Source organism: Paenibacillus sp. sgz302190, assembly GCF_059820445.1.
This window is the reverse complement of sequence record NZ_JBZYAO010000009.1, coordinates 57,672-115,342: the sequence shown is the minus strand read 5'-3', so window position 1 is coordinate 115,342 and position 57,671 is coordinate 57,672. Positions and strand designations below refer to the sequence as shown.

Below are 57,671 nucleotides of genomic sequence, written 5' to 3'. Positions count from 1 at the left end.
GCTTGCCGCTTTCGCCCTCATTGTCGCCGTTTTGCTGCTCGGCTTTGCCATGTTCGGGAATTTGCCGTTTAGCGGAGGCAAGCTCGCGCTGTTCGTGCCGTCCATATTGATGGCGGTTGTGCTCAACGGCATGATTTTTTATTTGCTCAGCCTTCTTGCCTTTTGGATGACTGAGGTTTGGGCCGTATTTATCGGCTTCCAGCTGATGTCGAATATTTTGAGCGGAGGCGTGTTTCCGCTAGATGTGTTCGGCGCAACCGCGGGCCGCATCTTTGCATGGCTGCCGTTTCAGTATACGATCTATTTTCCGATCAACATTTGGAACGGAAAGCTGGGGACGGCCGAAATCGCGGCGGGTCTCGCGGTGCAGGCGGCCTGGGCGGTCGCTGCGACGCTTTTGGCGAACGGCATTTGGCGCTTCGGCTTAAAAAAATATGTGGCGATCGGAGGTTAGCGATCATGACGTTCATTCGCGAAGCCGGCAAATACTTGCAGATCTACGGGCTATTTATTAAAAATTGCCTGATCGCTCAAATGGAGTACCGCCTCAATTTCGTCATCGGCATCGCTCAGGAATGCGCTTTTACGCTTGCGAAGCTGCTTTATGTGCTCCTGGTCTATCAGGTCGGGGTTAACATCAACGGGTTATCGCCCGATCAGGTGATGCTGTTTATTGGAACCTACATGATTATGACGGGCATTTATGTCATGTTTTTCATGGAAAATTTTTATCAGTTATCGGAGCATGTGCGAAGCGGCACGCTGGACATGTATTTGACCAAGCCCGTTTCCTTGCAGTTCATGGCGACGCTGCGGCGGATTAATTTCTCGTTCCCGATTCCGAACTTTGCGGCGGGCATTACGATGGTCGTCGTCGCCTGGCGCCGGCTTGAATTGGACGCGAGCGCGGCGATCATCGCCAAGTATGCGCTGTTTATCGCATGCGGGACGATTTTGATGTACGCGTTGTTTTTGCTGCCGCAGCTGCTCGCTTTTTTTATTATCAAAACGCAATCGGTGATCGAAATTTCCGATAAGCTGTGGGACTTCAACAATATGCCGATGGGCATTTACAGCAAATGGATTCAGCGGATCGGCACTTTTGTGCTCCCGATTTTCGTGATTACGAATTTTCCGGCCATGGCCGCGCTGCAAAAAATGGACGCCGGCGGCGCAGTCTGGGCCGTACTCGTTCCGTTTTTGGTTTTCATATTGACGCGGACGGTATGGAAATTTTGCTTGAGGCATTACAGCAGCGCGAGCAGCTAAAGCTTTTGACGGAACGATGTGCGAATTTTAGAGCCGGGGAGAAGCGGGGGGTATTAAGGACCGTTTCTTCGCGGCTTTTTGTTCGATAGGGGAAAATTAAAGACTATATTCCAAAATGACAAAAACATATAAATGTTATGGGGATTGAATGAATTGATAGGAGCTGAATTGCACTTATTTCATCTCTCTATTTGCGGTTTTAATAGAGTCTCCGAAAAAGATAATTCCAAAATGGAATAAAGTAAGCTATAATGAGAAAGGAGAGAATAAAAGACTAGGAGGACATTCATGATGAATGCGGCTCTGATCAAACAGCTTGGGCACATTTTCTGGACTTTTCTCAAAATTGGGCCTGCCACATTCGGCGGGGGTTATGCGATGATTCCGGTTATCGAGAGGGAAGTGGTGGGCAAACGGCAGTGGGTTTCCGAGAGCGAGATGTCCGACGTGCTGTCAATCGCGGGTTCCGCTCCGGGAGGCATCGGCGTCAACGCTTCGGCTTTTATCGGCTACAGGCTTGCCGGAATTCCGGGGGCGATAGCGGCGGTAACGGGCATAACCCTGCCTACTTTTCTTATCGCGTTCGCGCTTAGCCTCGTTTATGCGCAGATCGAGCATAACCCCAAAATTGCGGCGGCTTTGGAAGGAATCCATTTCGCCATTGTCGGCTTAATCGTCGTCGCCGCTTTTAAATTGGGAAAATCCGCCGTGTTCGACAAAACGACGTTTGCCGCCATGATCTGCACTGTCGTGCTGTTTCTGACGACTTCGATTCATCCCTTATTCGTGATCGGATTCGGTTTATTCATCGGCATCATTTTTGTTAAAACGAAGGAAAAATTGGGGCTAGAGGTAAGACTGCAAAAAGAAGAACCGCTCGATTCCCCGTCAAGATTTACATATGCCGATTATTTTATCGCCGAAGGGATTTAAGGAGCGGATGTCTGTATGCTATGGAGTTTGTTTATAACTTTTTTTAAAATCGGTTTTATGTCGTTCGGCGGCGGCTATGCGATGATTCCGGTCATTCAACTGGAAGTTTCGTCACACCATTGGCTGAGCGAAAAGGAGTTTGCCGATGCCGTGGCATTAGCCGGAATGGCGCCGGGCCCTATCGCAACGAACACAGCAACGCTGATCGGCTACAAAACGGCCGGCATAGCGGGCGCGATCATTTCTACGGCAGGAATCGTGCTTCCTTCCCTTATTTTGATGATTCTCATCACCGCCTTTTTTTATAAAATTCATCGCAACAAATGGGTCAGGTCTTCATTTTACGGCTTGCGTCCGATCATTACGGGCTTGATTGTTTTTGCCGCCATTCATTTTGGCTTTTCCGGGCTGAATTCGGGTCTCGTAACATGGAAAACTTTTTTTGGCGTTCTGATTGCGGGCGGTGTTATTATAGGAGTCATGAAATATAAAATGCACCCGATTGCGGTTATTTTACTGTCCGGGCTGCTGGGAATCGCATTCTTTCAATGACCTTTAGGAAAGTGAGAGGTTTCTTATGACGGATTCAATCAATAAGCCATCCTGCTGCTCCGCTTCCAGAAGCGAGGCCGCCATTTCGTTCGTCCCGTTCGGCAATTCCAAAGCGGCGGAAGACAATCAGACTGCCGGAGCTGCCGACGCATCGCTTCCGGCCAAACAGGATATGATTTATTTGCCGGGCGGGGAGTTTTTGATGGGGACCGATGACCGGGAAGGATTTCCGTCCGATGGCGAAGGACCTGTCCGCGCAGTGACGGTGGGGTCTTTTTATATCGATCCTTGCACGGTGACCAATCAGGAATTTAAGCGCTTTACGGATGCTACGGGGTATGTGACGGAGGCGGAAAAGTTCGGCTGGTCGTTTGTTTTTCATCTATTTGTTTCCGAAGAAACGGCGAAGAAGGTCGTCAATTCCGTTCCGCAGACGCCCTGGTGGCTGCCGGTTGACGGCGCTTACTGGTTCCGCCCGGAAGGGCCGGATTCGGGCATCGAAGAACGGATGGACCACCCGGTCACTCACGTTTCCTGGAACGACGCCCAGGCTTACTGCCGGTGGGCGGGCAAACGCTTGCCGACGGAAGCGGAGTGGGAGTATGCCGCCAGGGGCGGGCTGGTTCAAAAACGATACCCTTGGGGCGATGAGCTCAAACCGAACGGCAAACATATGTGCAATATTTGGCAGGGCAAATTTCCCGTGAAAAACAATGCAAGCGACGGATATGCAGGAACCGCGCCGGTTCGCACCTATGAGCCTAACGGCTTCGGGTTGTATCAAGTATCCGGAAACGTATGGGAATGGTGTTCCGATTGGTTCAGTCCTGCCTACCATTTGAACGGGCCACGGGTCAATCCGGCCGGTCCTTCCCGGGGACAAAGCCGGGTGATGCGGGGAGGCTCCTATTTGTGCCATAAATCGTATTGCAACCGCTACCGGTTGGCTGCCCGCAGCCAAAATACGCCGGACAGCTCGACAGGCAATATGGGGTTCCGCTGTGCGGCCGACGCTTAAGGGACGATTGATGGAACGCAGGCATCCCGGCGAGTTTCCGCAAGAAAGCAAGAGAAGGGGGAAATCACTGCTATGAAAGCAATCGTTATTTTGCTCGATACTTTGAATCGCCATATGCTGGACATCTATAACCGGCAACGTTGGGTCAAGACTCCGAACATCGCCAGGCTGTCGGAGAAGTGCGCAGTATTCGACAATCACTGGTCCGGATCGCTGCCCTGCATGCCGGCACGCAGAGACATGATGACGGGCAGGCTCGCTTTTTTGGAAAAAGGCTGGGGAGGAATCGAACCGTTTGACGTAACATTGCCGGAAACGCTGCGGAGCAAGGGCGTATTCTCGCACATGGTAACGGATCACTATCACTATTTTAAAACCGGAGGGGAAAACTACTGCCAGGCTTTCGACAGTTGGGATTTCCATCGCGGTCAGGAAGCCGACCCGTGGATTTCCCGAATAAAGTCTCCTCGGCCGCCTGCGGAGTATTACGGCAGATGGGATGCGCAGTATGAAAAAAATCGCGCCGCCTTCAAGCGGGAAGAAGACTTTCCCGGACCGCGGACGGTGCAAGCCGCCTGTGACTGGCTTGAGGACAACGGCGATGAGGACCGGTTCTTTTTGATGGTGGAGGCCTTCGACCCGCACGAGCCGTTCGATTGTCCGCAGCATTATTTGGACATGTATGCCGATGACTATGACGGGCCGCGGTTCGACTGGCCGAAGTATGCGCAGGCGGAGGAGCCGCCCGAAGCTATGGAACATTTGCGCAAGCGGTATGCCGCTAACTTGACGATGATCGACCATTGGCTCGGCAAGCTGCTGGATGTGATGGACCGGAAAAGCTTATGGGACGATACGCTGGTCATCCTGACGACAGATCACGGCTTTTTGCTCGGCGAGCACAATTGGACCGGAAAAAATATTATGCATGTGTACAACGAAATCGCCCACCTTCCCTTGATGATTCATCTGCCCGGTGGCGCTGCGAAGGAGACCCGCATTTCGGCTCTTACGCAAAATATCGATTTGATGCCGACCTTGCTCGATTATTTCGGCGTGGAGATCCCGTCTACAGTCAGAGGGCATTCCCTGCTCGGGCTTATTCGGGGGACGGAGCGGCGAATTCGCGACTTTGCCTTGTATGGAATGTTTGGCATGACCGTAAATATTACGGATGGAGCATACACCTATATGCGCGCGCCGGTTCGAAGCGATAACCACCCTTGTTACACGTATACCGCCATGCCGACCGCATTTCGGAAATTTCTGGGCTCGCACAATCCCGCAAGCATTCGGACCGGCGCCTTTTTGCCCTATACGGATTATCCGGTTTACCGCATTCCGTTCAGCGAGGAAGGAGTGCCGTTTCAGATGGCCCGGCATGGGCAGGAATCTTTGTTGTTTCATATTGAATCGGATTATGAACAATTGGACCCCATACAGGATGAGGAGCTTAAAAAGCGGTATTCGGAGCATCTGGTAAAAGCTATGGAAGACGTGCAATCGCCTGAAGAGCAGTATTTGAGATTGGGATTAAAAGACAAGTAACGGCCCATTATGATGGCGTTTTCATTGGTCAGTCTGGTTCGGATTCACGGAAAAGCGGATATATATCGTTGTTTGGAGTGATTTCATGAAAATTGTGGTTGCGCCGGATTCTTATAAAGGTTGTTTGAGCGCTATCGAAGTCGCTGCCTGTATGAAGGAAGGCATCTTGGAAGCGATGCCTGACGCCGAGGTGTTCACCGTCCCGATCGCCGACGGCGGGGAAGGAACGGTGCGCGCTCTCGTCAACGCGTCGGGCGGTTCCCTGCACCAAACGGAAGTGGCCGGACCGCTGGGAGACCCGGTGATGGCGGAGTTCGGCATTTTGGGCGACGGGCAGACGGCTGTCATCGAAATGGCGTCGGCATCGGGGCTGACGCTTGTGCCCAAGCACCGCTTGAACCCGCTGGCCGCGACGACGTACGGCACCGGACAGCTGATCCAAGCCGCACTCGACAAGCAGTGCCGCAAAATGATTATCGCCATCGGCGGCAGCGCGACGAATGACGGGGGCGCCGGCATGGCTCAAGCTCTCGGCGTCCGCTTCCTCGACGCCCAAGATCGCGAGATTTCGCCCGGCGGCGGTGAGTTGAGCAGCATCCAGCGCATCGACGTTTCCGGCATCGATCCGCGCACTCGGGACTGCGAATTCATTGTCGCCAGCGATGTGACCAATCCGTTGTGCGGCCCGCAGGGGGCTTCGGCCGTCTTCGCGCCGCAGAAGGGGGCGACCCCGGAGATGGTTCGAACGCTGGATCAGGGCTTATCGCATCTGGGCTCCTTGATTCTGGAACAGCTCGGCAAAGACGTCGCGGATGTGCCGGGCGCGGGCGCAGCGGGTGGCATGGGCGCCGGTTTGATGGCGTTCCTGTCCGCGAGAATGGCCCGCGGAATCGACATCGTGCTGGAAGCGATCGGGTTTGAGAAATGGGTGGAGCGGGCCGATCTTGTCATCACGGGCGAAGGACGCACCGACGGGCAGACCGCGTACGGAAAAACGGCTGCCGGAGTGGCGAAAGCGGCCAAAAAATACAATAAGCCGGTCATCTGCGTATCCGGGGGCGTCACTGGGGACGTCAAGCCGCTCTACGATCTCGGACTGGACGTCATTATCGGCACGGCGCAAAATCCGATGCCGCTTGAAGAAGCGATGCGCGAGGCGCCCGCTCTGATCAGGCATGCGGTCGCCTCCGTAATGAAGACTTTGGCGATTCCGGCGAAGTATTGGTAAATCGTCCAAGAAGCCGGCCGCTGCACCCGGTGCCCGGCAAATCGCCGCCCTCCGGCATTGACGGAGTCATAACCACCGGCTTAGCCGGGCATCAATGCTGCGGTTCTTTAATCTCTTTTTCCAGCGAATTTTTACCGGATCATTATAATTGCTTTCTTGACTTAAGTTAATGACCAGTCGTAAACCTCCTCATATAATGAAAATCGACAATTCTATATAGGGGGTTATTTTATGGCTAACTCGGTCAAAGAACTATCGTATCAGCGGAAATCCGCTTTAACTGCCGGCATTTCACTTGTCATCATGGCGCTTGCCTCTTTTTTTTCCTATGGGTTTGTTCATGGAAGCCTTGTGGTACAAGGCAATCCGGCGGCTACATGTAACAACATCGTGTCATCCAATAACCTTTTCAAAGCAGAAATTCTGGGTTGGGTCATCATTATGATTGCTGACATTGTGGTCGCCTGGGCTTTCCATGTGTTTCTACAGCCATTTAATAAAAGCCTTTCATTGCTCGGAGCATGGCTCCGTCTTATTTATGCGGCTATATTGGGAATGGCCATACTGAACTTGATATTTGTGCTGCTTCTCTCAAGACATATAAGCTATTTGTCCTCATTTAATATCGAACAACTTCAAGCGCTTATGATGCTATTTCTCGATGCATTTGTATCTATTTGGTCGATTGGTTTGATCGTTTTCGGCTGGCATTTAATGATTGTGGGCTATCTGGCTTTCAAATCAGGCATCATTCCTAAAGTGATCGGCATTTTATTAGTTCTTGCTTCAATAGGCTATATTGTCGTTCACCTAAGCAAAACGTTTCTAGCACAATATGATGGGTTAATTTCAACGCTTAATCTTGTATTTAGCGTGCCAATGGTTGCAGGAGAACTGGGCTTTGGGATATGGCTGCTGTTCAGAGGAGGAAAACTTCCCAAAAGCGCATAATAATTCCCCTAAAAATCGCTTGTATGAATTCGCTTCTTGATTCTACTTAATGATTCCGGGGTAATACCGAGATAACTTGCCAATTGATGTTGGGGTACGCGATCGACTAGATGAGGCCTTTTTCGCAATAGCGCTTTGTAACGTTCTTCAGGTGTAGATGCGATAAATGAAGCCAATTCATTTTGTACCTCACCCAGGTTTTCCTCTACCATCTTGCGTGTCATCGTTTCCAATTGCGAGTATTTGTTAAACATGGCATTTTCGGCATCAAGATCGCCAACAACCAATACACAGTCTTCCAGACAAGTTAATGAGTACGGGGATGACTTATCTTGTTTATGATGATTGAAAATCGACACCGCTTGCTCTTCTGTGTAAAAATTGGATGTGACCTCTTTTCCCGTTTCATCTATCGAGTACTGCCTTATACATCCTTTCAATACAAAATAACATTGAGTGGGAACATCTCCTTGTCTAAGGAGCATTGTTCCTTTTTTGTATTCTTGGACTCGTATCTCATCAACGATCATCTGTTGTTCTTCTTCGTTCAGGGTTGTAAATCTGGCTAAATACTTCAAAAGTATGCTTTTCATTTTGCTTTCCTTTCGGCTCTTAATGAAACGGTTCGGTTAAATCATGTTATGTAGTTTCAACTTACCATACTATAGTATGTATGTTAAAGATCATAAAATTCTTTCCCGCTCAAATTGCTGAAGAAGTTTGTCTGATTAATCGCACAAATCCCCTAAAAAATCAGCTTTTTTTCCACATATCGGCACAATTTTTGCTGTTTCAGCAGGTATTTTGCGTTATAATGTTAAAAACATAGTAAAATTTACCCACCCCATAGTTTTAAGCAGAGGCCTATTAATTCTAAAGGAGCACATGCGCTTGACACTTTCAAAATGATCTTTGAAAGTTTTGGACATATATTTACTTTAGATGAAAGAAGGTTTTGTGAATGAAAACATTTTTTCAGCGCATTATCATTATGACAATGTCGATTACGCTGATGTTCGCGTCGTCATTGCCGGTTTTTGCCGATGAGCAGACCAAAAAGACGGAACAAAACATGGACATCGGGATTTTAATTAACGGCAGTATGCTGGTTCCCCTTCGCGATATTACGGATGCTTTGAATGCCAAGTTGACTTGGAACGGAGAGCAGCAGTCCATTACTCTGAACAGAGCGGGGTCTTCCGTGTTTATGAAAATCAACGATCCTGTTGTCCAAGTCAACGGCCAACCAAAAACCTTGGAAGTTTCGCCGCGAATAGAGGATGATCGAACTTTTGTGCCCTTGCGTTTAATCAGCGAGGCATTTGGCGCTAAAGTGGATTGGAACGGGGAAAAGCAGTACGCGACCGTTCAAACCGCCGATAAGACGCTGAACATTATGGGGTATCCTTATTTCGAATGGGAAGGCAATCATTTTGTTTATTCAGGTGACCTGGTGAATGGACTTCCACAGGGGCAGGGTACTGCCGTAAAAGGCACGTCCATCTACAACGATGTATGGTATGAGGGGCCTTGGAACCAAGGAAAGCCAGTAAATTTGCTTTCGGACGAATATAAAATCTATGTCAATGGAAACTATCTAAAATCCGACTATCCCCCGATCGTTCGCAACGATGTCATTTACATACCGCTGTGGGCGCTTCTCGGCAACTTGAAAATGTCCGCCAAACCAATTGGCGACGTTCTGCGAATCAATCACCCGAACCGGATTGTGTTGATAGGCTCCAACAGCAATCTGATAACCTATTTCGGAAGCGGTATGGAGTTGCATGAAGGCCGCATGGACTATCCGATTATTTCAGAGGAGTCCGTGCTTTATGTGCCGATTCCATTTTTGTCCGAGTATTTGGACATCCAAGTTGCATGGGGAAAAGGTCATCGGATCGATCTTACAGCCGGAGACCTTACCAAGAATGCATCTTGGGGAGTTGACGGCAAAATCAACACGGCAGCCGAGAAGTTGCAGACTGAAATTGCCGCAGAGAACTTATGGAAGAAATACGCCGACTCGCTATGGAGCAGCAGCACCCTGTCCTATCCCGGCGAAGAGAAATTCAATCAATATGAAAAATTATCTCTTATCAGCTACAGCGGATTAACCGCAACTTTAAGCAACGGAAGTAAAACGATCAAATTTAGTTTTTCTTCACTAGACGCCCTAACCTCGGGCTTTTACATCGAAGACCCTTTGGCCAAATTTGACTGGTCCAGCGATATAAAAGACGTGATCAGGCGGAAAAAGGTGCGCATCGGCATGACGCAGGAGCAAGTTCTTATGTCCTGGGGAAAACCGGACAACGTCAATGTATACGGAAAAATGGAACAATGGGTTTACCGTTACGGCACAAGTTTCGGCGCTCAGTATTTATATTTTACCGACAACGTGCTCGATTCCATTCAAAGCTAATTGAGAAAAAAACAAGAACCTGCCTGTCAAGGCAGGTTTATTTGCATTTGCCGGAATCGGCCGCATTCGAATCTTATGCACAACATTTTGCGCTGTGTGGTATGATGTGAATATCGAAAAATATATAATAATAAATAGATCAGGGGGGACAATCGTGCTTAAAAGTAAGCGCTTCCGAAATAATTGGATTTTGATTTTGATCATTTCCAGTATTCCCGGACTTATTATCGGTGGCCTGATTTATTGGCTGGCAGGTGACCGCCTTGATAACGAACTGCTTCAGATGCACAATAAACAGATTCAGCAAAGAGCCGCCAACATCAGCGAGCAGTTCGCCCATGTGGAAACTTCGGTCGTACATTGGGCCTTCGACCCCAATTTCAACTACTCGCTGTCCAATATAAGCTTGTCGCGCGATTTTGAAATTGCCCGCGATATTACGAAAGCGCTGTCGATTATGCATGGCTCCAACACGCTGGCCAAACAAACGGAGCTTTACTTGGAAGGACCGTCTCCCGTGCGGTTTAATCCGGAATACGAGGCGTTGACGGATGCTGCGCAGATCGCCAAGTACAGGCAGCTGCTTGCGAATAGCGACAAAGTGTTCTGGTTGCGGCAGCCGCAGTCGGAGCCGGCGAATGAAGATTTATTTACGCTGGCGATCAAAATTCCCGAAACTGCGCCGAGTCCGTACGGGATCATGCTGGCCCGCCTCGATAGCTCGAAGATCGCCGCCATGCTCCAGACGTTGACCCCTTATGACGAGGGAAGCACGTTTCTGCTGCAAGAAAATGGCGAGCAGATGTTTTCCATTGCGGGAAAAGAGCCGTCGGCGCAGCTTGATGAAGCGCTGAGACAGCAAATTGTCGCCGGCAAGGCGAAATCCGGCTCCTTCCTGTTCGACTGGAACCACACGACGTATACCGTCTCTTTCGGCACGATGTCGCGCATCAACACCGAATGGACGTACGTCTCCGCCTCGCCGATCAGCGCCATTACCAAACCGGTCGTCTTCATATCCCAGCTCATTTTGACTTTAAGCGTCGCGATGCTGCTGCTGGCATCCGTGTTATCCTGGCTCGCTTCGAAACGGATCTATTCTCCGATCGCGCAGCTAGTCAGCCTGCTGACGGGGACGACGGCTCCGTCCGTGCTGGGAAAAGAACACAATGACGATTTCAAGCTCATTGAGAAAGAATGGCTGCATTTGACCCGGGAAAGCAGGACGCTGCAAACGAAGCTGGAGCAGCAGCTTCCGCATCTTAAGGAAGGCTTCCTGCTGCAGCTCGTTCAAGGGTACCTTTATTCGTATTCCGAACAGGCGCTTTTGGAAAGAATGCGTAATTTCGGCTGGACGGTAGACCGCCGGCAATATGCCGTATTGTACATCCATTTGAGCGGATTCAAAAATTTGGAAGGTCGCTTTTCGCCGGGGGATGAAGGGCTGATCACCTTCGCTGCCGCCAACATTACGATGGAGCTTGCCTCGAACCGTTTCGAGCAAGCGGAAGTCATCAACTTTCACGATTTATCCGTCGGTCTTATTATTTTCGTTCCGGAAGAAGCGGAGCAGCGGGAAACGGTCAGAACGTTCGGCCAGGAGCTGATGCAGGCGATTCATAATGTGCTCCAAATGTACGTGTCGATCGCGCTCGGAAGCCCGGCTTTATCAATCGTTCATGTGCCTTCCCGGTTCGAGGAAGCGATGCAGGCTTCCGGCAGCCGCCGTTTTGAGAACCGGAATCTGCTGATCGATCTGGAATCGCCGGACGATAACGACCAGAAGCCGGACGAGATTCATTATCCGTTTGCGCTCGAAAGAGAAATTATTCATGCGCTTCGGACTGGTCAAGCCGCAGAAGCGAACCAGTTGATTCGGGCGTTTCTGGAGGAGTTGACCGAACGCGGCGCCAAAACGATCGATATCCGCCAAGGAGCGCTCCAATTGCTGGGCAGCATTTTACACGCCGTTCGGCTCGCGGGTTTGAATCCAAACCGTATTTTCAACTCGTCCAATTTGTACGAACAGCTGATGCAAACCGGAGATCCGCAAAAGATGCGCGCGTGGTTCAGTGACAAAGTTGTCAGCCCGTATATCATAGAACTGGAATCGCGTTCCGACGCCCAGGTGAAAAAGACGGTAGAAACGGCGATGATTTATTTGCAAAACAATTTCATGAAAGATATATCGCTGGACAGCTGCGCCGATTACGCCGGAACGAACACGGTCGCTTTAAGCAAAGCGTTCAAGCAGGTTACCGGCAAAAACTTCATCGACTACTTGACTGAACTGCGCATTGAAAAAGCGAAGGAGCTTTTGCGGGACACGGATATGAAAATCAACGACATCGCCGAAAAATCCGGGTATCAGCCGAGCTACTTTAACCGGATCTTCAAAAAGCAGCAGGGCGCTACGCCCAGCCAATATCGGGAATTTCACCGCAACGCGTGAAAACAATGCCGCAACCGCCGCCTGTAACGGCGGTTTTTTTGGTTTGGGGCCCGGCCGGGAGGCGGCTCGGCGGCCGGCGCAGCCGTTTGCGAAGCGGCCCGGCAGCTCGCGGATCGGCAAAGCCTGCAAAAGTGCAGGCTTTTTCGCCGGATGAAGGGGCTGAGCCCCGTTTTTTTCCGGCAAAGCTTGCGATTGTGCAGGAATTTCCGCTGAAAAGGGGATGAGCCCCGCTTTTTCGTGGCAAAGCCTGCACATTTGCAGGAATTTTTCGCTGCGGGCGTTTCAACAGGCAAAAAGATGTATTCTTGCAGGTTTTTCGCACGAGCGCAGCCCAGCCTTGGCTGCGCGTTGCGGAGCCGCATGGCACCAGCCGCCCCGCCGGCACAGCCGTTTGCGAAGCGGCCCGGCAGCTGCGGATCGGCAAAGCCTGCAAAAGTGCAGGCTTTTTCGCCGGATGAAGGGGCTGAGCCCCGCTTTTTCGCGGCAAAAGCCTGCCTTGCAGGAATTTCCGCTGAAAAGGGGCTGAGCCCCGTTTTTTCCCGGCAAAGCCTGCGATTGTGCAGGCTTTTCCTCAGACTAAGGGGCTGAACCCTTTCGGGCCAGCCCCTTTCTCTCCAAAGCTTATTTGCCGCTGCTGCTCAATCGCTTGTAAATTTCACTAAAAGGACGTCATAATTGCCGTTGGAGCTATTCGCCTGGTACGAGCCCGTAACTATATAACCGCCGTCATTGGTCGTTGCCACACGCTTGCCGATTTCGCCTGTATTGCCAAAATCATACGTATTCGACCATAACGCATTTCCCGAGTTGTTGATTTTCATCAGCACCAGATCTTCTTTCCCCACTTGCGGGGACGTTAGCCCGGTCACTACGTAATTGCCGTCCTTGGCCAATTTGACATCATTGGCAAAATCGCCACCCGTCGAATGGAACTGGTTCGTCCACAACTTGGCCCCCGAAGTGCCGACCTTGGTTACAAATATGTTATACCCCTGAGAACTGTTCGGTGTACCGTAGTTGTTGATGGTCCCTGCAGCCACATAGCCGCTGCTGCTTGCGGCAACCCCGTTTAGATAGGCATTCTTGTCAAGGGTGGACTCGAATACCGCTCCTCCTGAGCCGTTTACTTTGGCCATCAGCCCATACATCGCTTGTTCCGTCCCGCCTGGAATGGTTTGCAAGATGGTTTTATATCCGACTGCCACATAGCCGCCGTCCGGCGTTGTGCCTACGCCGTAAAAGCGATCCTCCAGATTATCCTGACCATATGTCCGGCTCCATTGAACATTGCCGCTGGCATCCACTTTAAGCATGTAAGCGTCGTTCGTATTTAGGCTGCCACTCTTGGCGCCGACAATGATGTAGCCGCCGTCATGCCCGATTTCCATCGCTTCAGCCTCTTCTTGGCCTGGGCCGCCATATACTTTGGCCCATTGTATCGCTCCATTGGCATCTGTCTTGGCCAAATAGATGTCTTTAGAACCGCTTGCATTGCTTGTCCCGGCGATGACATACCCGCCGTCGCTCGTCTGCCGAACCTCGACGCCCGTTTCTACCGCGGTTCCGCCCAGCGTATATGCCCACTGAAGCGTCAGGGAAGCGTCCGTCTTGGCAAATAGGATATCCTCGTTTCCGTTAACTGTGGTAGAGCCTGCGAACACATAGCCGCCATCGCTCGTCTGCACGACGGATTCGCCGAAATCGCGCTGCGAGAAGTTGAATGTAGTGGCGGCCTGGAGTTGAGGAGGAAGAAGGCTTGCTGCTTGCTGGAGTGCGGAAAGCGAATTCTTTCCATTAGTGTTTTGGTCGAGTAAATTAGTGACCTTGACCTCTACGTTTTTGACGATTTCCTGGCTCGCGGCTTTCGTAAGAACATCAGCTGCCGGAAGGCTGGATTCGTCGGCAAAAGCAACTTGGGAAGACAACAACAGCGCTGCAGCCAAAGAAGTAAGTACAGGAATTGATTTTTTCATAATTAACCTCCATTTTCCTTATTTAATTGTAATTCGATATCTTCAATATTTTAACATATTTTACTAGATTTAAAGATAGGAATAAACTCCTAAATGTTAACAATTTTTGACTTTTCTACTTTTTTTGGTTACAAACGTCCCCTGCACTCGTGCCCAACACTTTGTTCCCTCCCCTGCAAAAAAGTCTTAATTCCGAAAAAAAGATAAACCGCTGCCCGGGCGGGGTTTAAAAAAGTACAATTGCAGGAAATTCCGACCGTTCATAAGCTGGAATGGAGAACCGCGCATATGCAGTTCGGAAGGGGTTGTTGCTGGAAATGGAACAACAGATGAAGGGAATCCGCATCAATTGGCTGGAAGAAGCTCCTGCGACTGCTGCGGGCGTGACGTGGGGAGTACCTTGGCGCGCAGGCGAATTGGATCGCTCCCAAGCCGGTTCGTTCACGCTGACCGATGCGTCGGGCGGTTCGGTCGCCCTGCAAAGCTGGCCTACGGCTTATTGGCCGGACGGCAGTGTAAAGTGGACGGCGCATGCCGCTTCTTTCGATAAACCTGCGAGCGAAGGCTACACGCTGCAAGCAGCGGATGATCCTGACGCCGCAGCGAGTTCGGCAGCCGGTGTGAAAATCCGGCAGTCGGCCGACGAGCTGACGGTGGATACCGGCGTAATCCGATGTACCATGGCGAAGCGGGGCAAAGCGCTCATCCGGTCGCTGTACTACGGGGACCAACAGGTCGGCGCGGAAGGCTCGCTTGTCAGTATGCGTGAAGAGCGCCGCGAACTTCCCGGCGACGGACGCCTTTTAAAAGAACAATATTTGGACGGCGAAATCAATGCCCTCCATGTGGAGCACGAAGGGCATGCAAGGGTCGTCGTATTGGCGGAAGGGGTGTATGTGTCGAGGGACGGCGAGCGTTCCTGGCTTCCTTTCCGGCTGCGCCTTTATTTTTACGCCAATCACGCTTCGATACGGATCGTCCATACAGCTTTGTTTGACGTCGATCCGCAGGAAGATTACGTGAAAGGGCTCGGGATCTCGTTCGGCCTGCCGCTGACGGCTCCCCTGTATAACAGATACGTCCGGTTTGCGGGCGACACCGGCTTTTTCAGCGAATCGCCAAAGCATTTGTCGACCTGGCGAACGAAGGACGCCTATATGGATAAGTTTTGGCGCCAGCAAGCCGGCGAAGCGATTGAATTCGACGATGGGCGCGATGCGGCATTCCTGGCGCTGCTGGATGCTTCCGCCGCTTGGGACAGCTACAGGCTGACGCAGCTTTCCGCCGACTCTTACACGGTCGTCAAGCAGACAAGCGCGGCATGCAGCCCGGTGAAAGCCGTCAGCGGCCATCGTGCGCGCGGGCTCGCATATGCCGGGGACGCTCACGGCGGGCTTGCGGCAGGGCTGCGCAACTTTTGGCAGAAGCATCCTTCGTCTCTGGAAGTGACGGGGATGACGACGGACGAAGCCAGGCTGACGCTCTGGTTCTGGTCGCCGGACGGCGCGGCGATGGATATGCGCCATTACGATACGGCCGCCTATGTGGAGGCCGCTTATGAAGGAGCGGAAGAGCTGCGCAGCACGCCGCACGGCATCGCCAACACGAGCGAGCTCATGCTGTGGTGCTGCGAACGGACCCCCGATGCGGCTGACCTGGCGTCCATGACGCGGCACTTGCAAGCTCCGCCGCAGCTCGTCTGCGAGCCCGCGCGTTATCACGATACGCACGCGTTCGGGACATGGAGCCTGCCTGACCGCAGCACGCCGGCCAAAGCCTGGATCGAAGACCAACTGGACGCCTGGGTCGGCTTTTACAAACAAGAGGTCGAGCAGCGGCGCTGGTACGGTTTTTGGGATTACGGCGATTTCATGCACACCTATGATGCCGCGCGTCATAACTGGCGGTACGATGTAGGCGGTTTTGCCTGGCAAAATACCGAACTTGTGCCGAATATGTGGCTATGGCTATCGTTTTTGCGGTCCGGACGGGCGGATTTGTTCCGGATGGCGGAAGCGATGACGCGTCATACAAGCGAAGTGGACGTGTACCATTTTGGGGAATATGCCGGGCTGGGTTCCCGCCATAACGTCGTCCACTGGGGCTGCGGCTGCAAGGAAGCGCGCATCGCGATGGCGGGTCTGCACCGGTACTATTATTTCCTGACTGCGGATGAACGCGTCGGAGATATTTTGGCGGAAGTGGCCGACGCCGATTTTGCCGCCGTTCGCCTCGATCCGATGCGCGCCTATTTCCCGCCCGACGAGCACCCGGCCCATATCAGGAGCGGGCCGGACTGGGCGGCCTTCAGCTCGAATTGGATGTCGCAGTGGGAGCGCTTCGAGAACGTGAAGTACCGCGACAAAATCCTTCAAGGGATCAAGGATTTGAAAGCAGCGCCGTTCCGGCTCTTATCCGGCACGACCTTCGGGTACGATCCCGCGACCGGCGTTCTCACCCATATCGGCGACGGCAACTACGCCTATCATATGGCCGTCTCCTTCGGCGCGCCGCAAGTGTGGATGGAGCTTTCGCAGCTGCTCTCCGATCCCGAGTGGGATGACATGCTGGCCGAGTTCGGAGCGTTCTATTACCTTGAACCCGAGGAAAAGCTGGCCCGCACGAACGGGGCCATCCGTCCGGACCGGTTCAGCTGGCCGATGTTCGCCGCAGCTATGGCGGCGTATGCGGCCAACCGGCATAACAGCTCGGAGCTGGCTGCGGAGACGTGGCGCATCATGCTGGAAAACCGCCTGCCCGGGGGCAGCGAAGATGCCGCACACATCTGTCAGGTGCCGGTGCTGGAATATGTCCGTCCGATTCAAGAGCTGCCGCACATCACGACCAACGTCGTTTCGCAGTGGTCGCTCAACGCGATTATGTGCCTGGAACTGATCGGCGACGCTCTGCCGGCAGAGCTGAACGCTTGAATGTCGGGCATTACGTGCAGCCATACTTTTTTTCCGGGTTTGCACTTTTTTGAAAAAAGCTCGATATGCCGGGCAAAAAAAGTATGATTGCCGGAAATGTTCGATTCTTATAGTGTGTGAAGTACCAAACTGCGAAGGAGTGAGAACATGATGAAACAAACGGGCGCCGGACAGAGCTTGATATCCGAAAGAGCGGTAGGAACTTCCAAACGGGGCTCGCTGATGAGCAAAATCATCCGGGACAAATATTTGCTGCTGCTGCTGCTCCCAGGCTTGGCCTACTTTGTTATTTTCAAATACGTTCCGATGTGGGGAGTTCTGCTCGCCTTCAAAAATTACCAGCCTTACGCCGGTTTTTTTAACAGCGAGTGGGTCGGACTCGATAACTTCAAACAATTTTTTCAGGACCCGATATTTTTTACATTAATTCGCAACACGCTTTTGCTGGGTTTGTACGATTTGCTGTTTTTTTTCCCGGCTCCGATCCTGCTGGCGCTTTTGCTGAATGAAGTGCGCAAAGCTTTTTACAAGCGCTTTATCCAGTCGCTCATTTATATCCCGCATTTTATTTCGATGGTTATCGTAGCGAGCATTTCCTATTTGCTGCTGACGACGGAAGGCGGAGTTATTAATGAAGCGGTGCTGCGGCTTTTCGGACACAAAATCGATTTTCTAACGAGCGAAAGCTGGTTCAGACCGATGATTATTTCGCAAAGCATTTGGAAAGAAATGGGCTGGGGGACGATCATCTTCCTGGCGGCGCTTGCCGGCGTGGATCAAGAGCAGTACGAAGCGGCTTACGTCGACGGCGCGAGCCGGTTCCGTCAACTGTGGCACATTACGCTGCCGGCCATTCAGGGAACGATTATCGTCCTGCTCATTTTGCGCATGGGGCAATTTATGGACCGCGGATTCGAGCAGGTGCTGTTAATGATCAACCCGCTGAACCGTCCGGTCGCCGAAGTGTTCGATACTTACGTGTACACGGCCGGGATTATGCAGGGCGCTTTCAGCTACAGTGCGGCAGTAGGGCTGTTTAAAGCGATCATTTCCATCGTCCTCGTGTTCACAACGAATTACTTGGCCAAAAGGGCCGGCCATTCCGGCATATTTTGAGAAAGGAGGAGAACGATGAACTATCGGCACCAATCGCTGGGCGAAAAATGCTTCGATATTTTCAACCATGTGTTTCTGGCAGTCGTCGCCCTTGCCATGCTGCTTCCGGTTTTGTATATTGTCGCGGGATCGTTCGCCAGCGATCTTGAGATCGGGGCCAGATCCTTTTTCCTGATTCCGAAACACATTACGTTCGACGCTTACAAGTTTGTTTTTAAAGATAACGCATTGCCAAGGAGCTTATTGGTATCGTTATTTGTTACCGTCGGGGGAACGCTCGTTAATCTGTTTTTCACCTTTACGATGGCGTACGCTTTATCGCGGCGGCACATGGTCGGGCGAAACGCCGTGTTGAACATGATTATTTTCACGATGATGTTCAGCGGCGGGATTATTCCTACTTATTTGGTTGTAAAAAGCTTGGGACTGCTGAACTCGTACCTGGCCGTCATGCTGCCCGTCGCGATCAACGCTTTTAACCTGATCGTCGTCAAATCGTTTTTTCAGGAAATTCCTAACGAATTGATCGAATCGGCGCGCATTGACGGAAGCAACGATATCGGCGTGCTGTGGCGAATCGTTTTGCCGCTTTCCAAACCGGTTATCGCTACATTCGGGCTTTTCTACGCGGTCGCCCACTGGAACGATTTCTTCAATGCGCTGATCTATTTATCGGATGCCAAAATGTGGCCGATGCAGGTGCTGCTGCGGCAAATCGTACTGATGGCGACGGGGGCGCTGGAAATGGGAACCTACGACCCGACCTATGTCAAACCGCCGGACCAGTCGATTAAAATGGCGATCATCGTCGTGGGTACGCTGCCGATTTTACTCGTGTATCCGTTCATTCAAAAATATTTTGCCAAAGGCGTTTTAATCGGCGCGGTCAAAGGGTAAGCGAACGGGTTGTCGCAGCGCCGGTTGGAAAACGGGTGCATGCTTCATCATAAACCAGTAAACCGATCATCAAGGGGAGGAAAAGAACATGAGTTGGAAAAATACGAAAAAAACATGGTTTGTACTGACGAGCGCGCTCGTAACCGCAAGCGCTATCACGGGGTGCGGCTCCGACACTGCGAAGCCTAATGCGGCGGATGCGCCGAAGACGACGGCCGGAGGGGCGACCGCCAAGGAAGCGCCGTTCAAAATCAGTATCATGCTGAAAAGTTACAACAATGATATCGCAACCCCCGAAAGCAAAGTATGGAAAAAAATCGAAGAATATACGAATACAAAGCTGGACTTGCAGTTTACTCCCGATACGAGCTACAGCGATAAACTGAACATCGCCCTTGCTTCCGGAACTTTGCCTACGCTTGTGTTTGTGAACAATGCCAAAGTATCGGCTGTCGCCAATGCGATCAACGGAGGCGCTTTCTGGGAAATCGGCCCGTATCTGAAAGATTATCCGAATTTGAAGCAGGCGAATCCGACTGTGCTGAACAACACTTCGGTCAACGGCAAATATTACGGTCTTTACGTATCCCGGCCGATCGGACGGATGGGTATCAGCTACCGGAAGGATTGGCTTGACAATCTCGGCATGCAGGAACCGAAGACGATCGACGAATTTTACGCGATGCTCAAAGCGTTCACCAACAACGATCCGGATAAAAACGGCAAAAACGACACTTACGGGATGGTCGTGACCAAATACGGCGGACCGTGGGACATTATGCAAACCTGGTTCGGCGCTCCGAACAAATGGGGCGAAAAAGACGGCAAGCTGGTTCCCGCCCAGTTGACGCCGGAATATATGGAAGCGCTCAAATTTTTCAAAAAGCTGTATGACGAGAAGCTGATCAATCCGGATTTTGCGGTATACGATTCGGCCAAATGGAACGATCCGATCATTAACAGCCAGGCCGGCGTAGCGATTGACGTTACGGAGCGCTCCTATCAAATCGATGAGAAAATGAAGCAGATCAACCCCAAAGCCAGCATCGACATCATCGGCGCCGTAAGCGGTCCGAGCGGGCTGCACAATTTACCGACGGCTGGGCACAACGGGATGTTCCTCATTTCCAAATCCGCCGTAAAAACCGAGGCCGACCTCAAAAAGGTGCTTACGTTCCTGGACAAAACGAACGACAAAGAGATGCAGGCGTTGATCAACTACGGTATCGAAGGCGTTCATTACAAAGTGGAGGACGGCAAGCTGGTTACGCTTATTTTGCAAACCGACCCGATGACGCCGGATATTAACAACAAAGGCATCTCGCAAATTTTGTCTTCGATTCCGTACATGATACCGGACATGTTCAAACCGTCCACACCGCTTCGCCAGAAGTCGAACGACGTGCAAAAAGCGAATGAAAAAATTATCGTCACCAATCCCGCCGAACCGTTTACAACCGCCACCTACACGCAAAAGGGCACGCAGTTGGATCAGGCCGTCGAAGACGCGCGAACCAAATTTATCGTAGGCAAAATCGATGAGGCCGGCTTTAAAGCCGAAATGGAGTTGTGGAAAAAGAACGGCGGCGATGCGTATACAAAAGAAATAAACGATGCCTACGCCGCTTCCAAGGCAGGCAAATAGCATACAGCGAATGGAACAATTCCTCGCGGCGAAGGTCCGGTCATCCGTATGTGGCCGGACTTTCACCGTGCAAACCAAAGGAGCGCGATGGCAATGGCAGCGGTAAACACCGGAGGCACCAAAGGAACGGTTTGGCCGTCCGAACGGCGCAGTTTTACGGATTTGATCACGGGTGCAACCGTCACACAGCTGACGAATCACAATTCGCACAGCTACCATATTTATTTTACGAACAACGGCTTTTATGGCAACGGCAAGCTGATCTTCGGCTCGGACCGCGGGAATGCCGCCAATCTGTACAGCATGGATCTGCACAGCGGCGCCATGACTCAATTAACGGACTTGGAGCGCGGCCGCGAATCCCGGATTCAAGGCGCTTTTCTTCATCCTGACGGCCATGAAGCGTACTTTTACTATGACAATTCGATTCGCGCCATCGATCTGGAAACGTTGGAAGAGCGGATTCTTTTTACGATTCCCGCGAACTACAGATTCGGCAGCATGAGCTGCACCGCGGACGGGCGGTGGTTGTGCTTCGGGCTGAACGAGGATTTGACGGACCGGATCGCGCTGGATACGAAGAACGGTTACCTCGGCTTTGAAGCGTATTTCCGCGCGAAGCCGCACAGCATGATTATGGCGGTTTCACCCGCGGATGGGAAGGTGAACAGGCTTCATGAAGATAAGCTGTGGATCGGCCATATCAATACGTCGCCGACGCAAGCGAATTTGCTGACTTTTTGCCACGAAGGGCCCTGGGAGCAGATCGATCATCGGATTTGGGTACTGGATATCGCGACCGGGCGGTATTGGAAGGTGAAGGAAACGCTGCCGAATGAATATGTCGGGCATGAATATTGGCTGGCGGACGGTGTTCATATCGGTTACCACGGTTTTACCAATTCGCTTGACGATCATACCGGGAAAATTATCGGGGCCGTCAAGTACGACAACAGCGGCGCCGAGCAGTACAAGTTTCCTTTTCAAAATATGCATGTGCACTCCAACGATTTGTCCCTTGTCATCGGCGACGGCCAGCAGACGAACGCTTATCACGGCGACCAGTTCCAGGATACGCTGCAGGTGTGGCGAAACGACGGTTCCGGGTTCAAAGGCCCGCGCATTCTGTGCAAGCACAGGGGAAGCTTCCACACACAAAATCTTCACGTTCATCCGAGGCTAAGCCCGGACGGCAGGCAGGTGCTGTTTACAAGCGATATGTCGGGGTACGGCAATTTGTACATAGCCGATATTCCGGAGTTCGAATCCCTCCCCGAAATGCCGGTAAAGCCATGATGAGCGCGAAAACGAAAAGCGTGAAACAGAAAAGCGACAAACCGAACTTGCTGCTCATCTTCACCGACCAGCAGCGCTGGGATACGTTAGGGGCATACGGCAATACCGCGATACGAACGCCGAATTTGGACCGGCTGGCGAGCGAGGGGGCCGTATTCGAGCATGCGGTCACCCCTTGCCCCCTTTGCGCCCCGGCGCGGGCAAGCGTAATGACCGGATTCGCTGCGGGAAAGACGAACGTCTTCGATAACGAATCTGCTCCGGCTGTTGCCGACGATGAGTCGATCGCGGCTTATTTGGCCAAAGCCGGCTATTTCAGCCAGGCGATCGGGAAGATGCATTTTACGCCGGAAGGGCAGACGTACGGCATGGAACATCTCATTTTGTCGGAGGAGATGAGGGGGGTGCGCACCGTGGAGCGCGTGGAAGACGTTCGTTTCGACGACTACGACCGGTACTTGATCGAGCACGGCGCCTGGGGCTGGGAGAAGCCGCCGGAAATCGGCTATAACGAATTGAAGCCGCTTGTGAACGGGCTGCCCAAGGAGCTCCATATCACGCAGTGGTGCGGGGATCGGACGGTACATTGGCTGAAAAACGAAAGACCCGCGGACAAGCCGTTTTTTTTATGGACATCGTTCGTCAAGCCTCACGCTCCTTTCGATTGCCCGCAGCATTTGACCGGTCTGTACGACCCGGAGAATTTGCCGAAACCTTGGGTGTCGGACAATGACGGTACCTCCAAAAATCCGTACATCGAATCGCACCGCCAAGCGATGGAAGCCGATCTGTATTCGGAGCGGGCGCTGCTTAGAAACAGGGCGTATTATTACGCGAATATTACGTTCATCGACGAGCAGATCGGCAGAATCATGAGAACGCTGGATGAAGAGGGGCTGGCTGACAATACGCTCGTTCTGTTTACTTCGGACCATGGGGAACTGCTTGGCGACCATCGATTATGGTTCAAAAACTTCGGGTATGAGGGCAGCCTCCACATCCCGATGATCGCCCGGTGGCCCGGCGTGATCGCACCCGGCACCCGCTGCGCCGAGTTGACGACTCTGCTGGACATTTTTCCTACTTTCGTGAACCGGGCAAGCGGGCACCGCGAAGACGACGGCCGCCCCGGAGTGGATCTGTTGAAGCTGCTGGCGGAACCGGCTTCCGTTCGCCGGGATTTCGTCTGCTCCGAGTTTTACGTGCCGCCCAACTATATGCTTCATATCCGCAGTAAGGAATGGAAATATTTGTATTACCAAAACGGCGGTTACGAAGAGCTGTATCATCTCGCGAATGATCCGCACGAGCTTGTCGATTTGGCGGAGGATCCGCTTTTTGAGCATGTGAAAAGAGAGCATCGGGCAGCGGCGGTCCAGTGGATCCGCAGCTACGGCAATCCTGAAATCGCGCTCGATGAAACAGGCCGGGAGTTGAAGGCGATCCCTTATCAAGCGCAGGCCCCTTCATTGAATCCGCGGCCGTTCTCGCGTATGCCGTGGGATTCCAGAATCCCGCCCTCGCTGCTGCCGGAAGGGCGGAGGTCCTGGTTCTGGCAAGCGTTGGGCGGCGATTGGAGCGACGTTATAAGGTCTTTAGGCCCGAAGGATTCGTGAGGGGCCGGGGTTTCGATTTTGAGTGCAGGAGGTAGATGCTTTGTTCGAACAATATGAAATCGTGGAGACGCTGTATGAGAACCCGCTTGCTTCACCGGCGGATATTGCGGATTTTCGCCTGGAAGGAAGTGCGAATATATCTTTTCCCCAGGGCAGGATGCGGATGGAGAATGCCCTGGATGCCGGTGAAGGGCAGAGAGCCAATTTTGTGCTCTGGTGCCCGGAGACGTTTCCGGACGGCTTGTCGATCAGTTGGGATTTTTGGCCGGTCAAGGAGCCGGGGCTTTGCATTCTTTTTTTCAGCGCGGCAGGCCGCAGCGGCAAAGATATGTTCGACCCCGGGCTCGAGCGGCGGGTAGGCGTCTATGACCAGTACCACCACGGGGACATCAATGCTTATCACATCTCCTATTACCGCAGATTATGGGAGGAGGAGCGCTCTTTTCATACCTGTAACTTAAGAAAAAGTTACGGTTTTCATCTGGCCGCGCAAGGGGCCGATCCGCTGCCGCCCGTGCTCGACGCGAGAGGGCCGTATCGCATGCGCGTGCTCGTTCATGGCGGGGAGGTGCTGTTCGCCATCAACGATCTTTTGGTGCTTAAATGGAAGGATGACGGTACGACTTACGGCCCTATCCTCGGCCAAGGGCGGATCGGGTTTCGCCAAATGGCCCCGCTCATCGCCGAATACCGCAACCTGCAGGTGCATCGGGTGAGAGAAAAAGGTTCCAATTAGCGCGTTCGAACGGGTCGCAGGCTGCCGACGGATCGTATCGGGAGCCTGCCTTTTTGTTGCCAAGCGACCTTGTGCCCCGCTTCAGTTCAGCAACCCTTGAGGAAAGGAACGGGGTGGGGAGAAATCGTTTCAGTGGCGATTTTTCGCGAAATTTCGCATACTTTGGATAAAAATTGAAATTTATATTGATAGTCAACAAGAGTATGGGTTATTATGGATAGAGTTATGGATCGAATGTACTATTTTTTATAGATTCGTCTACCTATGAACCAAGTGAAAATGAAAAGGCAAACTTGCTCGAAAGACAAGGACGCAAAGCCACGGACCTACTTTTCCGGGATGCATGTCGCAAGACATCTCTGGAGAAACGGCCGCCGGGTTACCACAAGCGGTTGGTTTTTTGTTGTTGAAAGCAGCTCAGAAAGCGAGATGACATGCGAGATGCCGACCTTCTTTTACCAGAGATCACCAAGAATTATTTCCGAAAGGAGGCTTTGAAACGAAATTTTTAAGTTGATAATCGATATAGTTACGGTTCTGATCAGTTCCAATCGGACTTCAAAATCGGCATAAAGATAAGAGAGGAAGGGGGCTAATCCGTAGGTATTAGGTTAAAATTCAACAATGTAAGGCGCTATTATTTTGAATGCTGACTGTTTGCAATTTTTTGGTGATAATATCACTTGATTAGCTTAACCGTTTATTGAATTCTTATTTTATATTACTTGAGGTGAGTTATTTTTGAAAAAGATTACTTCATTATTACTAATATTAACAATATTATTCTCCATATTGTTCAAAGATGTTGATAATACCATTTATGCGGCGGATACTTCCAACACAATAAAAGTAACTTCAATAACTGCAAATTATGGTGATATGTATTTCAACCCTACATTTACCGTTACCGGAACTAATTTGCCTTCCTTGGAATACAAGACAAGCATGAGTTACGGTGGATATGGATATAGAAATTTCATGTTGGTAGAGAGTAATGATGCACGTAATCCGAGTGGAATACAGATTGGTTACAAGGATAATAATGTAGGAATAAACGTTATCTCTAGTTCCAGCACACAAATGGTATTTCAAATCAGTGCAACAACCCCATCACACTATACCAGTAATATAGATTTGTATTTAGCACCATCGGGAAGTACTGTTCAACAACATCCAAGTTTTTATGTAGGAAGCTTTAATTTGAGTACATTAGCTCCCAATACAATAAAAGTAACCTCAATAACTGCAAACTATGGTGACATGTATTTTAACCCCACGTTTACCATTACCGGAACTAACTTGCCCCCCTTGGAGTATATGACATATATGAGATTCGGTGGTGAAGGGTATAGAAATTTCATGTTGGTAGAGAGTAATGATCCACGTGATCCGAGTGGAAAACAGATTGGTTACAAAGATAGTAACGTAGGAATAACTGTAATCTCTAGTTCCAGCACACAATTAGTATTTCAAATCAGTTCAACTGACCCATCACATTATACCAGCAGTATAGATTTGTATTTAGCACCATCGGGAAGTACTGTTCAAAAACATCCGAGCTTTTATGTAGGAAGCTTTAATTTGAGCACATTATCTCCCAACACAATAAAAGTAACCTCAATAACTGCAAACTATGGTGACATGTATTTTAACCCCACGTTTACCATTACCGGAACTAACTTGCCCCCCTTGGAGTATATGACATATATGAGATTCGGTGGTGAAGGGTATAGAAATTTCATGTTGGTAGAGAGTAATGATCCACGTGATCCGAGTGGAAAACAGATTGGTTACAAAGATAGTAACGTAGGAATAACTGTAATCTCTAGTTCCAGCACACAATTGGTATTTCAAATCAGTTCAACTGATCCGTCACATTATACCAGCAGTATAGATTTGTATTTAGCACCGTCGGGAAGTACTGTTCAAAAACATCCGAGCTTTTATGTAGGAAGTTTTAATTTGGGTACATTAGCTCCCAACACAATAAAAGTGACTTCAATAACTGCAAATTATGGTGACATGTATTTTAATCCCACGTTTACAGTTACTGGAAATAATTTGCCTCCCTTAGAATATTGGGTAAGCATGAGATACGGTGGGTATGGATATAGAAATTTCATGTTGGTAGAGAGTAATGATCCACGTAATCCGAGTGGAAAACAGATTGGCTACAAGGATAATAATGTGGGAATCACTGTTATCTCTAGTTCCAGCACACAATTGGTATTTCAAATCAGTTCAACTGACCCGTCACATTATACCAGCAGTATAGACTTGTATTTGGCACCATCGGGAAGCACTGTTCAACAACACCCAAATTGTTATGTAGGAAGTTTTAATTTGGGTACTGGCAATTTCTCTAGAGTTCCAGAAATAAATCTCTCTGGAGGTAATGCAATTTCCAAGATACAAACTTTAGATTCCAGAATAATGGACGAACAAACATTTGAAGCTGACCCAGTAAACACGGCAACTGGAGCGCACGAGATTACAAGATCGTTGCTTACGGTAAATGGAGAACTTCCACTCAGCTTCAATACTCACTACAATTCCCTTTTACTTAATGTTGGCCCATTAGGAAAAGGTTGGAGCCATGACTTTGAAACATATTTGGAAAAGCAATCAAGCGGAAATATCATTGTTCATTGGAATGCAAACCGTCAGAATACTTTTGCGAGAAATAGTAGCGGACAATACACCAGCTCAGACTTGAGCGTCAATTATGATAATCTAGTTCAAAATAGCGATGGAAGCTATACTTTAACCCTCAGGGATCAAACCACATATCTGTTTAACCCTACCGGTCAAGTCACAAAATTATTGAATGGTCATGGACAAACTTATCAATTTAGTTATGATAATGCAGGCCGATTAATTACTGTGAATGAACCTGTTTCAGGACAAGCCCTTCAATTTTTTTATAATACAAATGGGTTAATGAATCGAATTAAAGATGTAGTGAATCGTGAAATATCTATTACCTACGATGCTAATCAAAACTTAACGTCCATCGTAGATGCAAATGGAAATCCTACAAATTATACGTATGATAGTAATGGGCGAGTATTGACTGTAACGGATTCAGATGGGATTGTTTCCTTCATAAATACTTATGATGATAGAGGCAGAGTAATCTCACAAAAAGATGCTTTGGCGAATCATCCAGCTACTCTATTCAACTATGATGAAACAAGTTTGCCTGGAAATATAATTACTACGATAACGGATCGTAATGGTCAGAAACATGCAGTAACCCATAATGGTTTTTATGAGCTAATACAGTTAACAGATGAAATGGGAAATATCAAAACATACTCATATGATCAAAATGGGAATCGTACGGGCGAAAGAGATTTTAATGGGGATTTTTCGAGGTATGTGTATGATTCCAAAGGTAATTTGATAAATTCGGTTGATGCAAATGGCAATCTAACTATCATGACGTATGACTCCAAAAACAATTTACTTTCTGTACAAAATGCTCAAGGGAACACAACCACATACACCTACGATAGTAACAATAACATTTTAAATGTGAAGGACTCGTTGGGCAATAGTACCACAAATGAGTATAATAGCGACGGTTTGTTGAAATCAGTAACAACACCTTTGAAAGCCAAGACATTGTATGAGTATGCACAAGGCAATCTTGTAAAAAAAACCGATCCTACTGGTGTAGTAACCAATTATCAATATGACAACATCGGCAGAATTGTTAAGAAAAAGAAAGGGGACATTTCTGATTCGTATACATATGATGCGGCTGGTCATATATTAACTCAGACAGACAGTTTAGGTAATACTTTTAAATATACCTACAATAGTCACGGTGATAAAGTTACTAAAACTGATCCCAAAGGGAGTTTAACCAAATACAACTACGATGCAAACGGTAATCTCCTGTCAGAGACTAATGCGTTAAATCAAAGTATTACCTATAAATATGACGGAGAAGATCGACTAGCTTCAGTGATAGATGCCAATGGTAATACAACTTATTTCCACCGAGATTCTAAAGGACGTTTAACCAGTGTAACTGATCCGAAGGGAAATTCTTTTGGTACGCAATATGATACAGTGGGTAATGTAATCGGAAAAACGGATGGAAATGGGGATACAATTGAAACTTATTCTTTTGATGCAGTAAATAATCCGATTTCTATTACTGATGCATTGGGCAACGTTACAACCCAAAAATATGATAGTTTGAATAGAGTGACTCAAGTTATTGATGCATTTGGTCGTTCGACAACGATGAAATATGATGTTGTTAATCGACTAATTTCAACTCGCGATACACTTGGTGGGAATAACCAGCAAAGTTATGATACCGATGGAAACCGTACAACTATTGGAGATGCAAACAATAATAATACCAGTTTTACTTATGATTCTGCAGGAAGAATAGTTTCAATCACGACATCATCTGGCTCGACGATAAAGTATAAATATGACACTCAAGGACAACTTGTAAGTATAGTTAATGGTCGCGGCCAAGAAACCACATATCAATATGATGCTGCTGGAAGACAGATCAGTTTTACAAATCCGGAAGGTACTGTTACACAAACATATGATGCAAATGGTAACCCACTAATTACTACAGATGGTAATGGAACTATTAGCAGACAGTATGACTCATTGAATCATTTGACAAGCTACAAAGATGTATTTGGCAATACAATTCAATATAGTTATGATGCTAATGGAAATTTAAAAACGTTAACTTATCCTGATGGTAAAGTGGTCACCTATGAGTACGATTCGACAAATCGACTTGTCCAGGTAACAGACTGGAGAAGCCGTCATACCCAATACGTTTACGATGTAAATGGCCGACTAAGTAAGACAATTCGTCCCGATGGTTCTACAGAAATGAACTTATACGATAAAGCAGGACAACTGATTGAGACGAATGACACTGATCGATTTGGTAGTGCTATCAATCATTACAGCTATACCTATGATAACAACCATTTAGTTTTATCAGAAAGAAACAGCGTCACGAATGAGGTTTATAACTATGCATACGATGTATTGGGTAGGTTAACTAATGTAGGTATTGCTGATGCAGTATATGGCCAATCCTATTCATACGATCCGGCCGGGAATTTAACTGTTTTCCAGAATGTATACCAGCCTGGAAGCGCGCAGACCGTTATTCAAAATGTAAATATGTCTTATACCGCTGATAATAGATTAGCTCAGTTTAACGGGAATCCTGTAAATTATGATGCAGATGGAAACATGACCAACGGGCCTTTAAACGGTCAAATGCTGACATTCCAATATGATTCGCAGAATCGACTTATCCGTGCGGGGAACGCAAACTATGGGTATGATGCGGAAAACCACCGTGTATCCAAGATTGAAAATGGGGTAACTACTCGTTTTGTCATTAATCCTAATACTTCCTTAAGCCAAGTGTTGATGGAAACGGATGCGGCAGGTGTACCTAAAGCGTATTATGTCTATGGTCTTGGCTTAATAAGTAAGGAAGATGTGGAAGGGAATCTATCGATACACCATTATGATCGAAGAGGGAGTACGACCGTTCTTACTGACGAGAGTGGGCACATTACAGATCGTATTGGATATGATTTTTATGGGAATTTGACTTATCACATTGGGACATCCATGACTCCTTTTATGTATAATGGACGAGACGGTGTGATGACTGACAGTAATGGGTTGTATTATATGCGAGCTAGGTACTACAATCCTGAAATTAAACGGTTCTTGAATCGTGATGTTCTGATTGGTAGTATTGAAAATGGGCAGACGCTAAACCGCTATGCTTATGTGAATGGAAATCCTGTTTCTTATGTAGATCCTTTTGGATTGAGCAGGGATGGGGATGATTGGAGCAGTTGGGTGCATACAGCCCTTGATATAGCTGGGAATATACCGGGAGTAGATATATTCTCGGAAGGCGCAAATTTCCTTCTTTATAGTTATGAGGGGGATACAGTTAATGCCGGTTTATCTTTATTGGCAGCTATTCCCTTGGGTGGCGAAGCTGTTGCAGATGCCCGTCTTGCCTATCGGGCTCAGCAGTCTATTGCCAGAAAAATTGAGGGGATGGGTAAAGATGTTAAGGCAACTGAAATGCCCGCTATAACTAGAGGAAGTAAAGAGTGGGGCAATGCAGTTAAAAAATTAAATGAGGGTGGATCTTCAAACTTTAGGGTTGAATCTGCGTCTGAAGCAAAAGTATTATTGCAAGAAGGCAGAGGTAACATGAATAGATATAAACAATATTCTACTAAAAAATATGATAAGGGTTATGAAAGACATCCAAACGAAAAGCACACCCAAAATGCCCCCCATAATGACCTCCCACACATAAAGTGGAAGGATTGGCATTCTAGTAACTCTGGTAAAGGTCATATTTTTTATAGCGAACCTAATTAGGAGGGATAATAAAAATGGAAGTTTTCCCTGGAAGTCGAGTGAATCAAAATGAAGCAAAACAAATAATGAAAGAGTTATTGCAACAAATCAACCCCGAAAATATAGAACCAGGGGAAAATATTAAAAACTGGGTGCGGGTAGATAATCAAGTTTATGATACTGATGCACTTTCTACTGGAGAAGAGTACTATCTATTTTACAAGCACCCAATTCATGACTATCAGGATAAGTTGTTTTTAACGAGTAAGACAAACGTAATTGCATTTCTTAAAGATAGAATCAATCCTGATAGGGAGGAAGGGCTGGACGTGATAACTGCATCTAAGGATTATTCAAAAATTATTGTTTGCAACCATGATGGCCAGATTTTCTTGGTGAAATAAATACCGAAACGGATAGTGTATTATAACTTACCTTGACTGGCTTCGTGCCTTTCAAGGTTTCTTTTTTGGGCTGGGGTTATCCAGTCGGTATGGCCCCGTATAAACTCAGCTCAAACAATGTAATTAAAATACACGGGTTTATATCGTGATTGCAAGGTCGCATAATACAGCCAACAAAGCAAACTCTTAGAAAGTTTGACAAACATGATTGATAAACTTTCAAAGGTTTATTCCAACTTGAATCATAGGTTAGGAATAAGCATATTATTTAAAAGAAGGATATATCAGGGAAATATTTGATTAAAGGGAGTGTTATTGAAATGACAAGAGAAGAATTGCAAGAGTTGTTATTGGAAGATGAAACTATGCCATATGAATGATATGTTTTTTGGAAAAAATTGAAAAAAATCGATTTTTGGTTTGGCAAAAGTAGAGATAAAAGGATTAAGATCTGAGTATAAATCTTCTAGTCGTGTAAACGCTGTAAGTGATGCAGGTGATGCACAAGGTTTCTCGACTCTTAAAGATGAGAAGGACTGGAATTTTACACCACGAGATGTTAACGATTTAGATGTCATTGATGGAGAAGGTGCTTATACAAGAAAATGGGATACAGAATTTAAAATTTTGGAAGATATTACTGACGAGCTGAAAAAGCTTGAACCAAGGGAGAGAAAAGGGAGAATTGACCTTTATACTGATAGAGAGCCGTGTGCTAGCTGTAGTCCAATTATTTTAAAATTCAAAGAGATGTTCCCAGATATAGAGATTTATGTGTATTATATAAGAGAATTAAAGAGATAGGTGGAAGGTAGAATATGGTAGAAGAATTAACATATGATGAATTGATGGAGTATGTCCCGAAAGATTACACGAGTTTTATCTCTGATGGATTATCCCCAGGTCAAGCAATTTCAAGATTGGTCGTAGAGTATGAAAACCAAACAGACGACTATGAGGAAATAAATTGGTTGTTCACTGTAATATTGGCAGAAATTTGCGTGCGTAATAATTGCATTAGAGAACATATTGTTAAAAATGCATTAGAAATTATTGAGGATAAGAGATTGATAAGCATCTGGAAAAAAGAAAACATTGATTCTTCTGAACTTAATATCAGGGAACGGTACTTGGAAAATGTTAGGTTGGTCATAGAGGATGAAAATCTAGATTTGTAATGATCTATCAGTAATTTTGTGTAAATTACCAAGCAACGAACAGTGCCACAATGCGAGCTAGCCACCTGTATTGTGGTCTTCTTTTTTTCATGAGTTGATACATTTTGAGGCCTGCCCGAAAGAGCAGCGATGATTCACGAACGGAAAAAGGGGGCTTATATAATATGGAGGAACTAAATATTCTAGCGGCAGAAGAAATTCTTTTAAACGGGATAGAATTTATAGGTGATGTTTGTTTTTCTGGAGAGTTTGGTGATCAAGTTTTTGATAAACCTATGGAAGATGGAGGAAAACCAATAACAGGTCTTGTTTATGAAAAGTATAGTACTGGGAACTTAGCTCATTATTGTTACTATGTGAATGGTGTACCTGAAGGCGATTATGTTACATTTTATGAAAGTGGCAAAATAGAAGGCTTTAGATGTATGAGCAAGGGAGCTATTGCTGGAAAATCTTTTTCTTGGTATGAGGATGGATCTATTAGATCAATCGCAGAATCTCTTTATGGCTTTAAAATTACCTATAGAGAATGGAATGAAAAAGGGGAATTAATAAAAGAAAAATCAGAACCAACCCAATTTGATCTTGTTTAAAGCAATTTTAACAAGATGGTCAGCTTGTCGAGTCGTTTCGGGTAAACGATGTTTAGGTGAAATTTTTAATATCCATTCACATGCTGTGGTTAAAGAAATTCGGGGACCGATTGACACGAAAACAGGCTTAATATTGTCCAGAGTTCCTAGTACATTTCCAACTACCTCATTGTTCTCGATTAGTGGTGAACACGACACTCTGTGAAGTTTAGGTTCTTCGAAAGTGCCTAATAATCTAGTTTTGCCACAACCAATAGTCGGTATATCGAAAAGAACTCCTAAGTGACTAGCTAACCCAATTCTTCTAGGATGTGCGATACCCTGACCATCACAAACAATTAAATTTGGCTTTATTTTTATTTGCTTAAACGCCTTAATGATTGGGGGTAACTCCCTGAATGAAAATAATCCGGGGATATATGGAAATCGAACTGTATCTTCAATTACTACTGATTCCACTAGTTTTAATGATGTCGACTCCAAAATGACTAATGCTGCAATTAAAATATCACTTCGTTTGCAATAAGCTACATCAACTCCGGCAACATATTTTACTTCATCATATTGGTCTTTTTTAATGACCTTTTCAGCTAAATTATTTTGTATGGAAATTACCTCTTCTTCGCTTAATTCCCACGGATGAATGAATATTGGCTCCATTGAAACCACCTTTTATTTGTATATTAAAAGATTATCGTCTTCTCATACGAGGAGTTTACCATGTTTCGGATGAAAAGGAGGCTGGAAACATGACAGAGCAGGAAGCAAAGGACATAATTGAAATAGAGATGTTAGAACGATTCAATTGGTTTGATGAACATCCATTAAGAGAAAATGAAGTAGGAATTAAGGTTTAAGGTAATCAATGGATCGTATATGTCACAGATGAAAGAGCTTATGCTTCGGAAATTGAACTTAAAATCGGAGGTGTTTTTATGCGAAATGGTATTTGGGCGTTATATCAAGGGCGAGAGTACGAAGTTATCGAACACAATCCGAACGATTATGAATTGTTCACAAAAGAACATGTTGAGAGTAGCTTAGGTTTTACTCTTGATAGTACGGGACATTATTGTAAACGTGTCGAAAAAAACGAGATTCAGTCGATATACGATGTAAGAAATGCTGTGATATTCGATGGTCTTGAATTTCCTGTTTTTCAAGAAGACTCCAACAGGTTATTGTTGGGCAGTGGTATGCATGGACCAGACATTATAAAAAAGTATGAATTTGTAGAAGTGGATCGTTTTGAATACGAAAAGTGGGTAGAAAAAAGTGATATCAAAAAATTCTATGAAGTAAAAGTGCCTATGTGGGGGTTTCCAGCACCATGAGGCGATGATAAGAAATTGATAAGTAGCAGTCATAGTATTTGCTAAATTAGCAGGATTTGGTCAAATATTGTCCCTAATTTGATGTAATTGGCCTTGTTTTTTGCGACTGGAGGTCATGATCGTAAAAACGGCGCGGCGCTGTATTTTCCCTTGGGGCAATGGATGGAATTCGTAAAGGCAATGCTCATGTTTGGTGCAAGTTATAAAATTTTTGTGGAAATATGTTATATTATGGGTTAATATGGGATTTTAATTAGATCTAATGAACTATTTTTATAGTTTTAAATACCTGAAAGACCAAGTGAAATTGAAAAGGCAAACCTGATCGAAAGACAGGGACGCAAAGCCACGGGCCTACTCTATGGGGTGTGTGTCGCCAGACATTCCTTATAGAAACGGCAGCCGGGCCGCCAAAGGCGTTGGTTTTTTTGTTTTGAAAAGCAAATTTTTTACTATGGAGGTATAAAAATGAGAGTTCATTTGATTACATCGCTAGCGGTTATTGCACTACTTGGGACTTCAATTCCCGATGTCCAAGCTGATTCAACCGCCGCTACGCCAGGCACGAAAACAACAAATGCCGCCGGTACGGCATCCACAGGCAGCTTCAGCGATACGAAAGGGCATTGGGCGGAAGCAACCATAGCTGGAGCCATTCAAAAAGGCTATGTCGAAGGTTACCAAGACCATTCTTTCAAACCGAACGAACAAGTGACGCGTGCCGAATTTATCAAAATGGTCGATACCACACTTCAACTTTCGGTTTCTGGCGTTATCTCTGGAAATGACTGGTACTTGCCGTACATTAACGCGGCGGTCAGTGCGGGAATACATCAATGGAGTGACTTTACGAGCGGGGATTGGAATACGCCGATGACTCGCTACGAAATGGCGCGCATAGCGGTTCGCGCAGCTACCGGCGACAATAACACGGATGACAAGAAGTGGATGTACCTGGCGACGAAAGCCGGGCTGATCGCCGGTCTGGACGACAGCGGCACGCTCGGGGAGGATAAAACGACGACACGTGCACAGGCGGTGGCCATTATTGAGCGCATACTTGATATTAAAAATGGTAATACACTCAAATCTGACAAACATGCTGTTTCGAGGGCAGAGGTCACATGGCATCGAACAAATATCATGACTATGCTCCCACGATATTTTGGGAAACCGATCCGTGAGTTTAAACCCGATGTGTTGGACTTCGCTTCTGATAATGGAAATGTAAGGTCAACGGCAAAAGAAGTCATTGTCGTTGACCTTGATGATCCAAACGACCCTTTCCGCAGCTATATTCCCGATGATTTGCAATGGGTAAGTCACAAGGATGGGAAATATAGGAACATAAACAGTGGCGCATATGTTCTTGTTGCGATGAATCGCTTGACTTTAGAAAAAAAATACGGAATTACACCATTGTACTACAAGAGTGGAATCGGAATGACTGCCAAACTTGTTTCTGAAACTCCTAGCGATGATCCGAGTATTCTTGACGCAAGCGAGCAGCTATATTCAAAATCCAAAAAAGGGGATTTTCAAATTGAAATGAACTATCCTGGGCATGAGTGGGAAGATCTACGTGATCAGGAGTATATTAACGGCTTTGTTATTCCAAAGGGTAATCTAGTTGTCGAAAAAAAAATACCAAACATTGGCCTAGAGTTTAGCCAACCTCAACAATTCGGAGGCAAGTATGTAGAGGTTGTTTTGTCTGCTCCTGATTATAATTACAACCAAAATTAAGGGTTCTTAACATGAAAAAAAAGATAGGTATATTCCTCTTCATGATATTGTTTTTTGGCAATGTCTTATCCATCATTATTTACCCTGACAAAGTTAGTGCTACGGGCACGCCTCCGACGGTCACAGCAACATTAAGTGCGCCAGGGGGGTACAACGATAACTTTACCATTGATGGTATTTCGTACGCCGGGAAATGGCTGCCACAAGAGTATTTCAATCCAAGCTCTTCCACAATTGATGTCGGAGGCGATCCGGCACAAATTGATAAAGTTGTATTAGTCGATCCAGGTACAGATACAGCAAGGTATGAATTAACCTTAGAAAGTGGCACTGTTTATAAGTATCCTGATGCAATATATGGAAATCATTCGGATTTTAATGCAAGGAACAAGCGTTCACCTGTCGGTGTGTTTAAATGGAATCGAAACTTTAACTGGGTTCTCGGTTGGCCTTGGACATTTGCTGATGATGACGGGGATACTAACAGAGCCGCGAATGATTCTTCTATACCTAATGATTCATATGGTTTGCCCGAAATTCCTTCTAAAGCTCCATGGAATACTTTTAGAAGGGTTCCAAAGCCAACGGAAATGTCTAACGATTCAAATAATATAGTTCCTGTTGACTATGTGCAAATTAACAGCGTGGAAAATCCTGCAGTAGATAACAATGGATCATTCACGCCTGAACCATCTGGAAAAATCTACGATATCTCCGGTAGTTTGGAGACAGATAAGAGTGCTAGAGTGACTTTTACGGAGCTCTTTGATTATGTGCCAGCAGATAACGGGCATTTTGCAGATCCAAGGGCACTCTTTTATAACTACTACAGTCCGATGAAGATTGATTTTATTGGAGAGTCATGGTTTTTTCGTGATTTAGAATTGAAGGTTTATTACAAAGACGGATCGGGCGGCTTAACCGTTTCAAATCCTGGGTGTATGGACCTATCTACGAATAAGTCCAAATCCCTTACGGCGACTCTTACGAAACCTGGCACAACAACAGAGAATGTGACCAGCAATCCGAAAACAACATGGTCAAGTTCGAATATAGGTGTGGCTACAGTCAGCCCAGTCGGTGTTGTTACAGCGGTAGGCGTGGGAACGACTACGATTCAAGCTCATTATGTTGAAGCTGTTGGAAATGTAGATGAAAAAGGAAGCACTAGCGTTGAAGTCAAAAACAGCTGTTCGCCTGTGCCACCCAACAGCTGCTCCTACATGATCGGCCCCCCGGCCAAAGGAACGATTAATCAGGCCGCCGTCATGGACCCTGCGGCCAGCGGTGTGCTTCTCGCGGATATGCGGGATGCGGAAAGATTCGATGTGTTAAAAGGCATCCCGACTTCGGAAAGCCTCTATGCGAACGTATTGGGGCTGGAGTATTTATTTCAAAATCAATTTGCGAATATGACCGGTGAGGTGTCGTATGCGGTTGAAGTGACCAAAACATATGTCTGGACGGTAGGCGGCGGGGAAGGGGCGCCACCGGTCCCTATGGAGGAAACCGTAACCGAGACCATGACCGTCAAACGCCCGTATAGCTACTGGCAAATCGACAACTTGGAAGTCTATGGATTAGAGAAGTCCACGATCACGAATTATGCGCTCGGCGGCTATCCCGATGAAACGGTTCAGTTGGATCCCCATGGCTATACGGCGCCAACGCTGCAATCGGATAATAACGATGATGTAAAGGCTCATGTTCTCCCCGCTACTTGCAGCGGGGTCAATCTGGGGACTGGCGGTGGCCCGCCACCCGGAGGTACGCCGCCGGAGTTTCAATCGGCAGCGGAGAACGCCGTGGGTCGCAACCAGGTGAACAACGATCTGGTCGTTTTTAACGGCGTTACGATTATGGAAAATTCCCGGCACCCCGATCAGGGACAGACTCCGGGAACGATCCCGCAGCCGACGATGATCGGCCGGGATGTGCTGTACGGCAATGGCTACGTCGTCAGCAATTCGCTTGTCAACCGGGCGGATCAGCCGACGACCGGCACGATCTATTACCCGCTGATTCCGGGGAATGTCAAAGGCGGATCGGATAAAGACTATCCGATCGACGGCATCAATCCGGTGACGGTGCATACACCGGTGGTCATGTACCCGTCTGTGACCGACGATCAGGCGCACAACGAAAAAGTCGTGCCCACCGCAGGCCGGGCGGCGGTCATTTTGGATCGGCCGTTCACGGTGTTCGTGCCGACGACCGGCCAGCATGACGCGTACCCCGGCTTCGGCGGGTACGGGGTCACGGGCGGTTACGGCGATTACGCCAAGTATACCGCCAACAAGCAAGTCCGCTTCGAGTTCGACGTCTGGAATGCGGACAAGTCGGCGTACATCGTAGCCGGTACATGGGTCGACATTCCGGTGAATCAGCCGGACATGACGTTCATCATGCCGACGTGGATCGACGAAGGCTTCTATACGGTTCATTTTCGGTCGATTGCGATCAATGCGCCCACTGACTTTACAACGCAAACGAGCGCCAACTTCAATTGGCCGAATCACGTAGCGACGAACACGATCCCGGTGGAGGTGATCGGCAGGCTGTACGATTTTCATATCACGGATATCGGTGACTATGACTGGCAGTATGTTTTTCGCACGAGTGACGGCATCTCGCCGACAGGTGTTTCGTACTGGACCGGCACGAACGATATCGACGGAAGCCCGCGGGGCAACAGCTATCCGTACGTGCTGCCGATTCACCCGGGAAGCCACCCGTTTCCGGGCTATGACCATACCGTGTCGATCAAGACCGGGTATCATTTCAAATTCGACTTGAAGACGAAGGGGAACATGTTCGGGCGCCGGGATGGGATTCGGATCACGCCATCGTTTTATTTTGTGAATAAGGATGGCACGGGGCGCATCCCGGTGGATTTGTACTACCACGCCTACTCGGAGAAACCGGTGAGGTATTTTGTAAAAATCGGCTCCGTGGACGACAAGCAGCAGCGGCATGTGCTGCTGAACGACACGATGCGCAATGTGCCGGGCGAAGAGCTTACCGATACGGCCGCGTATGTGGCCGACAACTATGGCGTAAGCGACTTTTTGTACCGGGCTAAGCGCAAGTCTTGGGTTGGCAATGCGTACGCATGGTTCACGTCGCCATGGCTGACGCGGACAATGATCGGACCGAAAACCGGCGTGCCCGGTTCGGTCGATCCGCAGCGGGCGCTGGCATCGATTCAGCACTGGTATGGCGAGTACAGCTTGCCGGCGGCTCCTTATGTGGTAGCGGCGGGCACGAATATCGCGGAATACGGAAGAACGCATGGCGGGCTGGACGATCATTCGCCGATCTTTTTGAAGGAAGGATACATCATCGTGAATTTCAACTTGGAGAGCATCAAGAATGCCGATTATGTGAATCCCTTTTTGCGCTATTACCGGCTGCCCGGGGAAAGCGTCCCGCTGGACAACCAGTGGCAGATGGAAGGATTCAGCAATACGACGACGGATAAATACGGCAACACGTTCACGCTGATGGACGGCGATGTGGCGTTCTATCATGGGGATTTATCCAGTTATGACGATTTTGGCGCAAGGGTAACGCATTAAAAGAGCTGCGGTCCACTAACGAAAGGGGAACTTAGGTGCAAATACGTGTAGACACATCGACTCTGCGAGCCACGGCGAGCGAGCTTTATGCGACGATCGGGACGCTGGAGCGCATCCAAAGCCAACTTCACAGCGCGATGAACGGGCTCACGATGTCCAGCCGTCAGCGGTCCGATGTGGACAGCGGCTACCAATCGATTGACCGGATGCTGCAGGACCTGCGCTGCGAACTGCAGCAAATCCAGGACTTCGCCACGAAAAAAGCGAATCAGTTTGATGAGGCGGATGGGAAAGGCGCGGGTATTTTCAGCGGAAGTTGGAAATCATGGGTGAAAGATGCCCTGACCGGGCGAAGTTTCCTACCTCAAGTCAAAAACGCAGCGGCAGTAAAAACCATGAGTACGACGTGGACGGGACGAAGCGGAGCGAGGTTACTCGATTTTCTCGAAAGTGGGCTGGATGCGGTAGAGACAGGAATCACTTGGCTGGACAACAAAGTCAAGCAAGGGGAAGAGTGGGTCTATTCAGCACTGGATGCAAGCACCTATAATGGACAAGGAAGGGATATCATCCAGAAGCTGCTCGAAGGAAGCAAACTGGATAACCGCTACATAACAAGCGTACTGGACGCCGTAGACCAACGCATTCAACTGGAAGAGCATTTTAAAACCGGAGTGGCCAAAGGAGTTATAGGGACACTATCTGGTGTGGTATCATTAGCTCTAAAGGGCAATGCGTTTAGCTCGGCAGTGCGAAGTACACAATACGCCTTGAAGACGATCCGCAGCGAGAAACCGCTATATACATTGCAAGAAGATGCAAAGAATGGGATCGCGAACGTGAAGCAGCTGCCGGGACGAGTAACGAAAGCAGTCGTGAGTACGATAAAGGAATTTGAAGAAGCGAGTCCGAACCGGAAAGCGGAAATGCTGGGCTATGGCATCGAGAAAACGGCAGAAGTCTTTGTACCGTTAGGGGCCGTTGTACGAAGTGCAAAGGGTGCGGAGGAACTGAGTGTCCTCACATCGAATGCAAGCAAGGCAACTGCCGCAGTAGAGGCGGAGAGCCCGCTTGTTCCGCTGGTGAAGCAAGCTGAGGGGACGGGGAAAGATAGATTACCTGATAGCATGTTAGGGAAGAATGATTCTGATCCGTTTAGGGATATTTATGGTCCTGGACGTCTTTCCCACCCTGAGGAATGGGATGATATTATTAAGCAAGCACAGGAAGCAGGAGTAGAAGTAAGAATCCTAGATCGTGATATTATGGCATATGCACCAAAAGGAAATATTCCAGGGCAATTAAATATATATGAAGATGCTTCAATAAGTGCTCTAAGACATGAGTATCAACATTTTCTAGACGATATGGCAAAAGGCTACCCCAAATTGGATGTTACTTATGAGTTCAAAAATAGAATTATTATGGAACTCAGAGCATACATGGTTGAAATAAAAGAGGCTGACCGAATAGGTAACAAGGCTCTTGCTGAGCAACTGTGGAACAACTATAGAACTGAAAGGCAATATCTAATAGACAACTTTGGTCCTGTAAATGAATAAAGAGAGGTGATGAAGAGTGAAACCTTTAAGTTTATCGAAGGAAATAAGAGAAGGCAAATTAAACGATCTTGAAATTATCAAGTGTTTAGATATTCATCATAATCAGGTTTTAGTAAGTGCTATAAGTCAGATTGTCAGCAGAAAATTGTGTAACGAAGAGATTATTTCTAAACTTTCTTACATCAGCAAATTTCGAGACCCGAATGTAAATAAACTCTTTGGAATCGACACCATAGGGCATTACAGCATAGCGGCACTTTTGGCTATTGATACTCCTGAATCGAAATGCAAATATGAGGAATTAATGGCTGATCTTGATGATTGGGATAAAGAAATTGTGGAAAGAATTGCAGAAAGCATGAATTAATTAATAACAGTGGTGGGCGGGCTACCCAGTGCCGAATGAACCCAACATTCAACCAATAACAAACTTAACCTATGTAATGCCCGTATGAAGATTTCGTCATTTCGTTAGTACGCATATAAATGCTTGAATTTTATCACCTATATAACGGTTTTCCGTTACGTTGAACAGGTCGATTATGGTCAGATACCACCCTGATTGACCTGTTTTTTATTGAACCTCTATCAAGGGTATACGTTCATATTTAAAAGTTTAGTACCTGATGGATTAATGAAACCAATACCCATGTAGAACGCCACAATGCGAGTTAGCCACCCGTAATGTGGTTTTCTTTTCTGCCGCGGCATCGCTAACAACGAAAAGTACGGCAAAGCAAAGTAAAATAAAACTAGACATGTGAAATTTCCACTAAACTCACGTAAGCGTCAAACCTGTCCCACCTTCAAAGCCTCGAATATCCATGGAAAAATGTAGACAACCCGAAATCAGGAGATTGTCTTATGACTGCCAGGGAACAACTGTGTGCGCCGCCAATCATTTTGTTTAAGTTTAATGCAAAAGGCGAACCGATTCTAGATTTAAATAAAAACTTCGGTAATGCAAAAATGATGGCTAATACAATTTTGCATGAGATTAAGCATTATAGACAATCCCTTAAGTTGGGTAGAAAAGAATTTATGGCATTACCTGTTGAACAAGCTGAGGGGTACGCAACATCGACAAATATTTGGCAAGGGAAAAGGATAGGACTTTCTGACGAAGACCTTCAGTGGTTTCAACAGTATTATGACTTTTTTAGGGGGCAATGAATATGAAGTTAGTAATACATTTACTAGAAGGATTCGAATACAGAGCATTAAACAAATCTATCCCTATAGTATTAGAAATATCATCTGATACAAAAGAAATAATATCCGACAAAATTGATATGAAAGAAATTATGTTGTATAAGAATGGAAAGGAAACGTTCGGTTCATTTATAGTCTCGACGTTAAATCTTCCTAAGTATACCTTTACAATTACGGAACACACTCCAAAATATATGATTATAGATGTGGCTGACCACGATGAATCTGAGTTACTGTCAGGGGAATATGAAATTAAAATTTCTATTATGGTTTACGTACCGCTTGAAGATGGGAGATATGCTAGAAAAGAGTTAACAGCTATAAAACAGATAACAATTCTGTAACACTACTTCTATGATATGCTATATTTTTAAAGGTGGGTGGGTGTCGAATGAACCCGTCATTGAACAGGTCAATCATGGTCAGATACGACCATGATTGACCTGTTGATCTCTCCCTGAATGGCCGATGCTACGAAACGCCGCTTCCCTTCTTCCGTTCTTCGGCCATCTGTTTGGTGCCATCGTATTCCGGAGCATTTGCAGGGGATGGGAGTTTGGAAAATTAGTCGTCAGATTAGTGTATGCGCAGGCCGCAGATCCCCTATGGATACGGGCGTACAATCATTTGCCTCATAGTTAGCTTGACAAATGGGCGACTTTCCAGTGAAATAAGGATAAGCTCTGCAGGTCCTTACAAAGAGCAGCATACTGGGAGGTACGTTCATGTCGCGCAAGTGGGAAAGAATGGTAAGTAAAAATGCGAAGAAGGCCAATGTGCTGAGGTCGAAGCAAGGGATATCCCCTATTTCCGATCCTGACAAGCCTCAAGTATTTAAAGGCCGCAGCCTTTTGCTTCCTTTATTGTTCGTAATTATTTTCGTGTTTCTGCTGGCTACGTACACGAAGGCCGACCAGAACGGCATGTATATAGTTACGATATGCGGATACTTATTCGTAGCTTTGTTGATGTATTTCGTTCGCCGCCCCTATTTGAAAATAGGCAAGACCAATCTGGCGAAGAGAGGATATTCGAGAGAACTCATCCTCGAAGCATCGAATATTAAACAAATTGTTTACAAGCCGGGGTCTGTGTCCATTGAACTGGAGAATAAAACGCGGTGGGTTTACTCGAAGCGTATGAACCTTTTCGATGTCGCTGTCATTGCAAAGAAGCTGCAGCGCTTTGCCGAGGTCAATCGGGTTGCTTTCGAGGATCGGACTCAGCAAGAACAGAAATAAAAACAAGAAAAAGGACAGCCGAGCCGCTGATGAAGCGGTCAGGCTGTCCTTTTTCTTGAACGTTGAGAGGAGTACGACTCGCAATTTCAAAGTAATGGATCTTAAGCCGCGGCAGGCAATAGAGCGGCAGTCCCCTCTTTTTTTATTTTGTCCTGACAAAAAAGCACATTTTGTGAGATTTTTGTGAGAATCGGATGTTATAATGTAGTCAAAAAGGACTATAAAATAATAGGCCGATCGGATTAATTCAATGGCCGAATTGGAGAGGTGCTTAAAATGGACGATAAATTTTTTAGCCAGCTGCAGACGATGAGTCATGACGATGAGATGAGGTATAGGGTGCTGATCCGCGGCGTTAAGCAGATTCTGGATGAGAAGCAGAAGAAGGGTTTGCTGAAAAAGATGTTTCCGAAGAAAAAACATATAGAAGCCAAGGCTTGGAAATGAGCGGTTCGGGCGGCATGGGAGCGTGCAGCGCGATAAAATAAAACGGAGCGGGTTCTAAACCCTGGCTCCGTTTTCATTTTGCCCGAGCGGGACTACTCGCGTTTGATGAACAGTTGAAAACGCTGTTTTTCAAATAGTCCAGAGAATAGAAAACCGGCCTGTCGGTGTCGTCAAAGTGGAGCTGCTTCAGTAAAACGATCTCTTCGCCGAGCACGTCAATGGTATTCCGATCCATTTCTTTGGACCTATTCAGCGCGCAGATTTCGGTTATGACGTAGGCGATGCTGATGCCCATTTTGCTTTTTAAAAAATCGAAAATCGCCCCGGAAAACTGCCCGTCAAAGTGGCCGGCGAAGCTTTGCTGGCCACCGGGTTTCAGGCAGGAACTCATTCACAATGCCCTGCTGTCATTGTTATAAACAGCTTGGAAGAAGCCGCCCGAACGCGCCGTAAAAGCGGAGTTCGGGGGCTTCTTTTTGCTAGGGCTGAACAGCTGCTTTATTTCCACATGGAAATACCGAAAATGTGAAGATTGGGCATGATCGGGAGAATTAGGCCCGTGGCGGTTTTGGTACTGTTCAGCCTGGTTTTGGCCGCATACAGATACACCTTGCTGGGCAGCAAGCCCGACTTGTTGTTCATGGTACTCGCCTCCAGGGCGATGACTTCCCCGTTTACGTGAATCGGGTTCCACCAATCGGAAAATCCGAGCGGCACTTGGTCGGTTGTGCCGTCCTCGTATATGACGGTGAGCGTATCCAGACAGCTGCCGAATTGGCTGCTTCCGAGCACCATGATTCCGCGATACCGGTCTGCTTGAAGCGGAACCGACTGGCCCATGCAGGACAAATTATCGAAGGAGTCATCGAGCAGGGCGCGGAAAGCAAAGGACATGTCCGCAACGTGCAGCTCATGGCTTACGGGAATGCCGGCTCTCGCGTAGCTAAACCCGTTGGTATCGTAATCGGCGGTTCCGCTTTCATTGTCGAACCCGCGGGTGTCGAACAACTGCTGCAGCTGCACATGCTCGATCTTCTGAACGGTGTCATCCGCAGACAGCGGGGCGGGAAAGGCGGAAACGAAAGCCTGATTTTGAATTTTGGAAGGCTCCAATTCAGCAATCAGCCGTTCGACGAGTCCTACTTCGGTTTCGGCGTTCGTCCGTATTCGGCCAATCACATTGTCTTTCATTTTGTCATCCAAAAGATGTAAAGGCATATAGTTCAGCTTGGCGATCAGGCCGCGAATCGTGCTCCACTTGTTGGCAAGCAGTTTCATTTCCCGGGAAAAGTCGCTTAGCTGCGGCAGTCCATACAGGGTTGAAATGTAATCAAGCGTTTTGACATAGTTGAACCGGCCGGTGACCAGCGTGTTCAATTTCGAATTAAGCGGGCCCGCCATAAAGTCGTTATTTTGCGACTCTTTCGCAAAATCGATGGAGCGGAACGTTTCCGCCCACGCCTCAAAGCTGGCCGGCGCGATGTCCAAATACTCCAGCAGTTTGGTCCGCAGGCTTGCCAGCACCTGGTTTTTACCCGGCATACCGGAGCCGGAAGGCTCCATCGTCATGCAGGAAATAAACCCGTCCATGTAATGATCGCGCGGCAGCCGCATATTCTTTTTAACGAAAAAAGGGTCGACGCATAACAGATCGCCGGTTTCGGCGTCAATGCCGGCTACGAGCATCACATGCGTAAAGTAATGGATTTTTTGGTAATTATTATCCCAGGGACTGTAGAAAGTATCGATAATAAGACCGATCGGATTATTTTGGGATAGCTGTTCTTTGAAGAGGGCTAAGCCGTCGGTCGGGGAAATATTGTGGTATACCTCGATGTTATATCCGTGAAAATGTTGGAGCAAATCCAAAGCATTGCTGAAATTCGTCTGCATCCGGGTTCCGATGGTCTGGTCCGGTCGATCCGGGTCGAAATAAAATTTCAACGCGTCCGCGTACATCAGCTGATATCCACGCCGATACCAGCCGTTCATGGTTACGATGACATCATCAAAACAATCCCCTCCATCGCTTTTTAGCGGTTCGAGTTCAAGCAATTTCATGCACGCATCTCCAACCTTTCCCGTATTTTGGTTTCGAGGGACTTCCATATACTTACATTCATATTAGACTAAATTTTATTTGTTGTATAGTTATCTTGACAAGCTTGAAATCCGCAAGTTAAGATAAAGAAAAAATAACCCTTTAATTGGAAATTAACGCGCGTTAATTTTTACCTCTGCAGTACGATCTGCAAGTTACCGCAACAATTGCCTCCATGTGCATGCAAACGACTCCTTTTACAGCTTTTTCATCCAAGAGCAGCAGCCCCGATGTTCGCCATATCAAGTCGAGGAATAGGAGGACTGTTTGATGTTCGACGTATTTCGACCCGATCATCCGAAATGTTATTCTTTGACTCACCCTCAGAAGCGAATATGGTATACCGAAAAGATATACCCGGACACGTCGCTGTACAACATCGCCGGTTCGGTAAGAATCAAAGGGCCCGTCGATTTTAACCTCCTGGAAAAGGCGATACGCCTGCAAATCGCGAGGCATGAAGCGCTTCGCATCAGAGTCGTGGAAATCGACGGAGAACCGCGTCAATATGTGGACGAAAGCGATGCCGAAGCACCGGATTTCATCGATTTTTCCGTCTATGACGATCCTGAGCGGGAATTCCGGCAGTGGCTGGAAAGGGAAGCGCAAACGCCGTTCGTTTTGGAGCGGGAAAGGCTTTGCCGGTTTCCGATGTTCAAAATTTCCGACCAGGACAACGGATTTCTTGTAAAATTCCACCATATCGTTTCCGACGGATGGTCCAGCAATTTGGTCATCGATCAGATTTACGATTGTTATATGACGCTTCTGAACGGACAACCGGCCGAGCTTGAACCGGCACCCGACTATCTGGAATATGCCCGGCAGGAGGAACGGTATATCCAATCCGAAAGATTTCAGAAAAACAGGCGGTTTTGGCTGGACAAGTTCAGCGTTCTTCCCGACGTTTTGACGAATCATGGTTACGGTTCCACGGCGGGAAAAAGGAAAACATACGAATTGGATCCCGTTCGTTCTTTGCAAATCAAAGAGCTTGCGGCCAGCGCGAAATGCTCGGTCAACACAATATTCATTTTCCTGTACATGCTGTATATGAACAAGACTGCGGGGCAAACCGATCTTGTCATCGGAGTGCCCGTATTCAACCGTTCGGGGCAAAAGGAGAAGCGAACCGCAGGGATGTTTACAAGCACGATGCCTTTCCGGTATACGTTTGACGATTCGAGCCCGGTTCTGGAGGCGCTTGTCCGTATCCACCAGCAATTGACGGAATGCTACTATAACCAAAAATATCCGTACGACCTTCTCGTTCAGGATCTCGAATTAAATAAAAGAGGGGGCGACGGCTTATTCGGCACTTGTGTGAACTATTACAACACCAAAGTCGCAACCTCGTGGGACGGCTCTCCAGCGAAAGTGGAAGAGCTGTATAACGGAAACCAGCTGTATGCGCTGCAGTTGGTCGTCAAGGATTGGGCCGAATCGGGAGCTTTGCTGCTCGAGATCGATTACAAGCTTCAAGCGTATACGGAACGGCAGATTGAGGATTTGTACGATCGGCTGAACATACTCGTCGAGCAAATCATTTGCAATCCCGGCGAGCGGATCGCCAGGCTCTCCTTGTTGTCCGAGGCTGAGAAAAGCAAGCAGATTGCGGAGTTCAACGATACCGGGGCCGAGTATCCGCGCGGCAAGACGATTCACCGGCTTTTCGAAGAGCAGGCGGCGCGAACGCCGGAGCGGATCGCCATCCGCCACGAGCGGGAAGAGCTCACCTACCGGGAGCTGAACGTAAAGGCGAATCAATTGGCGAGGCGCCTGTCCGCCCGGGGCGTGGGCCGGGAAACGGTTGTCGGGTTATTGACCCGCCATTCCATCGAGACGGTGATCGGCATCTTGGGGATTTTGAAGGCGGGCGGAGCTTACTTGCCGATTGATGCCGCTTACCCGGACGGCAGAATTGCCTATATGCTCGAAAACTCGGGCTGCAGCCTGCTGCTCGCGAACATGGATATAAGGGAACGCGCCCTGATGAAGGGAGAGGTCATAGACCTGAACGACCCCGGCCTGTATCGGGGCGATTCATCCGATCCGGAAGCGGAGAGCGGTCCCGGCGATTTGGTCTACGTCATCTATACGTCGGGTTCGACCGGAACGCCCAAAGGGGTCATGATCGAGCACCGGGGCTTGGTCAATTACATTTGGTGGGCCAAGAACATGTATGTAAAGCAGGAGATCGAAATATTCCCTTTGTATTCGTCCCTTGCCTTCGATCTTACGGTAACTTCGATTTTCACGCCTTTGATTTCCGGAGGCTGCATCATGGTTTACGGCGACGACGGAGACGAATACGTGCTTTTTCGGATTATGAAGGAAAACAAAGCTACGGTCGTCAAGCTGACGCCGGCGCATTTATCTTTGCTAAGGGAGCTGAACCACCAGGATTCATCCGTCAAACGTTTTATTATCGGGGGGGAAGATTTAAGAACAAGCTTGGCCAGGCAAATTGAGGAAAGCTTCGGAGGACGAATTGAGCTTTACAACGAATACGGCCCCACGGAGACGGTTGTCGGATGCATGATTCATGCTTTCGATCGGGACCGCGATCATAACGTCTCGGTTCCGATCGGCGTTCCGGCCGACAATGTGCAAATTTATATTCTTGATTCCAACTTGAATCCCGTGCCTGTGCACGTGATCGGAGAACTGTACATTTCAGGGGACGGAATGGCAAGGGGGTACATGAACCGGGAAGATTTGACGAGGGACAAATTTATTCCGAACCCTTTTGCAACAGGCAGGAAGATGTACCGGACGGGGGATCTTGCCCGGTTTTTGGAGGGCGGGAAGATCGAGTATGCGGGCAGGGTCGATCATCAGGTGAAAATTCGCGGCTACCGCATCGAATTGGGCGAGATCGAGCGGTATTTGTGCGAGCACGACGCGATCCGGGAAGCCGTTGTCATCGACCGGCGGCATGAAGACGGAAGCCCGTATCTTTGCGCGTATGTGGTTGGCCAAAACGGCGCTTCGTCAGCGGAATGGCGAACGTATTTGGCGGACAGGCTGCCGGCGTATATGGTGCCTGCTCATTTCATCGTGATGAATGAAATTCCGCTGAACAAGAACGGGAAGGTCAACCGGGACATGCTGCCCGAACCGGAGAAACGGCAGCAGACCGGGCTTGCGGCCGATATTATCCGGGATGAGGCGGAAGCGGGACTGGTCGGCATTTTGCGCGATGTGCTGCAAGCCGGCGATATCGGTTTTGCCGACAATTTTTATCATCTTGGCGGCGATTCGATCAAAGCGATCCAGGTCGCTTCGAGGATGAAAAGCGGCGGGTACGGCATCAAAGTCGCGGACATCTTGGCCAACCCTGTGATCGGGGACATGGTAAGGCGCGTAAGCAAATCCGCTGCGGCCGATATGGCCGATCAGCGGCGGTGCGAAGGCGGCATTCGGCCGACGCCTATCGGCTCGTGGTTTTTCGCCCAACAATTTGCCGACCGGCATTATTATAACCAATCGTTATTGCTGAATTTGAAGCAGCCTATCGATGCAAGCGATCTTGAGCGGTTGATGGATGACCTGATCGAGCATCATGATGCCCTGAGAATACATGTAAGCGCCGATACCGAGGCGTTGTTTTACAACAGCCGGGCGGAGAAGTGCCGGGTCGAAGTGTTTCATTTGGCCGATTACGGCTATGAAGAGCAAAAATTGCAAATGCGCCTGCTGGGACAGTCGTTGAAAGCATCGATGGACATTCATCGAGGAGCGCTGCTCAAAGCCTGCCTGTTCGATCTTGGGACGAACGGCACAAGGCTGCTGCTGACGGCTCACCATCTGATCGTCGATGCGGTGTCGTGGACCATTTTGCTGGAAGATCTGGTCAGTCTTCATCGGCAATTCGTCATGAAACAAACGGAAACGCTGCCCTGGAAGACAGCCTCCGTGCAAAGTTGGGCCGAGTATTTGTGGAACCATGCAGAAATCATCGAGAACGAGCGGGCGTATTGGGAGTCTGTTCTCGAGGCCGAGACGGCGGTTCGCGTTGATTTTGCGCTCGGGGAAGATACGGTGGCAAGTTCAGAGACGGTTATCGAGCATTTGGCGGAGGAGGAGACCGGCCGATTGCTTGGCCAGGCCAATGCCGCCTACGGCACCGACGCGAAGGACCTGCTTGTCAGCGCTCTCGGCGCCGCTATTTTCGACGTTTTCCAAATGGACGAAGTCGTGATCGAGCTGGAAGGCCACGGCCGGGAACCGTTCGCGGAACCGCTGGATTTGTCAAGAACGGTCGGATGGTTTACAAGCCTGTATCCGGTTAAACTCTTCCGGGTATCTGCTGAGCTTATGCCGGATCGGATCAAGCGCACCAAGGAGCACCTGAGGAAAATTCCCCGGAAAGGCGTCGGATTCGGCGTGCTCGCCCGCTTGACAGAAAGCATCCAGGACAACGGCGGGCAAAAACGGATCAGGTTCAATTATTTAGGCGATTTTGACGCGACTTTCGACAACGATTTATTTTCAATTGCAGATGAACCGTCCGGCGTCGAATGCAGCATGGATAACCGGCTCACTTCGCTTCTGGACATGAACGTCATGGTGGTGAACCGGAAGCTGCATGTGTCGGTAACTTACAGCCGCCATCTGTTTAAAGCGGAGACGGTTAACGGGTTTGTGCAAACATACGCGAGTCATTTACAAGCGCTCATCCGCCATTGCTGCGAAAAAAACGAGGTGGAGTTTACGCCGTCCGATTTTGAAACGATCGCTTTATCCCAGGAGTCGCTTGAAGGATTGTATTTCTGAGATTATCTTGCCCGTTGGGAAAGCTGCTGGAAACGAAGACAAATTTACGGTAAAGCGTGGGGATAAACAGGATGATAAATCCAATGAGTAATCCGGTGAATCATTTGTCCATCTTTCAAATTTGCAGAGGCAGGGAATATGCCGGGAGCAGATTTGAAACGAGCAGCCGACCAGAACGATTCAAAAAGGTTAGCGGTCCTTATGTCAGATTAAAGACATCGATTTATACGGAAGAGTCTTTTAGGTCGGCGCCGTTGTCCGGCACGAGGATGCTGGAGCGCATCTTGCTTCCTTCGTTCGGAACGACCGCCGTCAAGTTTTACGGCCATCAGCCGGAGCTTTTATGGTCGTATCCGTCTGCCGGAGGGTGCTACCCGGTTGAAGTGTATGTAGTCATCCGCAGCATGGACGGGATTGAACCCGGCATTTATTATTACAGCGCGCTGCAGACGCTGCTCTACAAAATGCCCGGAGCGGATGCTGCGGACCTGCTTTGCTCCACATTGCTGGAGCAGGACCATAATGCGGACTTTTATTTTGTCCTTTCCATTGTTCCGTGGCGAACTTGCTGGAAATATTCGCATAAAGGCTACCATTTCAGCCTGATCGATTCCGGGCATGCGGTCGCTAATTTTCAGCTGATTCTGCATGCATTGGGACTGGATCATTCCGTATATACGATAACAAAGTCCAAAGATATCAAGTCGCTGCTTCAATTGGACGACCATGAAGAACCGGTTGCCGTTATTGCGGTTCGCCACCCGTCAACGTCAGACGAAGGAAGCGGCAGTGCTTCGGCTTTGACGATTCTGAACGAGCATGCTGCGTTTGCCGATCACACGATCCCTTCTTCGGAAGATAAAGAAGAGAGTTTGTTCGACTGGAAGCCCATCGCCGATTTTCAAGCCAAGGTAAGCCGTTCCGTTCGCGAACCTTCGGAAGGATGGCTGGCCCGCCATGCGCTGCCGGCCGAATGGGACGATTATAATCAAATTCTGCGGCTTTTGATCGAGCGGAGATCCAGTCCGGCCTACGCGCTTGCGGACATTTCGCGGGACCATTTTTGGCGGATGCTTGATTTTATTCATCAGTTGAACATATATTCATCCTTTTATATGGTTGTCCATGCCGTCGAGGACATGCTGCCCGGCATTTACCATTTTGACGGTCAACTGAGAATGATCGAAGCGGGGGATTTCAGGCAGGTGTTTGCCAATCTTTGCTTGGGGCAAGCGTTGGTGCATAATTGCTCGATTCTGTTTTTTTTCGTCATGGATGTTTCCCAGGCGGATGAGAGCGACTTGGCGTTATTTCAGCAAAGAGCCATTGCCGACGGTATTTTGGGGCAGCTGATGTATTTGAAATCCCAGGAGCTTCAATTGGCCTACTCCGCGATCGGGGGCTATTACGACGAAGAGGTGAGAGAGCTTTTGCAATTGCCGCATCAATCGCAAATCATGTATGCCGGCGCATGGGGCAAGGGCGATCCGAACTCGGCTTCGATCCGAAAACTTGACCGGTACGTTCTTAATAAACCCGGAAACGGGCTGCAGTAGCCGACCAACCCAAATACGCCGAAAGAAGTCGGGAGGATGATTATGTCGAGGGTCGTTTTCTTCAGTGTGGATATGCACGGTCATGTCAATCCAACGCTCGGATTCATCAGCAAGCTGGTTGAGCGGGGGGAAGAGGTCATTTATTACACGGATGAAAAGTTTCGCGATACGATCGAGAATACCGGAGCCGTCTTCAAAAGCTACAAGGGCGGCATCGGCTTCGGAACCTATGACGGCGGAGGCATCGAGGCTTTTCTGGTGACGGCTGATTTCATTTTGAACAGAAGCCGGGCGGTGATCGATGCTTTCGGGGAAGAGGTTCGGCAATTAAAGCCCGATTATATTATTCATGACGCTTTTTGCTACTGGGGGAGAGAAATCGCGCAGATGCTCGGCATTCCCGGCATTTCGCTGTTCGCCAATTTTGCTTTTATCGACGAGATGGCCGCTATCGATCCCGCCTTTTTCATGGAAAACGTGCTAAGAGCCGGAGACGATCCTCTCTACAAAAAGCATAAAGGAGAGGTCGACGTATACCGGAAAATAACGGAAAAGCTGTCGAAAATCGTAGCTTTGAAGTACGGTTTGAAACATATCAATGTCGTGAACGATATTTTTTGCAGCAAGGAGCAGCTCAACATCTTGTTTACGTCGAAACAGTTTCAAATTTATCCCGAAGCGTTCGACGACAGCTACTTGTTTGCCGGGTATTCCATATATTCGAGAAAGGAAACGGCCGATTTCCCTTACGAGGTGCTTGACGGCAGAACGCTGGTTTATATCGCTTTCGGTACTATTTTCAACGCGGTGGCGGATTTTTACGAAACCTGTATCGAGGCTTTTGGGGGAACGGATTATCAGGTCGTGATGTCGGTCGGGCACGAGGTCGGATTGGAGCGGTTGGGGCCGATTCCGGACAATTTCCTCGTATACCCTTACGTTCCTCAGCTGGAAATTTTAAAGCGCGCGGACGTTTTCGTCACGCATGGCGGCGCTAACAGCATCCATGAAAGCTTATGCTTTGAAGTTCCTACAGTCGTCATCCCGCAAAGCTTCGACCAATTTATGGGCGCTATCGCGGTGGAAAGGGCGGGAACAGGCATTTTCATGAAGGACAAGGAGATCGGAGCCGCAGATCTGGCGGAAGCGGTCGACCGCGTTTTGACAAACCCGGCTTATCGCGACAACTGTCTGAACATAAAGCGGTCACTCGCGTCTACAGGCGGATTGGAACGGTTGGCGGATGATATATTCGCTTTCGTCAAACGCGAAAAGGAAAAGGTCGCGAATCGATGAAAAGAGCGCTGATGCCTCTGCTGACGCTGACGTTCCTCATCTTGCAGTGGTTTGCCTCTGCCGGTTCCGCTTTCGCTTCAGCCTCACCGCTGCTCACAGCGGATCAAACAAGCGAAATCGAAGCTTATATTCAAAGCAATATGAAGCGGTCGCAAATACCCGGTCTTTCCGTAGTGATCGTGAATGGCTCCGAAACGGTCTATAACAAAGGCTTCGGTTATGCCGACAAAGCCGCCGGGAAATCCGTCACGCCGGATACCTTGTTCGAGCTCGGCTCCACAAGCAAAGCGTTTACGGCGCTCGCGGTTTTTCAGCTTGAAGCTCAAGGGCTATTGCATCTCGAAGACCCTGTAAGCCGGTATTTGCCGTGGTTTCACATGAAAGAAAAAGGGACGCCGGCGGACATTTCCTTAAGCCAGCTCCTGCACCACACGAGCGGCATTCCGTTCAAAACGATCGGAGACATTCCGAAGTCGGACGCCGAAGACGGGCTGGAACAAACAGTGAGAACGTTGGTCGGGCAGGAACTGGATTTCCCTCCCGGCGACAAATACGTCTATGCCACCATCAACTATGACGTGCTGGGGCTAATCGTTCAGGAAGTGTCGGGCCAGTCCTACGAATCTTATATGGCCGAACATATTTTAAAGCCGCTTGGCATGAATCATACGGTGATGTTCAAAGCGGGTGCCAATTCCGGCGATTTGGCGCAGGGATACAAATTCGCGCTGTTTCGGGCGGCGGCCTATGACGCTCCCGCATACAGGGGCAACGTTCCGGCGGGCTACGTCATCACCAATGGGCTGGACATGGCAAAATGGTTGAAAATTCAGCTGGAAACGGCCGTTCCGGGCGGCTTCGACCGCAGGCTGATCGAGAAGTCCCATCTGCCGGACAAGACGGTCGCGCCCAGCGACGACGGCTCTTCCTACGCTTCGGGCTGGTCGGTTTACCAGAGCGGTTCGGGCGAGCTGTCGCACGGCGGAAACAATCCGAATTTCTCGTCGTATATCGTATTCAGGCCGCAGGACGGCGTCGGCGTGGCCGTCATGGCCAATCTGAACTCCTCCTACACGCAGACGATCGGGCAGGGCGTGATGAACATCATCCAAAACAAAAAGCTGCCGAAGCCGGCGAACGATATGTACAAAAGTATGGATAGCATAGCGTCGGCTGTGCTCTTCATCTCTTTTCCGATCATCGCTTTGACCCTATGGTTGATGTCCGTTTTCGCCCGGCAGGCGCTCGGAAAACAACGGAGGTTTACCGGAAACGCGGCCGGTGTTACGCTCGTCTTCCTGACGTTTCTTGTTTTTATGGCCGCTTTCGCTTATTGCCTGTACCGCATCCCTGATGTGATTTACTACGGGCTCAACTGGAATTTCATTCAAGTGTGGGCGCCTTCTACGCTTGGCGCCGCCGTTGTTGCGGTGTTTGCGGCCGTCCTGCTGTTCAGCCTGTATTTTATGCTGACGCAGTTTTTTCCGAAGCCCGGCGAAAAGCCGATTTTCGTGATGATCGTGCTCAGCATGGCGAGCGGTTTTGGCAATGCGATGATTATATTTGTGGTCAATGAGGCGCTGAACCGCGACAATGAGAAGTTTCAGAGCGGCCTGCTGCTGTATTTGCTCGTCGGCATCGCCGTCTATGTGTGCGGGCAAAGGCTGGTCAGAAGCCGTTTGATCCATATGGCCAACAACATGGTGTACCAGAAGCGAACGGATTTGATTCGAAAAATTTTGAATACGTCCTATCAAAAAGTCGAAAAGCTGGAATACGGAAAAATCCAGGCGGCGCTGAACAACGACACGGAGACGATCAGCGATTTTTCCAACATCGTCATTACCGGCGCAACAAGTCTCGTTACGCTGATTTGCTGTTTTGTCTACATGGGTACGATCAGCGTGTACGGATTGCTCGTTTCGATGCTCGTCATCGTGCTCGCCGCCGGGCTCCATTTTTGGATGGGCAAACAGGCAGGCAAGCTGTGGGAACAGACGCGGGACATTCAAAATGTCTTTTTTACCTTTATTAACGATTTAATCGCCGGGTTCAAGGAATTGAGCATCCATAACGGCAAACGGGAGGACTTCAAGCGCGATATGATCGCCAGCTCTTCTACGTACAGGCAAAAGCGCATTCAGGGCGATATGAAGTTTGCCAATGTGAACGTGATCGGAGAGCTGCTGTTTTCTTTTGTCGTCGGCGTGATCGCTTTCCTGTTCCCTGTGCTGTTTCCCGATTTAAAAGATACGTCGATTCGGACTTATGTTTTCGTGCTGCTGTATATGACCGGGCCTATTCACGGCATTTTGGGCACGATTCCGAATTTGTTCAGGGTGAAAATCAGCTGGGGCAGAATTAACGAGCTTTCCCGGCAGCTCGATGCCGTAGGCGGGGAGCAGACCGCCCGTTTGGCGGAGCCGCAGCCGGCCCCTTTCGCGGAGCTGGAGCTGGTAAACGTCGTCTACCAGTATACGAACGAGGAAGGCGAAACCTTCAAGGTCGGGCCCGTCGATTTGGCGTTCCGTTCAGGCGAAATTACGTTCATAACCGGCGGGAACGGCAGCGGGAAGTCGACGCTGGCCAAGCTTATTTCCGGCTTGTATGCGCCTGACAGCGGCGAAGTCCGGGTGAACGGAACCGGCATCGATACGCAGCGGCTTGGACAGCATTATGCTGCGGTTTTTAGCGATTTTCATCTGTTCGCGAAGCTGTATGGCATCGATTGGGAAGCAAAAACGGGCGACGTCGAAACGTATTTGAACGTTTTGGGTTTGCACGACAAGGTCCGCATCCAGGACGGCGAATGGAGCACGCTCCGGCTTTCCGCCGGGCAAAGGAAACGGTTAGCGCTGCTGGTCAGCTATTTGGAGGATCGCCCGATCTATTTGTTCGACGAATGGGCGGCCGATCAGGACCCCGAGTTCAGGCAGTTTTTTTATGACTCGCTGCTGCCGGAACTGACGGGCAGAGGGAAATGCGTCATTGCGATTACGCATGACGACCGGTTTTTCGGCATGGCCGATCAGATCGTCAAGATGGAGACGGGGAAAGTCATGAAGCGCGAAAGACGCAGTTTTGCGGCGGCCGCCATGGATACGGCCATGAATTCGTGAAGAGGGTGGGAGCATTGATGGCAACGGACGCGAATAAGTTGGACAAAAGAAATATAGAAGACGTGCTGGCCTTGACGTCTACCCAGGAAGGAATGCTCTATCACTATTTGAGCAGCGAAGAGAACGGTTTTTATTTCCAGCAGCTGACTTTGCGGCTTTCCGGCGAAATGTGCCTGCAGTCGCTGACAAAAGCATGGAACTACGTCATAGAGACGAATGAAATGCTGCGGACGGTATTCAGATGGAAAAAGCTTGAGCATCCCGTGCAAATTGTGCTGGCCGCAATCGAAGTTCCGATGATGACGTACGATGTGTCCTCCTACCCTGCCGAAGACCGGGAAAGGCTGGCCCGGGAAATCGGGGAGCGGGACAGGCGGACGCAAATTGATCTGGAAACGCGGCCTTTTCGAATTACATGGTGCAAGCTTGACGATGTGCGCTCCGAAATGATCGTCACCTGGCATCATTTGGTGTATGACGGCTGGAGCAACGGCATTATTTTGCAGGAAGTTATGGCCGCCTATGACGCGTTCCATTCGGGCCA

At 48.6% G+C, this 57,671-nt stretch carries 41 protein-coding genes and 2 riboswitches (2 of these 43 cut by a window edge); of the genes, 36 read left to right on the top strand and 5 right to left on the bottom strand.

The features are described 5' to 3' along the window. From AC6RNO_RS12905 to AC6RNO_RS12870, 8 genes are all read left to right on the top strand, one after another. On the top strand, nucleotides 1-454 hold the 3' portion of the coding sequence (locus tag AC6RNO_RS12905) for an ABC transporter permease (protein ID WP_474681210.1). Its footprint begins 356 nt before the window's first position; only the last 454 of its 810 coding nucleotides appear in the window; its start codon lies off the left edge, out of view; the stop codon is at nucleotides 452-454. A gap of 5 nt (nucleotides 455-459) precedes the next feature. After that, a complete protein-coding gene (locus tag AC6RNO_RS12900; protein WP_474681209.1) occupies nucleotides 460-1,269 on the top strand; it encodes an ABC transporter permease in 810 nt (269 codons plus the stop codon). A 288-nt stretch (nucleotides 1,270-1,557) separates the two neighbouring features. After that, nucleotides 1,558-2,202 (top strand): chromate transporter, encoded by a 645-nt coding sequence (locus tag AC6RNO_RS12895; RefSeq protein WP_497105670.1) that lies wholly within the window; start codon nucleotides 1,558-1,560, stop codon nucleotides 2,200-2,202. Nucleotides 2,203-2,217: 15 nt separating this feature from the next. Beyond that, nucleotides 2,218-2,754: a chromate transporter gene (locus AC6RNO_RS12890; protein WP_474681207.1), complete on the top strand. Its 537-nt coding sequence runs from the start codon at nucleotides 2,218-2,220 to the stop codon at nucleotides 2,752-2,754. A 25-nt stretch (nucleotides 2,755-2,779) separates the two neighbouring features. Then, nucleotides 2,780-3,772, top strand: a complete 993-nt coding sequence (locus AC6RNO_RS12885) for an SUMF1/EgtB/PvdO family nonheme iron enzyme (protein WP_497105669.1) — start codon at nucleotides 2,780-2,782, stop codon at nucleotides 3,770-3,772. Nucleotides 3,773-3,844: 72 nt separating this feature from the next. Next, nucleotides 3,845-5,320 (top strand): sulfatase-like hydrolase/transferase, encoded by a 1,476-nt coding sequence (locus AC6RNO_RS12880; RefSeq protein WP_497105668.1) that lies wholly within the window; start codon nucleotides 3,845-3,847, stop codon nucleotides 5,318-5,320. An 85-nt stretch (nucleotides 5,321-5,405) separates the two neighbouring features. After that, entirely contained in the window at nucleotides 5,406-6,548 is a 1,143-nt protein-coding gene (locus AC6RNO_RS12875; RefSeq protein ID WP_497105667.1) for a glycerate kinase, read from the top strand. 231 nt (nucleotides 6,549-6,779) lie between these two features. Continuing rightward, entirely contained in the window at nucleotides 6,780-7,499 is a 720-nt protein-coding gene (locus AC6RNO_RS12870) for a DUF4386 family protein (protein WP_497105666.1), read from the top strand. An 8-nt stretch (nucleotides 7,500-7,507) separates the two neighbouring features. Here the strand turns inward: AC6RNO_RS12870 and AC6RNO_RS12865 are convergent, their stop codons facing one another. Further along, the gene (locus AC6RNO_RS12865; protein ID WP_497105665.1) at nucleotides 7,508-8,092 is read right to left on the bottom strand and encodes a cyclic nucleotide-binding domain-containing protein; all 585 of its coding nucleotides are present in this window, start codon (nucleotides 8,090-8,092) and stop codon (nucleotides 7,508-7,510) included. A gap of 368 nt (nucleotides 8,093-8,460) precedes the next feature. Here AC6RNO_RS12865 and AC6RNO_RS12860 point away from each other — a divergent pair, with 368 nt between their 5' ends. Continuing rightward, on the top strand, nucleotides 8,461-9,924 hold the full coding sequence (locus tag AC6RNO_RS12860; RefSeq protein WP_497105664.1) for a stalk domain-containing protein: 1,464 nt from the start codon (nucleotides 8,461-8,463) through the stop codon (nucleotides 9,922-9,924). 154 nt (nucleotides 9,925-10,078) lie between these two features. Next, a complete protein-coding gene (locus tag AC6RNO_RS12855; protein WP_497105663.1) occupies nucleotides 10,079-12,376 on the top strand; it encodes a helix-turn-helix domain-containing protein in 2,298 nt (765 codons plus the stop codon). Nucleotides 12,377-13,014: 638 nt separating this feature from the next. Here the strand turns inward: AC6RNO_RS12855 and AC6RNO_RS12850 are convergent. After that, a complete protein-coding gene (locus AC6RNO_RS12850; protein ID WP_474681199.1) occupies nucleotides 13,015-14,349 on the bottom strand; it encodes a hypothetical protein in 1,335 nt (444 codons plus the stop codon). A gap of 317 nt (nucleotides 14,350-14,666) precedes the next feature. Between AC6RNO_RS12850 and AC6RNO_RS12845 the strand changes: the two genes are divergently transcribed. The 12 genes from AC6RNO_RS12845 to AC6RNO_RS12790 all read left to right on the top strand — a co-directional run bounded on the left by AC6RNO_RS12845 (nucleotide 14,667) and on the right by AC6RNO_RS12790 (nucleotide 33,156). Beyond that, entirely contained in the window at nucleotides 14,667-17,279 is a 2,613-nt protein-coding gene (locus AC6RNO_RS12845; protein WP_497105662.1) for an exo-rhamnogalacturonan lyase family protein, read from the top strand. Between the two features lie 150 nt (nucleotides 17,280-17,429). Beyond that, nucleotides 17,430-18,395, top strand: a complete 966-nt coding sequence (locus AC6RNO_RS12840) for an ABC transporter permease subunit (protein ID WP_497105713.1) — start codon at nucleotides 17,430-17,432, stop codon at nucleotides 18,393-18,395. A 15-nt stretch (nucleotides 18,396-18,410) separates the two neighbouring features. After that, entirely contained in the window at nucleotides 18,411-19,292 is an 882-nt protein-coding gene (locus AC6RNO_RS12835) for a carbohydrate ABC transporter permease (protein ID WP_488436370.1), read from the top strand. Between the two features lie 88 nt (nucleotides 19,293-19,380). Further along, a complete protein-coding gene (locus AC6RNO_RS12830) occupies nucleotides 19,381-20,937 on the top strand; it encodes an extracellular solute-binding protein (RefSeq protein ID WP_488436371.1) in 1,557 nt (518 codons plus the stop codon). Between the two features lie 93 nt (nucleotides 20,938-21,030). Continuing rightward, a complete protein-coding gene (locus AC6RNO_RS12825) occupies nucleotides 21,031-22,233 on the top strand; it encodes an oligogalacturonate lyase family protein (protein ID WP_497105661.1) in 1,203 nt (400 codons plus the stop codon). Then, a complete protein-coding gene (locus AC6RNO_RS12820) occupies nucleotides 22,230-23,849 on the top strand; it encodes a sulfatase-like hydrolase/transferase (RefSeq protein WP_497105660.1) in 1,620 nt (539 codons plus the stop codon). Before AC6RNO_RS12825 ends, AC6RNO_RS12820 begins: the two co-directional genes overlap by 4 nt. A gap of 40 nt (nucleotides 23,850-23,889) precedes the next feature. Further along, nucleotides 23,890-24,585 carry a DUF1961 family protein gene (locus tag AC6RNO_RS12815; protein WP_497105659.1) on the top strand — a complete coding sequence of 232 codons (696 nt, stop codon included), beginning with the start codon at nucleotides 23,890-23,892 and terminating at the stop codon, nucleotides 24,583-24,585. 276 nt (nucleotides 24,586-24,861) lie between these two features. Further along, nucleotides 24,862-24,972, top strand: a riboswitch (cyclic di-GMP riboswitch). A gap of 354 nt (nucleotides 24,973-25,326) precedes the next feature. Further along, nucleotides 25,327-31,002 carry an RHS repeat-associated core domain-containing protein gene (locus tag AC6RNO_RS12810; protein ID WP_497105658.1) on the top strand — a complete coding sequence of 1,892 codons (5,676 nt, stop codon included), beginning with the start codon at nucleotides 25,327-25,329 and terminating at the stop codon, nucleotides 31,000-31,002. Between the two features lie 14 nt (nucleotides 31,003-31,016). Then, nucleotides 31,017-31,385, top strand: coding sequence for a hypothetical protein (locus AC6RNO_RS12805; protein ID WP_474681191.1), 369 nt, complete (start codon nucleotides 31,017-31,019; stop codon nucleotides 31,383-31,385). A 420-nt stretch (nucleotides 31,386-31,805) separates the two neighbouring features. Beyond that, nucleotides 31,806-32,189, top strand: coding sequence for a deaminase domain-containing protein (locus AC6RNO_RS12800; protein WP_497105657.1), 384 nt, complete (start codon nucleotides 31,806-31,808; stop codon nucleotides 32,187-32,189). A gap of 14 nt (nucleotides 32,190-32,203) precedes the next feature. Further along, on the top strand, nucleotides 32,204-32,563 hold the full coding sequence (locus AC6RNO_RS12795) for an Imm3 family immunity protein (protein WP_474681189.1): 360 nt from the start codon (nucleotides 32,204-32,206) through the stop codon (nucleotides 32,561-32,563). Between the two features lie 164 nt (nucleotides 32,564-32,727). After that, nucleotides 32,728-33,156, top strand: a complete 429-nt coding sequence (locus AC6RNO_RS12790) for a toxin-antitoxin system YwqK family antitoxin (RefSeq protein ID WP_497105656.1) — start codon at nucleotides 32,728-32,730, stop codon at nucleotides 33,154-33,156. Here the strand turns inward: AC6RNO_RS12790 and nfi are convergent. Continuing rightward, entirely contained in the window at nucleotides 33,127-33,816 is a 690-nt protein-coding gene (nfi, locus tag AC6RNO_RS12785; protein ID WP_474681187.1) for a deoxyribonuclease V, read from the bottom strand. The two genes, AC6RNO_RS12790 and nfi, sit on opposite strands and share 30 nt — an antisense overlap. Nucleotides 33,817-34,091: 275 nt before the next feature. Here nfi and AC6RNO_RS12780 point away from each other — a divergent pair, with 275 nt between their 5' ends. The 9 genes from AC6RNO_RS12780 to AC6RNO_RS12740 all read left to right on the top strand — a co-directional run bounded on the left by AC6RNO_RS12780 (nucleotide 34,092) and on the right by AC6RNO_RS12740 (nucleotide 44,276). Then, nucleotides 34,092-34,490 (top strand): UCP033725 family protein, encoded by a 399-nt coding sequence (locus AC6RNO_RS12780; RefSeq protein ID WP_474681186.1) that lies wholly within the window; start codon nucleotides 34,092-34,094, stop codon nucleotides 34,488-34,490. 304 nt (nucleotides 34,491-34,794) lie between these two features. Then, nucleotides 34,795-34,905, top strand: a riboswitch (cyclic di-GMP riboswitch). 53 nt (nucleotides 34,906-34,958) lie between these two features. Next, on the top strand, nucleotides 34,959-36,236 hold the full coding sequence (locus AC6RNO_RS12775) for an S-layer homology domain-containing protein (protein ID WP_497105655.1): 1,278 nt from the start codon (nucleotides 34,959-34,961) through the stop codon (nucleotides 36,234-36,236). A gap of 1,058 nt (nucleotides 36,237-37,294) precedes the next feature. Continuing rightward, nucleotides 37,295-39,814 (top strand): DUF5704 domain-containing protein, encoded by a 2,520-nt coding sequence (locus tag AC6RNO_RS12770; protein WP_497105654.1) that lies wholly within the window; start codon nucleotides 37,295-37,297, stop codon nucleotides 39,812-39,814. A gap of 35 nt (nucleotides 39,815-39,849) precedes the next feature. Beyond that, nucleotides 39,850-41,376 carry a WXG100 family type VII secretion target gene (locus AC6RNO_RS12765; RefSeq protein ID WP_474681183.1) on the top strand — a complete coding sequence of 509 codons (1,527 nt, stop codon included), beginning with the start codon at nucleotides 39,850-39,852 and terminating at the stop codon, nucleotides 41,374-41,376. A 16-nt stretch (nucleotides 41,377-41,392) separates the two neighbouring features. After that, nucleotides 41,393-41,743: a hypothetical protein gene (locus AC6RNO_RS12760; protein ID WP_474681182.1), complete on the top strand. Its 351-nt coding sequence runs from the start codon at nucleotides 41,393-41,395 to the stop codon at nucleotides 41,741-41,743. 497 nt (nucleotides 41,744-42,240) lie between these two features. Next, nucleotides 42,241-42,549 (top strand): hypothetical protein, encoded by a 309-nt coding sequence (locus AC6RNO_RS12755; RefSeq protein WP_497105653.1) that lies wholly within the window; start codon nucleotides 42,241-42,243, stop codon nucleotides 42,547-42,549. A 2-nt stretch (nucleotides 42,550-42,551) separates the two neighbouring features. Then, a complete protein-coding gene (locus AC6RNO_RS12750) occupies nucleotides 42,552-42,932 on the top strand; it encodes a hypothetical protein (RefSeq protein ID WP_474681181.1) in 381 nt (126 codons plus the stop codon). 381 nt (nucleotides 42,933-43,313) lie between these two features. Beyond that, the gene (locus AC6RNO_RS12745; RefSeq protein WP_474681180.1) at nucleotides 43,314-43,829 is read left to right on the top strand and encodes a hypothetical protein; all 516 of its coding nucleotides are present in this window, start codon (nucleotides 43,314-43,316) and stop codon (nucleotides 43,827-43,829) included. Nucleotides 43,830-44,105: 276 nt separating this feature from the next. Continuing rightward, nucleotides 44,106-44,276 (top strand): hypothetical protein, encoded by a 171-nt coding sequence (locus AC6RNO_RS12740; protein ID WP_474681179.1) that lies wholly within the window; start codon nucleotides 44,106-44,108, stop codon nucleotides 44,274-44,276. Between the two features lie 73 nt (nucleotides 44,277-44,349). Here the strand turns inward: AC6RNO_RS12740 and AC6RNO_RS12735 are convergent, their stop codons facing one another. Both AC6RNO_RS12735 and AC6RNO_RS12730 read right to left on the bottom strand, forming a co-directional pair. Further along, nucleotides 44,350-44,667, bottom strand: coding sequence for a hypothetical protein (locus AC6RNO_RS12735; RefSeq protein WP_497105652.1), 318 nt, complete (start codon nucleotides 44,665-44,667; stop codon nucleotides 44,350-44,352). A gap of 107 nt (nucleotides 44,668-44,774) precedes the next feature. Further along, nucleotides 44,775-46,337, bottom strand: coding sequence for a beta-sandwich domain-containing protein (locus AC6RNO_RS12730; RefSeq protein WP_474681177.1), 1,563 nt, complete (start codon nucleotides 46,335-46,337; stop codon nucleotides 44,775-44,777). A 310-nt stretch (nucleotides 46,338-46,647) separates the two neighbouring features. On the opposite strand from AC6RNO_RS12730, the gene AC6RNO_RS12725 reads away from it, so the two are divergent. The 5 genes from AC6RNO_RS12725 to AC6RNO_RS12705 form a co-directional block, all read left to right on the top strand. Beyond that, nucleotides 46,648-51,156 (top strand): amino acid adenylation domain-containing protein, encoded by a 4,509-nt coding sequence (locus tag AC6RNO_RS12725; RefSeq protein WP_497105651.1) that lies wholly within the window; start codon nucleotides 46,648-46,650, stop codon nucleotides 51,154-51,156. 83 nt (nucleotides 51,157-51,239) lie between these two features. After that, nucleotides 51,240-52,712: a SagB family peptide dehydrogenase gene (locus AC6RNO_RS12720; protein ID WP_497105650.1), complete on the top strand. Its 1,473-nt coding sequence runs from the start codon at nucleotides 51,240-51,242 to the stop codon at nucleotides 52,710-52,712. Nucleotides 52,713-52,754: 42 nt separating this feature from the next. Beyond that, nucleotides 52,755-54,008, top strand: a complete 1,254-nt coding sequence (locus AC6RNO_RS12715) for a macrolide family glycosyltransferase (RefSeq protein ID WP_497105649.1) — start codon at nucleotides 52,755-52,757, stop codon at nucleotides 54,006-54,008. Further along, a complete protein-coding gene (locus tag AC6RNO_RS12710; RefSeq protein WP_497105648.1) occupies nucleotides 54,005-57,127 on the top strand; it encodes a cyclic peptide export ABC transporter in 3,123 nt (1,040 codons plus the stop codon). The genes AC6RNO_RS12715 and AC6RNO_RS12710 overlap by 4 nt, the downstream gene beginning before the upstream one ends. A gap of 17 nt (nucleotides 57,128-57,144) precedes the next feature. Then, on the top strand, nucleotides 57,145-57,671 hold the start of the coding sequence (locus AC6RNO_RS12705) for an amino acid adenylation domain-containing protein (RefSeq protein WP_497105647.1). 3,238 nt of this gene lie beyond the right edge of the window; 527 of the gene's 3,765 nt are visible here — the first part of the coding sequence; the start codon lies at nucleotides 57,145-57,147; its stop codon lies off the right edge, out of view.

What these genes read in the sequence shown, in the direction of transcription:
- AC6RNO_RS12900 (WP_474681209.1), top strand. Translation starts at nt 460, where the DNA reads ATGACGTTCATTCGCGAAGCCGGCAAATACTTGCAGATCTACGGGCTA.
- AC6RNO_RS12895 (WP_497105670.1), top strand. Translation starts at nt 1,558, where the DNA reads ATGATGAATGCGGCTCTGATCAAACAGCTTGGGCACATTTTCTGGACT.
- AC6RNO_RS12890 (WP_474681207.1), top strand. Translation starts at nt 2,218, where the DNA reads ATGCTATGGAGTTTGTTTATAACTTTTTTTAAAATCGGTTTTATGTCG.
- AC6RNO_RS12885 (WP_497105669.1), top strand. Translation starts at nt 2,780, where the DNA reads ATGACGGATTCAATCAATAAGCCATCCTGCTGCTCCGCTTCCAGAAGC.
- AC6RNO_RS12880 (WP_497105668.1), top strand. Translation starts at nt 3,845, where the DNA reads ATGAAAGCAATCGTTATTTTGCTCGATACTTTGAATCGCCATATGCTG.
- AC6RNO_RS12875 (WP_497105667.1), top strand. Translation starts at nt 5,406, where the DNA reads ATGAAAATTGTGGTTGCGCCGGATTCTTATAAAGGTTGTTTGAGCGCT.
- AC6RNO_RS12870 (WP_497105666.1), top strand. Translation starts at nt 6,780, where the DNA reads ATGGCTAACTCGGTCAAAGAACTATCGTATCAGCGGAAATCCGCTTTA.
- AC6RNO_RS12865 (WP_497105665.1), bottom strand. Translation starts at nt 8,092, where the DNA reads ATGAAAAGCATACTTTTGAAGTATTTAGCCAGATTTACAACCCTGAAC.
- AC6RNO_RS12860 (WP_497105664.1), top strand. Translation starts at nt 8,461, where the DNA reads ATGAAAACATTTTTTCAGCGCATTATCATTATGACAATGTCGATTACG.
- AC6RNO_RS12850 (WP_474681199.1), bottom strand. Translation starts at nt 14,349, where the DNA reads ATGAAAAAATCAATTCCTGTACTTACTTCTTTGGCTGCAGCGCTGTTG.
- AC6RNO_RS12845 (WP_497105662.1), top strand. Translation starts at nt 14,667, where the DNA reads ATGGAACAACAGATGAAGGGAATCCGCATCAATTGGCTGGAAGAAGCT.
- AC6RNO_RS12840 (WP_497105713.1), top strand. Translation starts at nt 17,430, where the DNA reads ATGAAACAAACGGGCGCCGGACAGAGCTTGATATCCGAAAGAGCGGTA.
- AC6RNO_RS12835 (WP_488436370.1), top strand. Translation starts at nt 18,411, where the DNA reads ATGAACTATCGGCACCAATCGCTGGGCGAAAAATGCTTCGATATTTTC.
- AC6RNO_RS12830 (WP_488436371.1), top strand. Translation starts at nt 19,381, where the DNA reads ATGAGTTGGAAAAATACGAAAAAAACATGGTTTGTACTGACGAGCGCG.
- AC6RNO_RS12825 (WP_497105661.1), top strand. Translation starts at nt 21,031, where the DNA reads ATGGCAGCGGTAAACACCGGAGGCACCAAAGGAACGGTTTGGCCGTCC.
- AC6RNO_RS12820 (WP_497105660.1), top strand. Translation starts at nt 22,230, where the DNA reads ATGATGAGCGCGAAAACGAAAAGCGTGAAACAGAAAAGCGACAAACCG.
- AC6RNO_RS12805 (WP_474681191.1), top strand. Translation starts at nt 31,017, where the DNA reads ATGGAAGTTTTCCCTGGAAGTCGAGTGAATCAAAATGAAGCAAAACAA.
- AC6RNO_RS12795 (WP_474681189.1), top strand. Translation starts at nt 32,204, where the DNA reads ATGGTAGAAGAATTAACATATGATGAATTGATGGAGTATGTCCCGAAA.
- AC6RNO_RS12790 (WP_497105656.1), top strand. Translation starts at nt 32,728, where the DNA reads ATGGAGGAACTAAATATTCTAGCGGCAGAAGAAATTCTTTTAAACGGG.
- nfi (WP_474681187.1), bottom strand. Translation starts at nt 33,816, where the DNA reads ATGGAGCCAATATTCATTCATCCGTGGGAATTAAGCGAAGAAGAGGTA.
- AC6RNO_RS12780 (WP_474681186.1), top strand. Translation starts at nt 34,092, where the DNA reads ATGCGAAATGGTATTTGGGCGTTATATCAAGGGCGAGAGTACGAAGTT.
- AC6RNO_RS12775 (WP_497105655.1), top strand. Translation starts at nt 34,959, where the DNA reads ATGAGAGTTCATTTGATTACATCGCTAGCGGTTATTGCACTACTTGGG.
- AC6RNO_RS12755 (WP_497105653.1), top strand. Translation starts at nt 42,241, where the DNA reads ATGACTGCCAGGGAACAACTGTGTGCGCCGCCAATCATTTTGTTTAAG.
- AC6RNO_RS12750 (WP_474681181.1), top strand. Translation starts at nt 42,552, where the DNA reads ATGAAGTTAGTAATACATTTACTAGAAGGATTCGAATACAGAGCATTA.
- AC6RNO_RS12745 (WP_474681180.1), top strand. Translation starts at nt 43,314, where the DNA reads ATGTCGCGCAAGTGGGAAAGAATGGTAAGTAAAAATGCGAAGAAGGCC.
- AC6RNO_RS12740 (WP_474681179.1), top strand. Translation starts at nt 44,106, where the DNA reads ATGGACGATAAATTTTTTAGCCAGCTGCAGACGATGAGTCATGACGAT.
- AC6RNO_RS12735 (WP_497105652.1), bottom strand. Translation starts at nt 44,667, where the DNA reads ATGAGTTCCTGCCTGAAACCCGGTGGCCAGCAAAGCTTCGCCGGCCAC.
- AC6RNO_RS12730 (WP_474681177.1), bottom strand. Translation starts at nt 46,337, where the DNA reads ATGAAATTGCTTGAACTCGAACCGCTAAAAAGCGATGGAGGGGATTGT.
- AC6RNO_RS12725 (WP_497105651.1), top strand. Translation starts at nt 46,648, where the DNA reads ATGTTCGACGTATTTCGACCCGATCATCCGAAATGTTATTCTTTGACT.
- AC6RNO_RS12720 (WP_497105650.1), top strand. Translation starts at nt 51,240, where the DNA reads ATGAGTAATCCGGTGAATCATTTGTCCATCTTTCAAATTTGCAGAGGC.
- AC6RNO_RS12715 (WP_497105649.1), top strand. Translation starts at nt 52,755, where the DNA reads ATGTCGAGGGTCGTTTTCTTCAGTGTGGATATGCACGGTCATGTCAAT.
- AC6RNO_RS12710 (WP_497105648.1), top strand. Translation starts at nt 54,005, where the DNA reads ATGAAAAGAGCGCTGATGCCTCTGCTGACGCTGACGTTCCTCATCTTG.